At 70.1% G+C, this 56,926-nt stretch carries 49 protein-coding genes and 4 pseudogenes (1 of these 53 cut by a window edge); 24 read left to right on the top strand and 29 right to left on the bottom strand.

Annotated elements, in window-relative coordinates; genetic code table 11:
* From ACGFY9_RS40595 to ACGFY9_RS40560, 8 genes are all read left to right on the top strand, one after another.
* Positions 1–1,692, top strand: the 3' portion of a protein-coding gene (locus ACGFY9_RS40595) for a dipeptide/oligopeptide/nickel ABC transporter permease/ATP-binding protein (RefSeq protein WP_393762869.1). 144 nt of this gene lie to the left of the window's left edge; 1,692 of the gene's 1,836 nt are visible here — the last part of the coding sequence; the start codon falls outside the window, past its left edge; the stop codon is at positions 1,690–1,692.
* Entirely contained in the window at positions 1,689–2,639 is a 951-nt protein-coding gene (locus ACGFY9_RS40590; protein WP_393762867.1) for an ATP-binding cassette domain-containing protein, read from the top strand. The genes ACGFY9_RS40595 and ACGFY9_RS40590 overlap by 4 nt, the downstream gene beginning before the upstream one ends.
* Entirely contained in the window at positions 2,636–4,135 is a 1,500-nt protein-coding gene (locus ACGFY9_RS40585; protein WP_393762865.1) for a glycoside hydrolase family 43 protein, read from the top strand. Before ACGFY9_RS40590 ends, ACGFY9_RS40585 begins: the two co-directional genes overlap by 4 nt.
* Before the next feature lie 57 nt (positions 4,136–4,192).
* Positions 4,193–6,361 carry a beta-galactosidase gene (locus tag ACGFY9_RS40580; RefSeq protein ID WP_393762863.1) on the top strand — a complete coding sequence of 723 codons (2,169 nt, stop codon included), beginning with the start codon at positions 4,193–4,195 and terminating at the stop codon, positions 6,359–6,361.
* Entirely contained in the window at positions 6,358–8,916 is a 2,559-nt protein-coding gene (locus ACGFY9_RS40575; RefSeq protein ID WP_393762861.1) for a beta-glucosidase, read from the top strand. The genes ACGFY9_RS40580 and ACGFY9_RS40575 overlap by 4 nt, the downstream gene beginning before the upstream one ends.
* Positions 8,913–10,484 (top strand): DUF4038 domain-containing protein, encoded by a 1,572-nt coding sequence (locus tag ACGFY9_RS40570; protein WP_393762859.1) that lies wholly within the window; start codon positions 8,913–8,915, stop codon positions 10,482–10,484. Before ACGFY9_RS40575 ends, ACGFY9_RS40570 begins: the two co-directional genes overlap by 4 nt.
* 5 nt (positions 10,485–10,489) lie before the next feature.
* The gene (locus ACGFY9_RS40565) at positions 10,490–13,144 is read left to right on the top strand and encodes a family 78 glycoside hydrolase catalytic domain (RefSeq protein WP_393762857.1); all 2,655 of its coding nucleotides are present in this window, start codon (positions 10,490–10,492) and stop codon (positions 13,142–13,144) included.
* Between the two features lie 162 nt (positions 13,145–13,306).
* Positions 13,307–13,720, top strand: a complete 414-nt coding sequence (locus ACGFY9_RS40560) for a DUF6069 family protein (protein ID WP_393762855.1) — start codon at positions 13,307–13,309, stop codon at positions 13,718–13,720.
* 33 nt (positions 13,721–13,753) lie between these two features.
* Here the strand turns inward: ACGFY9_RS40560 and ACGFY9_RS40555 are convergent, their stop codons facing one another.
* From ACGFY9_RS40555 to ACGFY9_RS40540, 4 genes are all read right to left on the bottom strand, one after another.
* A complete protein-coding gene (locus ACGFY9_RS40555) occupies positions 13,754–14,560 on the bottom strand; it encodes an inositol monophosphatase family protein (RefSeq protein WP_393762853.1) in 807 nt (268 codons plus the stop codon).
* Entirely contained in the window at positions 14,544–15,221 is a 678-nt protein-coding gene (locus ACGFY9_RS40550) for a glycerophosphodiester phosphodiesterase (protein WP_393762851.1), read from the bottom strand. The genes ACGFY9_RS40555 and ACGFY9_RS40550 overlap by 17 nt, the downstream gene beginning before the upstream one ends.
* Complete coding sequence (locus tag ACGFY9_RS40545; RefSeq protein WP_393762849.1) at positions 15,218–15,658, bottom strand: hypothetical protein; 441 nt, start codon at positions 15,656–15,658, stop codon at positions 15,218–15,220. The genes ACGFY9_RS40550 and ACGFY9_RS40545 overlap by 4 nt, the downstream gene beginning before the upstream one ends.
* Positions 15,659–15,962: 304 nt before the next feature.
* A complete protein-coding gene (locus ACGFY9_RS40540) occupies positions 15,963–16,673 on the bottom strand; it encodes a TetR/AcrR family transcriptional regulator (RefSeq protein ID WP_393762847.1) in 711 nt (236 codons plus the stop codon).
* A 103-nt stretch (positions 16,674–16,776) separates the two neighbouring features.
* On the opposite strand from ACGFY9_RS40540, the gene ACGFY9_RS40535 reads away from it, so the two are divergent.
* Positions 16,777–17,904 carry an FAD-dependent oxidoreductase gene (locus ACGFY9_RS40535; protein ID WP_393762845.1) on the top strand — a complete coding sequence of 376 codons (1,128 nt, stop codon included), beginning with the start codon at positions 16,777–16,779 and terminating at the stop codon, positions 17,902–17,904.
* Positions 17,905–17,941: 37 nt separating this feature from the next.
* On the opposite strand, the gene ACGFY9_RS40530 is transcribed toward ACGFY9_RS40535, so the two are convergent.
* From ACGFY9_RS40530 to ACGFY9_RS40520, 3 genes are all read right to left on the bottom strand, one after another.
* The gene (locus tag ACGFY9_RS40530) at positions 17,942–18,634 is read right to left on the bottom strand and encodes an alpha/beta hydrolase fold domain-containing protein (protein WP_393763190.1); all 693 of its coding nucleotides are present in this window, start codon (positions 18,632–18,634) and stop codon (positions 17,942–17,944) included.
* A gap of 182 nt (positions 18,635–18,816) precedes the next feature.
* Positions 18,817–19,740, bottom strand: a complete 924-nt coding sequence (locus ACGFY9_RS40525; RefSeq protein WP_393762843.1) for a zinc-binding dehydrogenase — start codon at positions 19,738–19,740, stop codon at positions 18,817–18,819.
* A gap of 130 nt (positions 19,741–19,870) precedes the next feature.
* Positions 19,871–20,281: a winged helix-turn-helix transcriptional regulator gene (locus ACGFY9_RS40520; RefSeq protein WP_393762841.1), complete on the bottom strand. Its 411-nt coding sequence runs from the start codon at positions 20,279–20,281 to the stop codon at positions 19,871–19,873.
* A 442-nt stretch (positions 20,282–20,723) separates the two neighbouring features.
* Between ACGFY9_RS40520 and ACGFY9_RS40515 the strand changes: the two genes are divergently transcribed.
* From ACGFY9_RS40515 to ACGFY9_RS40505, 3 genes are read left to right on the top strand one after another with little or no spacing between them, the layout of a single operon-like run.
* On the top strand, positions 20,724–21,446 hold the full coding sequence (locus ACGFY9_RS40515; protein ID WP_393762839.1) for a metal-dependent hydrolase: 723 nt from the start codon (positions 20,724–20,726) through the stop codon (positions 21,444–21,446).
* A gap of 29 nt (positions 21,447–21,475) precedes the next feature.
* Positions 21,476–22,021 (top strand): XRE family transcriptional regulator, encoded by a 546-nt coding sequence (locus ACGFY9_RS40510; protein WP_329551050.1) that lies wholly within the window; start codon positions 21,476–21,478, stop codon positions 22,019–22,021.
* Between the two features lie 55 nt (positions 22,022–22,076).
* The gene (locus ACGFY9_RS40505) at positions 22,077–23,141 is read left to right on the top strand and encodes a threonine aldolase family protein (RefSeq protein ID WP_393762837.1); all 1,065 of its coding nucleotides are present in this window, start codon (positions 22,077–22,079) and stop codon (positions 23,139–23,141) included.
* A 100-nt stretch (positions 23,142–23,241) separates the two neighbouring features.
* Here ACGFY9_RS40505 and ACGFY9_RS40500 read toward each other — a convergent pair whose 3' ends face one another.
* From ACGFY9_RS40500 to ACGFY9_RS40475, 6 genes and pseudogenes are all read right to left on the bottom strand, one after another.
* Positions 23,242–24,642: a glutamate decarboxylase gene (locus ACGFY9_RS40500; protein ID WP_393762835.1), complete on the bottom strand. Its 1,401-nt coding sequence runs from the start codon at positions 24,640–24,642 to the stop codon at positions 23,242–23,244.
* 516 nt (positions 24,643–25,158) lie between these two features.
* Positions 25,159–25,554 (bottom strand): annotated as a pseudogene (locus tag ACGFY9_RS40495) (hypothetical protein); the annotation flags it as partial.
* Between the two features lie 144 nt (positions 25,555–25,698).
* Entirely contained in the window at positions 25,699–26,565 is an 867-nt protein-coding gene (locus ACGFY9_RS40490; RefSeq protein WP_393762833.1) for a sugar phosphate isomerase/epimerase family protein, read from the bottom strand.
* Entirely contained in the window at positions 26,562–27,578 is a 1,017-nt protein-coding gene (locus ACGFY9_RS40485; RefSeq protein WP_393762831.1) for a Gfo/Idh/MocA family oxidoreductase, read from the bottom strand. The genes ACGFY9_RS40490 and ACGFY9_RS40485 overlap by 4 nt, the downstream gene beginning before the upstream one ends.
* A 23-nt stretch (positions 27,579–27,601) precedes the next feature.
* Positions 27,602–29,029 carry a sugar porter family MFS transporter gene (locus tag ACGFY9_RS40480; protein WP_393762829.1) on the bottom strand — a complete coding sequence of 476 codons (1,428 nt, stop codon included), beginning with the start codon at positions 29,027–29,029 and terminating at the stop codon, positions 27,602–27,604.
* Between the two features lie 12 nt (positions 29,030–29,041).
* Positions 29,042–29,992 (bottom strand): TIM barrel protein, encoded by a 951-nt coding sequence (locus ACGFY9_RS40475; RefSeq protein ID WP_393762827.1) that lies wholly within the window; start codon positions 29,990–29,992, stop codon positions 29,042–29,044.
* A gap of 204 nt (positions 29,993–30,196) precedes the next feature.
* Between ACGFY9_RS40475 and ACGFY9_RS40470 the strand changes: the two genes are divergently transcribed.
* Entirely contained in the window at positions 30,197–31,198 is a 1,002-nt protein-coding gene (locus ACGFY9_RS40470) for a LacI family DNA-binding transcriptional regulator (RefSeq protein WP_393763188.1), read from the top strand.
* Between the two features lie 40 nt (positions 31,199–31,238).
* On the opposite strand, the gene ACGFY9_RS40465 is transcribed toward ACGFY9_RS40470, so the two are convergent.
* The 3 genes from ACGFY9_RS40465 to ACGFY9_RS40455 form a co-directional block, all read right to left on the bottom strand.
* Positions 31,239–32,243, bottom strand: a complete 1,005-nt coding sequence (locus ACGFY9_RS40465) for a sugar ABC transporter substrate-binding protein (RefSeq protein ID WP_393762825.1) — start codon at positions 32,241–32,243, stop codon at positions 31,239–31,241.
* A 544-nt stretch (positions 32,244–32,787) separates the two neighbouring features.
* Positions 32,788–33,066: a hypothetical protein gene (locus tag ACGFY9_RS40460; RefSeq protein WP_393762823.1), complete on the bottom strand. Its 279-nt coding sequence runs from the start codon at positions 33,064–33,066 to the stop codon at positions 32,788–32,790.
* A complete protein-coding gene (locus ACGFY9_RS40455; protein ID WP_393762821.1) occupies positions 33,063–33,281 on the bottom strand; it encodes a methyltransferase domain-containing protein in 219 nt (72 codons plus the stop codon). Before ACGFY9_RS40455 ends, ACGFY9_RS40460 begins: the two co-directional genes overlap by 4 nt.
* Here ACGFY9_RS40455 and ACGFY9_RS40450 point away from each other — a divergent pair.
* Together ACGFY9_RS40450 and ACGFY9_RS40445 are read left to right on the top strand one after the other, a co-directional pair.
* Complete coding sequence (locus ACGFY9_RS40450; protein ID WP_393762820.1) at positions 33,280–33,456, top strand: hypothetical protein; 177 nt, start codon at positions 33,280–33,282, stop codon at positions 33,454–33,456. The genes ACGFY9_RS40455 and ACGFY9_RS40450 overlap by 2 nt on opposite strands.
* Positions 33,457–33,955: 499 nt before the next feature.
* On the top strand, positions 33,956–35,020 hold the full coding sequence (locus ACGFY9_RS40445) for a LacI family DNA-binding transcriptional regulator (RefSeq protein ID WP_393762819.1): 1,065 nt from the start codon (positions 33,956–33,958) through the stop codon (positions 35,018–35,020).
* Positions 35,021–35,202: 182 nt separating this feature from the next.
* On the opposite strand, the gene ACGFY9_RS40440 is transcribed toward ACGFY9_RS40445, so the two are convergent.
* From ACGFY9_RS40440 to ACGFY9_RS40425, 4 genes are read right to left on the bottom strand one after another with little or no spacing between them, the layout of a single operon-like run.
* Positions 35,203–36,594 (bottom strand): glycoside hydrolase family 32 protein, encoded by a 1,392-nt coding sequence (locus ACGFY9_RS40440; protein ID WP_393762817.1) that lies wholly within the window; start codon positions 36,592–36,594, stop codon positions 35,203–35,205.
* Positions 36,591–37,463 (bottom strand): carbohydrate ABC transporter permease, encoded by an 873-nt coding sequence (locus tag ACGFY9_RS40435; RefSeq protein ID WP_393762815.1) that lies wholly within the window; start codon positions 37,461–37,463, stop codon positions 36,591–36,593. Before ACGFY9_RS40435 ends, ACGFY9_RS40440 begins: the two co-directional genes overlap by 4 nt.
* A 22-nt stretch (positions 37,464–37,485) precedes the next feature.
* Positions 37,486–38,448 (bottom strand): carbohydrate ABC transporter permease, encoded by a 963-nt coding sequence (locus ACGFY9_RS40430; RefSeq protein ID WP_393762813.1) that lies wholly within the window; start codon positions 38,446–38,448, stop codon positions 37,486–37,488.
* Positions 38,445–39,854, bottom strand: coding sequence for an extracellular solute-binding protein (locus ACGFY9_RS40425; protein WP_393762811.1), 1,410 nt, complete (start codon positions 39,852–39,854; stop codon positions 38,445–38,447). The genes ACGFY9_RS40430 and ACGFY9_RS40425 overlap by 4 nt, the downstream gene beginning before the upstream one ends.
* Before the next feature lie 223 nt (positions 39,855–40,077).
* Here ACGFY9_RS40425 and ACGFY9_RS40420 point away from each other — a divergent pair, with 223 nt between their 5' ends.
* Together ACGFY9_RS40420 and ACGFY9_RS40415 are read left to right on the top strand one after the other, a co-directional pair.
* Positions 40,078–41,655: a glycoside hydrolase family 32 protein gene (locus ACGFY9_RS40420; protein ID WP_393762809.1), complete on the top strand. Its 1,578-nt coding sequence runs from the start codon at positions 40,078–40,080 to the stop codon at positions 41,653–41,655.
* Between the two features lie 656 nt (positions 41,656–42,311).
* Entirely contained in the window at positions 42,312–42,509 is a 198-nt protein-coding gene (locus tag ACGFY9_RS40415; RefSeq protein WP_393762807.1) for a hypothetical protein, read from the top strand.
* 234 nt (positions 42,510–42,743) lie between these two features.
* Here ACGFY9_RS40415 and ACGFY9_RS40410 read toward each other — a convergent pair whose 3' ends face one another.
* Complete coding sequence (locus ACGFY9_RS40410) at positions 42,744–43,643, bottom strand: NAD-dependent protein deacetylase (RefSeq protein ID WP_393762805.1); 900 nt, start codon at positions 43,641–43,643, stop codon at positions 42,744–42,746.
* A 210-nt stretch (positions 43,644–43,853) separates the two neighbouring features.
* Between ACGFY9_RS40410 and ACGFY9_RS40405 the strand changes: the two genes are divergently transcribed.
* Positions 43,854–44,396, top strand: coding sequence for an EF-hand domain-containing protein (locus ACGFY9_RS40405; RefSeq protein WP_393762803.1), 543 nt, complete (start codon positions 43,854–43,856; stop codon positions 44,394–44,396).
* Positions 44,397–45,185: 789 nt separating this feature from the next.
* On the opposite strand, the gene ACGFY9_RS40400 is transcribed toward ACGFY9_RS40405, so the two are convergent.
* Complete coding sequence (locus tag ACGFY9_RS40400; RefSeq protein ID WP_393762801.1) at positions 45,186–45,440, bottom strand: hypothetical protein; 255 nt, start codon at positions 45,438–45,440, stop codon at positions 45,186–45,188.
* A gap of 535 nt (positions 45,441–45,975) precedes the next feature.
* Here ACGFY9_RS40400 and ACGFY9_RS40395 point away from each other — a divergent pair.
* The 3 genes from ACGFY9_RS40395 to ACGFY9_RS40385 all read left to right on the top strand — a co-directional run bounded on the left by ACGFY9_RS40395 (position 45,976) and on the right by ACGFY9_RS40385 (position 49,355).
* Positions 45,976–47,568 carry a peptidoglycan-binding protein gene (locus tag ACGFY9_RS40395; RefSeq protein ID WP_393762799.1) on the top strand — a complete coding sequence of 531 codons (1,593 nt, stop codon included), beginning with the start codon at positions 45,976–45,978 and terminating at the stop codon, positions 47,566–47,568.
* 357 nt (positions 47,569–47,925) lie between these two features.
* Positions 47,926–48,441 (top strand): DUF2231 domain-containing protein, encoded by a 516-nt coding sequence (locus tag ACGFY9_RS40390; protein WP_393762797.1) that lies wholly within the window; start codon positions 47,926–47,928, stop codon positions 48,439–48,441.
* Positions 48,442–48,971: 530 nt separating this feature from the next.
* Complete coding sequence (locus ACGFY9_RS40385) at positions 48,972–49,355, top strand: VOC family protein (RefSeq protein ID WP_393762795.1); 384 nt, start codon at positions 48,972–48,974, stop codon at positions 49,353–49,355.
* Positions 49,356–49,385: 30 nt separating this feature from the next.
* On the opposite strand, the gene ACGFY9_RS40380 is transcribed toward ACGFY9_RS40385, so the two are convergent.
* The 6 genes from ACGFY9_RS40380 to ACGFY9_RS40355 all read right to left on the bottom strand — a co-directional run bounded on the left by ACGFY9_RS40380 (position 49,386) and on the right by ACGFY9_RS40355 (position 53,668).
* The gene (locus tag ACGFY9_RS40380; RefSeq protein WP_393762793.1) at positions 49,386–50,663 is read right to left on the bottom strand and encodes an APC family permease; all 1,278 of its coding nucleotides are present in this window, start codon (positions 50,661–50,663) and stop codon (positions 49,386–49,388) included.
* Positions 50,664–50,666: 3 nt separating this feature from the next.
* Positions 50,667–51,212 (bottom strand): hypothetical protein, encoded by a 546-nt coding sequence (locus tag ACGFY9_RS40375; protein ID WP_393762791.1) that lies wholly within the window; start codon positions 51,210–51,212, stop codon positions 50,667–50,669.
* Positions 51,213–51,435: 223 nt separating this feature from the next.
* On the bottom strand, positions 51,436–51,624 hold the full coding sequence (locus ACGFY9_RS40370; protein WP_393762789.1) for a hypothetical protein: 189 nt from the start codon (positions 51,622–51,624) through the stop codon (positions 51,436–51,438).
* A 186-nt stretch (positions 51,625–51,810) separates the two neighbouring features.
* Positions 51,811–52,548, bottom strand: coding sequence for a DUF4142 domain-containing protein (locus tag ACGFY9_RS40365; protein ID WP_393762787.1), 738 nt, complete (start codon positions 52,546–52,548; stop codon positions 51,811–51,813).
* A 178-nt stretch (positions 52,549–52,726) separates the two neighbouring features.
* Entirely contained in the window at positions 52,727–53,086 is a 360-nt protein-coding gene (locus tag ACGFY9_RS40360; protein WP_262064139.1) for a helix-turn-helix transcriptional regulator, read from the bottom strand.
* A gap of 207 nt (positions 53,087–53,293) precedes the next feature.
* Entirely contained in the window at positions 53,294–53,668 is a 375-nt protein-coding gene (locus tag ACGFY9_RS40355) for a hypothetical protein (protein ID WP_393762785.1), read from the bottom strand.
* Between the two features lie 658 nt (positions 53,669–54,326).
* Between ACGFY9_RS40355 and ACGFY9_RS40350 the strand changes: the two are divergent.
* Positions 54,327–54,503, top strand: a pseudogene (locus ACGFY9_RS40350) (amino acid permease); the annotation flags it as partial.
* Between the two features lie 118 nt (positions 54,504–54,621).
* Positions 54,622–55,043, top strand: a pseudogene (locus tag ACGFY9_RS40345) (pyruvate formate-lyase 1-activating enzyme); the annotation flags it as partial.
* Between the two features lie 49 nt (positions 55,044–55,092).
* Here ACGFY9_RS40345 and ACGFY9_RS40340 read toward each other — a convergent pair.
* Positions 55,093–55,728: pseudogene (locus ACGFY9_RS40340) on the bottom strand (carbohydrate binding domain-containing protein); the annotation flags it as partial.
* A 778-nt stretch (positions 55,729–56,506) separates the two neighbouring features.
* Here ACGFY9_RS40340 and ACGFY9_RS40335 point away from each other — a divergent pair.
* A complete protein-coding gene (locus tag ACGFY9_RS40335) occupies positions 56,507–56,791 on the top strand; it encodes an RICIN domain-containing protein (RefSeq protein WP_393762783.1) in 285 nt (94 codons plus the stop codon).
* The last annotated feature ends 135 nt before the right edge of the window (positions 56,792–56,926 follow it).

Below are 56,926 nucleotides of genomic sequence, written 5' to 3'. Positions count from 1 at the left end.
GCACCGCTCCTCACCAGCCAGGACCCGGCCCACACCTCACTGACCGACAGCCTCGCCCCGATCAGCGGCAAACACCCGCTGGGCGGCGACGGCGTCGGCCGCGACGTCCTGGCCCGACTCCTCTACGGCGGCCGCACCAGCCTGCTCGGCGCCCTGCTCGCGGTGGCCGTCGCCGTGGTGATCGGCGTGCCCGCCGGTCTGGTGGCCGGGTACTACCGCAAGTGGTTCGACGCGGTGAGCAGTTGGGTGTCCAACCTGCTGATGGCCGTACCGGCGATCATCGTGCTGCTCGTCGTGATGTCCGCGGTGGGCCAGAACACCTACCTCGCCATGGCGGTGTTCGGCGTACTGATGTCACCGGGCGTCTTCCGGCTGATCCGCGCCTCGGTGATCTCCGTACGCGAGGAGCTGTACGTCGACGCGGCACGGGTGTCCGGCCTGACGGACGCCCGGATCATGCGCCGGCACATCCTGCCCGTCGTGCAGGCGCCGACCATCATCCAGTCCGCCCAGATGCTCGGCCTCGGCATCGTCATCCAGTCCGGGCTCGAATTCCTCGGCCTGGGCTCGGCGACCCAGGCGAGCTGGGGCTCCATGCTCAACGACGCCTTCGGGAACATCTACACCAAGCCGGAGTTGATGGTCTGGCCCGGAGTGGCGCTCGCGGTGACCGTCGCCGCGTTCGGCCTGCTGGGCAACGCCCTGCGGGACGCGCTCGACGGGAGCGCGACCGGCGGACGGAAGAAGTCGCGTGGCGCTACGGCCCGTAAGCCGGTCGCGGAGAAGAAGACACCGCCCGTCACGGCTGAGGAGGGTGACACGGACGGCGCCCTGCTCGTCCTCGAAGGCCTGACGGTCTCCTATCCGACGGCCCAGGGCGAGAAGACCGTCGTCGACGGTGTCTCCCTGACAGTGCGCCGGGGCGAAGTCCTCGGCCTGGTGGGGGAGTCGGGCTCGGGCAAGAGCCAAACCGCCTTCGCCGTGCTCGGGTTGCTGCCCCGGGAGGCCCAAGTCGCCACCGCCCGGCTGGAGTTCGACGGAACGGAACTGGGCCGGCTCGGCCGCGCCGCGATGAACCGCTACCGCGGCCACCGGATCGCCTACGTCCCGCAGGAACCCATGTCCAACCTCGACCCCTCCTTCCGGATCGGCGCCCAACTCGTCGAGCCGGTACGCCGACACCTCGGGCTGTCGGCGGCCGAGGCGAAGACGAAGACGCTCGGCCTGCTGGAACGGGTCGGCATCTCCGACCCCGAACGGGTCTTCCGCTCATATCCGCACCAGATCTCCGGCGGCATGGCGCAGCGCGTCCTCATCGCCGGCGCCGTCTCCTGCGAACCGGACCTCCTGATCGCCGACGAGCCGACCACCGCCCTCGACGTGACCGTGCAGGCCGAGGTGCTCGACCTGATGCGGTCCCTTCAGCGCGAACGGAACATGGGCATGATCCTGGTGACCCACGACTTCGGCGTGGTGGCCGACATCTGCGACCACGTGACGGTGATGCAGACCGGCACCGTCGTGGAGTCCGCACCCGTGGCGGAGTTGTTCGCCGCTCCGCGGCATCCGTACACCCGCATGCTCCTGTCGTCCACATTGGAGGACGCCGAGCCGCGGTCCGCGCTGAGCCGCACCATGTCGGCGAGCGCCCCAGGGGTCACGAACACCGGACGTCAGGAGGGTCCGGCATGACCGCGACCGTGAACGGGACACCGAACAAGGCACTCCCGGCCGAACCTCTGCTGGTCGCCGACGAGTTGGTCGTGGAGTACCCGGCGAAAGGCTGGCGCAAGCCGCCGTTCCGGGTGCTGAAGGGCGTGTCGATCACCATCGGCGCGGGCGAGACCCTCGGACTGGTCGGCGAGTCGGGTTCGGGCAAGACGACACTGGGCCGGGCCGTCCTCGGGCTGGCCCCGATCGCCTCCGGCACCGTCCGCTACGACGGCAAGGTCATCTCCGGCCTGGGTGCGAAGGAACGCCGGGCGCTGAGCAGTGACATCCAGGTGGTGTTCCAGGATCCGTACACCTCCCTCAACCCGGCGATGACGGTGAACGACATCCTCAGCGAACCGCTGCGCGTCGCGGGAACTGCTCGGACGGAGGCCGAGAAGCGGGTGCGGGACCTCCTCGACCACGTACGGCTGCCCGCCGACGCGGGGGAGCGGCTGCCGCGGGAGTTCTCCGGCGGGCAGCGCCAACGCATCGCCATCGCACGGGCGTTGTCGCGGGACCCGCGGGTCATCGTCTGCGACGAACCGGTCAGCGCGCTGGACCTGTCGACGCAGGCCCGGGTACTGGACCTGTTCGTCGAGATCCAGGAACGCACCGGCGTCGCCTACCTCTTCGTCACCCACGACCTGTCCGTCGTCCGGCACATCAGCCACCGGGTGGCCGTCATGCGGGGCGGAGAAATCATCGAGACCGGCGATGCGGCGACCGTCACCACCGCACCCCAACACCCCTATACCCAGCGCCTGTTGCTCGCCGCACCCGTGCCGGACCCACAGCGGCAGGCGGAACGCCGGGCCGAGCGCCGACGGCTGGCGGCGGCCATGGCGACCGACGCCTCCGCAGACACCTCCGAGGGCGTCGCCCGGAACGCTTCCGCTGTCGCTTCCACGTCGGGAGACCGAGCATGACCCTGCCCAACCCCTCCCTCCCCGGCTTCCACCCGGACCCCAGCATCACCCGCGTCGGCGGCGACTACTACCTCGCGTGTTCCAGCTTCGAGTACCTCCCCGGCGTACCGCTGTTCCACAGCCGCGACTTGGTGCGGTGGGAGCAGATCGGCAACGTGGTCACCAGGCCCGGTCAGTTGGCGGTCGAGAAGGTCCCCACGCTCGGCGGCGCGTGGGCGCCCACCATCCGCTTCCACGACGGCCGCTTCTGGCTGGTGGTCACCGACGCGATGGGGCGCGGGAGTCTCATCTTCAGCGCCGAACGTGCCGAGGGGCCGTGGTCCGACGGCATCGTCATGCAGGGCATGAACGGCATTGACCCGGACCTGGCCTGGGACAGCGACGGCACTTGCCACATCACGTACTCGGGTCTCCAACTCGACGGCGACCACGCCGGCGAGCACCTCGGCATCCAACAGGTCCGCATGGACCTGGAAACGGGCCAAGCCCTCGAAGAACCCCGGTCGTTGTGGTCGGGCACCGGCCTGATGTTCCCTGAAGCGCCGCACCTCTACGAGATCGACGGCACCTGGTACCTCCTGATCGCCGAGGGCGGCACCGAACGCGGGCACTCCGTGAGCATCGCCCGCGGCACCCGTCCCGACGGCCCCTTCGAAGGCTGCCCGGCCAACCCTGTACTCAGCGCCCGCAGCACCGCCCGCCCGGTCCAGAACACCGGTCACGCCGACCTCGTACGCACTCCCGACGGCGGCTGGGCACTGTTCCTGCTGGGGATGCGGCCCGGCGGTCTGACGAGGGCCTTCTCACCCATGGGCCGGGAGACATTCAGCACCTCGCTGGAATGGGTTGACGGCTGGCCGGTGGTGCAGCCGGTCGAACTGACCCCGCCCACCGCACCAGTTGAGCACCACGACGACTTCACCGGCGCCCAACTCGGCCCGGAGTGGCTGTCCGTACGGACACCGGCCGCCGACTGGTCCTCACTCACCGAACGACCGGGCCACCTCGTCGTACATGCCGACGGTTCCACCATGGACGACCCGCGGCCACGGTTCGTCGGCCGCCGCCAGCAGCACCAGGCGGCCGCCTTCTCGGTCCGGGTGGACAGCACCGGGGGAGTCGGCGGCCTGAGCCTGCGGATCGACGAACGCCATCACTACGACATCGAGGCGGGCGCCGGTATCGCCCGTGCCCGCGCTCGGGTGGGCGGGCTCTGCCAGACCTGGGAGCAGCCGCTTTCCACGGGGCCCGGACCGGTGACCGTACGGATCGAGACCGAGCCGGTGAGGGGCATGGGCCTGGATGCACTGGGCCCGGACATGGTCCGGCTGTCCGTCGAAACCGACGCCGATGCCGGACCGGTCGAACTCGCCGTGCTCGACGGCCGCTACGTCTCCGCGGAGACCGCCGCGTCCTTCACGGGCCGAGTCGTCGGCATGTACGCCACCGAAGGGGCCGTCGCCTTCGACGAGTTCAGGTACCGGGGCGAGGACTGACGCCTTCGCCCGTCCACAACAGCCGACCGGCCCCTGAGAGAAAGTCACCAGCACCGTATGGGCACTTCCTCCCCACGCATGCTCTTCGGAGCCGCGTACTACACCGAGTACCAGCCGTACGAGCGGCTCGCGCAGGACCTCGATCTCATGGCCGAGGCCGGGTTCAGCGTCATCCGGGTCGGCGAGTCGGTCTGGTCGACCTGGGAACCCCGCGAGGGCCAGTTCCAACTCGACTGGCTGCAACCGGTGCTCGACGCCGCCCAAGACAGGGGCATCAAGGCGATCGTGGGCACCCCGACCTACGCCGTCCCGCCATGGCTGCGCCGCAAGTACCCGGAAACGGCGGCCCGTTCGGGCACCGGGCAGCCCATCCCGTACGGCATGCGGCAGGACGCGGACTATTCGCATCCCGCCTTCCGGCATCTCGCCGAGCGGCTGGTCCGCAAGATCGTGGGGCGCTACGCCGACCACCCGGCGGTGATCGGCTGGCAGGTCGACAACGAACCCGGGCTACGCCTCTTCCACAACGACTCGGTGTTCCAGGGCTTCCTCGACCACCTCCGCGAACGCTACGGCGACGTCGAGACCCTCAACCGCCGCTGGGGGCTGACCTATTGGTCCCACCGCCTGCAGGACTGGGCGGATCTGTGGACCCCCGACGGCAACTCCACGCCGTCGTACGACCTCGCCTGGCGCCGCTATCAGTCGCAGTTGACGCAGGAATACATCACCTGGCACGCCGAGTTGGTCCGCGGCCTAGTACCGGAGCACCAGTTCGTCACCACCTGCGTCGCCCTCGGCCAGCAGGGCCTGGACATCTCGACGATCGGCCGGCCCCTCGACGTCGCCGGGGCGAACATCTACTACGCCACCCAGGACGGGCTGGCCCTTCCGGGTCCCGACGAGCCGGAGGGCGGCCTGTATCCGTTCTTCGTCGCCTGGTCAGGGCCTGCCTGGCTCTACCTCCAGAACGACATGGCGCGCGGCATCCGCCAGGAACCCTTCCTCGTCATGGAGACCAACGCCACCTCGATCGGCGGCTCCGCCGACAACTTCCCCCTCTTCCGCGGCCAGGCCCGCCAGGCCGTGTGGAGCATGGTCGCGCGCGGCGCCAGGATGATCGAGTACTGGCACTGGCACTCCCTGCACTACGGCGCCGAGACCTACTGGGGCGGCATCCTCGGCCACAGCCTGGAACCCGGCCGGACGTACGACGAACTGTCTGCAATCGCAGGGGAGTTCAGACAAGCCGGCAGCGCGATCGAGGGCCTGCGGCCCCGCAGCGACGTGGCGATGCTGCTGTCCGCCGACAGCCGCTGGGCCATGGAGTTCATGGCACCGCTGAGGGGCAACACCCCTGCCTGGTTCGGTGATCCGCAGTCCTACGACCGGATCGTCGCCGCGTTCTACCGGGGGCTGTTCGACGCCGGATTGTCCGTCGACATCGTTTCCCCGGAGCAACTTCCCTCCAGTCCGGAGGAGTTGGTGGACCGATGGCCGGTACTGGTCGTCCCGGCGCTGTACATCGCGGACGACGCGACACTCGACCTGCTGCGCGGGTACGCCGAAGCCGGAGGCCATCTCGTCCTCACCCCGCGCACCGGTTACGCGGACGAGGAGGCTGTCGCCCGGCACACGGTCATGCCCGGAGTGCTGCGGCCCGCGGCGGGCGTGCGCTACCAGGAGTTCACCAATGTGCTGACGCCGGTCACGATCACCCAGGGGGACATGAACGGCCCCGCTCTGCATGGGAAGGCCACCGCCTGGGCCGATGGATTGATCGCGGAGGGCGCCACCGTCCTCGCCGGGTACGACCATCCGCACCTGGGTCAGTTCGCCGCCGTCGCCACGCACGAGTACGGCGACGGCCGCGTGACCTACGTCGGCACAGTCCCGGACCGTGAACTTTCCCACAGCCTCGCGGACTGGATCGCCGGAGTCTCACTCCCCTCCGACGCCTGGCGCGAGGACCGGCCCGCGTCCGTCACCTGTACGTCGGCCACCACCGCCGACGGCGCCGTCCTGCGCTTCGTCCACAACTGGGCCTGGGAACCGGTCGGTTACCGCTTGCCCGGGGACGTCCACGACCTGCTCACAGGTGAGCCCCTCGCCGCCGGAACCGCGCTCGAACTCGGCCCCTGGGACGTCCGGTTGCTCATCGAACGCGACGGCGCCCCCACTTCACCTGCACCTTCACTCTCACCTTCACCGAGGAGGACGCCGTGACCCGGCAGCCCACCACCGACGCCCCCTCTGTCACCGACGAAGCCGAGCTCGCCAGCCGCCTCGGCGCGCTCACCCTGGAGCAGAAGGTGAGGCTGCTGGCCGGCGCCGACTTCTGGTCCCTCCACCCCGAACCCGCCGTCGGCCTACGCCGGTTGGTCGTCTCGGACGGACCCGCCGGAGTCCGCGGCGAGCTGTGGGACGAACGCAGCCCCTCCGCCAACGTGCCCTCGCCCACCGCACTGGCCGCCACCTGGGACGAACCGCTCATCGAACGGCTCGGCGGGCTCCTCGCCCACGAGGCACGCGCCAAGGGTGTCGACGTTCTCCTCGCCCCCACCGTGAACCTGCACCGAACTCCCTACGGCGGACGGCACTTCGAGTGCTTCAGCGAGGACCCGCTGCTCACCGCCCGCATCGGTGTCGCCTACGTCCGAGGCGTCCAGGGCGGCGGTGTCGCGGCCACCGTGAAGCACTTCGTCGGCAACGACTCGGAGACCCAGCGCATGACGCTCGACGCGCGGATCGGCGAACGCGCCCTGCGCGAGCTGTACTTGACGCCGTTCGAGCGGATCGTCGGCGAGGGCCGGGTCTGGGCGGTCATGGCCGCCTACAACGGCGTCAACGGACACCCGATGACCGAGAGCCCGCTGCTGCGCCAAGTACTGCACGACGAATGGGACTTCGACGGCCTGGTGATGTCGGACTGGTTCGCGGCCCGCACCACGGAACCGTCCGCACGTGCCGCGCTCGACCTGGTGATGCCCGGCCCTCTCGGCCCGTGGGGCGACGCACTGGTCGCCGCCGTACGCAAGGGCAAGGTCGACGAGGCGCTCGTCGACGACAAGGTGCTACGACTGCTGCGCCTCGCCGCCCGGGTCGGCGCGCTGAGCGACATACCCGCCACCGCCCGCCCGCCCCACCACGACGCCGAGTCCGTGGCGGCCCGCCTGCGCGAGACCGCCGCCGCCGGATTCGTACTGGCCCGCAACGAGAACGCCCAACTCCCGCTGGTTCGCGCCGGGTTGAACCGGGTCGCCGTCCTCGGCCCCAACGCCGCAGTGGCCCGAACCCTCGGCGGAGGCAGCGCCACCGTCTTCCCGCCCTACACCGTCTCCCCGCTCGACGGCATCCGAGCCGCCCTCGGTGATGACGTCGAGGTCACCCACGGCGTCGGCGTCACCCCGCAAACCCGCGTACCCGCGGCGGCACTCGCCTACCTCCGCCACCCCGACGGCTCCGGTGAGGGCGTCGAGGTGAACTTCCTCTCCGAGGACGGAACGCTGCTCGGCTCCGAGCGCCGCGCCGGGGGCGCCTACACCTGGATGGGGTCCTACGGCCCCGGTGTGCCCACCGGTCAGGTCGCCCGGGTGGAGGTACGCGCCGTGATCCGCGCCACCGACGCGGGCCGGTACGCGATCGGCGGTTCGGGCATCGGGAGCTTCCGGTTGTCCGTCGCGGGGGCCGAGGTGTTCGACGTACGCCTCCAACTCCCGCCGGGCGCCGACCTGGTGGAGGGGCTGATGACTCCGCCGCAACGCCTCCACACCGTCGACCTCGCGGAGGGCGAGGAGACCGAGGTCGTCCTCACCCACGACATGGCCACCCATGACATAGCCACTCACGGCATGGTCACCCACGACGTCGACTCGTCGGACGAGGCCCTCGGTGACGCGGTCACCATGTTCCAGCTCAACCTCCAGCCGCCGCACGGCAGCGACGACGAGGAGATCGAGCGGGCCGTGGCACTCGCCCGCGAGGCCGACGTCGCCGTGGTCGTGGTCGGCACCACGGAAGAGGTGGAGAGCGAGGGCTTCGACCGCGACAGCCTGGCGCTGCCCGGCCGGCAGGACGAACTGGTCCGCCGGGTCGCCGAGGCCAATCCCCGTACCGTCGTGGTGGTCAACTCCGGTGCCCCGGTGCTGCTTCCGTGGTCCGAGGAGGTGGCGGCGGTGCTGCTCGCCTGGTTCCCCGGCCAGGAGTTCGGCAACGCGCTCGCCGACGTCCTGCTGGGCGTCGCGGAGCCGGGCGGCCGGCTGCCGACCGTCTGGCCCGCCACCGAGCAGGGACTGCCCGCCACCGAGCCGATCGACGGCGTACTCGCCTACGACGAGGGGCTGTTCATCGGCTACCGGGGCGACGGCCGCACCGGCTCCCAGCCGCCCCGCTACGCCTTCGGCCACGGACTCGGCTACACCACCTGGGACTACGTCTCCATCGACGCCCCCAGCGAGGTGCCGTCCGGCGCCGATCTCACCGTAGAAGTACGCATACGCAACAGCGGCACCCGGCACGGCAAGGAGGTCGTGCAGGTCTACGCCGGCCGCCCGGGCGGTGCCGTCGAGCGCCCGCTCCGCTGGCTCGCCGGGTTCGCCGTGGTGGAGGCGGCACCCGGCGACGAGACCGTCGCGACGGTCACCGTGGACGCGCGGGCCTTCGAGCACTGGGACACCGAAGTGGGCGGCTGGGCGGTCGAGTTGGGGACTTTCACCCTGGAAGCGGGACCGTCGTCGACGATCCTGCCGCTTGCCGCTGACATCGCCGTCGGCACCTCATGAGTGACACACGGCCGGAAGCGGACCCGGTGGTCGCGCCCTGGCGGCAGACCGAGTTCACCCTGTCCGGGGTCCGCGACCACGCCAATCCGTACACCGACATCGACGTATGGGCCGAGTTCACCCACGAATCCGGCACCGTCCTGCGCCGCCCCGCCTTCTGGGACGGCGGCCGGGTCTGGAAGGTCCGGTTCGCCTCCCCGGAGACGCACGGCCGCTGGACCTGGCGCAGCGGCAGTTCCGTCGCCGACGAAGGACTGTCCGGGCAGGGCGGAACACTCGTCGTAGGCCCCGCCGCGGATGACGCCAACTCCCTTCACCAGCACGGCTTTTGGCGGATGTCGCCCGGCGGACGCAGCCTGGTGCACGCCGACGGGACGCCCGCGCTGCTGGTCGGCGACACCGCCTGGGCCCTGCCCTGGCGGGCCACCGAGGAGCAGGTCGCGGAGTACGCCGCCGACCGGCGGGCCAAGGGCTTCAACGCGGCCCTGCTCATGAGCGTCCAGCCCGACATGGACGCGCGCGGACCGCGTGACCGCACCATGGACGAGGGGTTCGACGTCGGCTTCGAGGACCTGCCCACCGGACACATCAGCGTCCTGAACCCGGCGTACTTCCAGTACTTGGACCGGCTGTTGGGAATCCTCCGCGAGCACGGAATCGTCCCCGTTCTCCAGCCGCTCTTCCACGGGTTCGGCTGGAAGGGCCTGCGGGTGGCGGGGCCGGTGGTGCCACCGCGGGAATACGCGCGCTACTGCCGCTATCTCGTTGCCCGTTACGGCGCCGGTCCCGCCGTCTACCTGGTCGGCGCCGACGGCGAGGGCCACGAACCGCAGATCGAGGCGGGCGGCGCGGAGGTCGGCCGCTGGGACGCCTACGGCCAGCCCTGCGGCATCCACTACCGGCCGCACGCCGACAACTCCGCCCACCAGAGCGAGAGTTGGCTGCACTTCCAGTGGTGCCAGACCGGCCACATGGGCGGGCACGTCCAGGAACGGGTCGCCGACATGTGGCGCAACACCCCCGCCAAGGCGGTCGCCAACGCCGAGCCGACATACGAGAACACCGGCCGCCCCGGCCTCGCCGCGGGCTGGTGGCAGGGACACGAGGCATGGAGCAACCTCTGCGCCGGCGGCACGATGGGCGTGGTCTACGGCGCGGCCGGCCTGTGGCAGTGGCGCCTGCACGCCGACGAACCCGGCCACGAGGAGTTCTTCCTCGCCGAGGACGCCGGCTGGCGCGAGGCACTGCACTTCGAGGGCTCGCGCCACGTCGGGCTGATCTCCCGCATCCTCGACGGCCTTCCCCTGACGGACATGCGGCCCGACTGGCGCTCCGCCCTGGCACCCCGGGGCCTGTCCGTCCCAGGCGTGCTGTACCTCTGCTACGCCGAGGAGGGCGGCCCACTGTTCATCACCGACCCGGAGAACGTCCCGCTCCCTTACCGGGTGATCGACCCCCGCACCGGCGAGACCGTCCGCGAGGGCGTGCGCGCCACCGCCGTAGCACCCGTACCCGACGAGGGCGGTGCGCCCAGGGTGTACATCTGCCATGACCCGAGCCGGAGTTGATCCCCGTGCATGTCACACCGCCCACCTTCGAGCACCACCGCGTACCCCTGGGCATCGGCGAATCCGCTCCCCGCCTCAGCTGGCGCACGGTCACCGACACCGGGGACTGGCACCAGGCTGCCCACCAAGTCGAGATCACCGCCGCCGATGGCACGCTCGTCGCCGACACCGGACGCGTGGAGTCCGCCCACTCCGTCCTCGTCCCCTGGCCGGGGCCGCATCTCAGCTCCCGGGAACGCGTCGGTGTACGTGTGCGCGTCTGGGGTGAGGGAGAGGGCGCGCCATCGCCCTGGTCGGGGCACGCGTACGCCGAGACCGGACTCCTGGAGCCGACCGATTGGACAGCCCGCCCCATCACTCCGGACCTCGACGCCCCCACCGAGGAACCGCTCCCCGCAGCACTGCTCCGCCGCGACTTCACCCTCGCCGGGCCCATTGCCTCCGCCCGGCTGTACATCACCGCGTACGGCGTCTACGCGGCCGAGATCAACGGCGAGCCTGTGGGCGATCAGGTCATGGCCCCCGGCTGGACCTCGTATCAACACCGGCTCCGCTACCAGACGTTCGACGTGACGCCGTTGCTGCGAACCGGTGAGAACGCCATCGGGGCCCTGCTCGGCGAGGGTTGGTACACCGGACGCCTCGGCTTCCACGGCGGCCGCCGCGACATCTACGGTGAACACCGCGCGCTCCTCGCCCAGTTGGAGATCGCGTACGCCGACGGCACGACCCAGACCGTCCGCACCGACGAAAACTGGCGTACGACGACCGGCCCCGTGCTGCGTTCGGAGATCTACGACGGCGAGGCCTACGACGCACGGCGGGAGCGGCAGGGCTGGTCCACGCCGGGACACGAGGTCTCCGGCTGGACCGACGTCCGCCAACTGCCGCATCCACGCGCGGAGTTGGTGGCACCGACGGGTCCGCCCGTGCGACGCACCCAGACCGTCGCCCCGGTCGAGGTCATCACGACACCGTCGGGAAAGGCCGTCCTGGACTTCGGCCAGAACCTGGTCGGCCGACTGCGTATCCGAGTCAAGGGCACGGCCGGCCACGAGGTCACCCTGCGCCATGCGGAGGTGCTGGAGCACGGCGAACTGAGCACCCGCCCCTTGCGGTTCGCCGCCGCCACGGACACGTACGTCCTGCGCGGAGAGGGCGAGGGGATGGAGACCTACGAACCCCACTTCACCTTCCACGGCTTCAGATACGCAGAGATCGGGAACTGGCCCGGACCGCTCGACCCCGCCGACGTCGAAGCGGTCGTACTCCACACGGACATGGCCCGGACCGGCTGGTTCGAGTGCTCCGACCCCCTCGTGAACCGGTTGCACGAGAACGTCGTGCAGGGCATGCGCGGCAACTTCCTCGACATCCCCACCGACTGCCCGCAGCGCGACGAACGCATGGGCTGGACCGGCGACATCCAGGTCTTCGCGCCCACCGCGTCCTTCCTCCACGACTGCTCCGGCATGCTGACCGGCTGGCTGCGCGACCTGTCCGCGGAGCAGTTGGCGCGACCGGACGGAGTGCCGCCCCTCGTCGTCCCCGATGTGCTGCCGGCCGCCTTCCAGGACGCGGGTGCCCAGGCCGTGTGGGCCGATGTCGCGGTCCTCCTCCCGTGGACCCTGTACCAGCGATTCGGGGACCTGGAGGTGCTGCGCACCCAGTACCCGAGCATGCGGGCCTGGGGCGAGGCCACGATCCGGCTCACCGCAGAGGGCGACGGACTGTGGCGCCAGGACTTCCAACTCGGTGACTGGCTCGACCCGCAGGCCCCGCCGGACCGTCCGGGAGAGGCGCGGACCGACGGCGACCTAGTCGCCAACGCGTACGTCGTCCGCTCCGCGGAGGTCCTCGCCGAGACCGCCCAACTCCTCGACGACAACGGTCACTTGGACGGCAAGGAGGACGACGCCGCTCGTTTCCGTGCGCACGCCCAGGCCGTACGCGAACGCTTCGCCGACCAGTTCGTCACGCCGGACGGCCGACTGTCCTCGGACACCCAGACCGCGTACGCCCTGGCGATCGCCTTCTCGCTCCTGCCGACGGAACGTCAACGGCGGGGCTCCGCCCAGCGGTTGGCGCAGATTGTGCGCCGCGCGTCCTTCCGTATCGCCACCGGATTCACGGGCACGCCCCTGATCTGCGACGCCCTGTGCGCGGCGGGCGAGCCCCAACTCGCCTACCGCATGCTCCTGGAGAAGGACTGCCCGTCCTGGCTCTACCCGGTGACCATGGGCGCCACGACCATCTGGGAGCGCTGGGACTCGATGCTGCCCGACGGCACCGTCAACCCCGGCGAGATGACGTCCTTCAACCACTACGCCCTCGGCGCCGTCGCCGACTGGCTGCACCGCACGGTCGCGGGTCTCGCCACCGCCGAACCCGGCTGGCGGCGGCTGCGCATCGCCCCGGTCCCGGGCGGCGGTCTGACCTGGGCGAAGGCGGCCCACGACACCCCGTACGGCAGGGCCGAGGCGGGCTGGCGCGTCGAGGGAGACGTCATCGTCGTAGAGGCACTGGTCCCCGCGAACACGCACGCCGAGGTTCAACTGCCGGACGGCAGCGCCGCGTTCGAGATCGGCTCGGGACGCCACGCCTTCCGGCGTCCCTACACCGCCCCGGCCTGGCCGCCGACGGAGATCCGGCACCCGTGAACCCCGGGCGCGCAGTCGGCGGCGCCGTGACGGGCGCTCTTCAGGTGCGCTTGAAGTTTCAAACGGAGTCGGTCAGACTCTCGATTGAGAGTTCAAACGATCCGTCTCGGGGATCTCGGGGCTCTTTGGGTTCTGCCCGAAATATTCCTCCCTGGAGTTGTCATGTCACTTGTCTCCGATGCCGTCGCCGTCCGCCGCGGCCCGCTCGTCGTCGCGGGAGGTGTGCTCGCCGCGATCGTGGTGGCCTCCGCGGCGGACACCGTCATCGCCCAACTCGCCCTGGCCGCCGGCGCCCCCGACGACTTCCAGCCCCTGAAGGCACCGTCGTACATCTTCCTGACGGCGGTCGGCATGGTCGCGGGCACCATCGGCTGGGCCATCGTGCGCAAGGTGTCGAAGGACCCCCAGGCGCTGGTGCGCCGGCTCGTGCCCACCCTCGTCGTGATGTCCTTCGTCCCTGATTTCCTGCTCTACGGCGACGGCGGCGCGACCGGCGTCGGGGCGCTGCTCCTGATGCACGTGACGGTCGCGGCGGCCGCGGTGGTCACCTACCGCAAGGTGATGCCCCTGCCGTAGAGACACCGACGGCAACCGACTCCGTGGACGCCGTCAGGGTCGCTGTGCCCCGACCGTCGAACGCCACAACTCCCCGGCCTCCGCCGCCGCTTGCGGCGCCACGAGCAGCAACGGCTCGCCGTACGAGGGGAGTTGCGGCACGGCCACCGCGCCCGCCTCGGTAGCGATGAGCAGGGCGGGCAGGCCGTCCACCGGGTGGAACTCGCCGATCGCGGCGGCCGTCGCCCGGCCCGCCGCGACCTGGACCAGCGACAGCGCGGTCGAACCCATGACGCGGGCCGTGCAGTGCCGGTCGGCCAGTTGCGCGAGCAGCGCGTCGAGGCCGGGCCAATGTGCGTGGGCCGCCCACTCCGTGAGGAACGCATGGCCCGTGAGCGTGGTGTGGTCCGCCGCGTGGATCGGAGTTCCGTTCAGGTGCGCGCCCTTGCCCCGCACCGCCGTGAAGACCTCGCCGCGCCACGGGTCCGCCACCAGTCCCAGCAACGGGGAGCCGTCCGGCTCCGCGAGGCCCAGGGAGAAGGAGCACCAGCCAAGTCCGTGGGCGTAGTTGGTCGTTCCGTCCACCGGGTCGATCACCCAGTGCGGTGCGTCGTCCGATGTGCCGCCCTCCGCGCCGTACTCCTCGCCGTCGATGCCCCAGTCGGGGAACTCCCGCCGCAGCACCGCCCGTACGTGCCGTTCCACCGCCTCGTCCGTGTCGGTGACGATGTCGGCCGGGCTCGCCTTCTCCCGTACCGGCCCCGCACCTCCCCGGTTCCCGCCACGGATCGCCTCCGTCGCCCACCCGGCCAACTCGACGGCCAACCGCAGAGCACCGTCCAGGTCATGTCCGTTCGGCACAGCTCTTCACCACCCCGTTCAGGTCGTTTCCAATGATCGCGTCCACACCCCAGGCGAGCAGTTCGCCGCGCCGGTCCGCGTCGTCCACCGTCCAGCAACTCACCAGCACATCCCGCGCATGCCAGTAGGCCACCGACTCCTCGCTCAGGAACCGGTGTTCCGGATTGAAATACTGCGGACGTACGGCCCCCAACACGTCCTCGGACGGCGGAAGTTCGCCGTACCAGCTGAGGAACAGCGTGATCCGCTCGTCGCGCGCCCGCACCGCCGCCATCGCCTCCGCGGCGCCACAGAACATGGCCACCGCTCCTAGCCGACCGAGCTCTGCGTGCGCCGCCTCGGCGACCACCGGATTCCCGGTGTCCAGCAGCAGCGGCACCCCGCCGGCGGCTTCCAGCGCCTCCCGCAGGGTCGGCACCGCCGGCGCGAACTCCCGCAACTCGGCCAACTTCAGGGCCGCGACCGACTCCGGACGTCCCCACAGACGGCGCAGGTCGTCGTCATGATGCAGTACGACGACACCGTCCGCCGTGCACCGCAGATCCACCTCGATCGCGTCGGCCCCCGCGCCCGCCGCCAGCCGCACGGCTTCCAGGGTGTTCTCCACCGCGGCCCAAGGATCACCCCGGTGCGCCACGGCCAACGCCCGCCGCGTACTCACGCCGCCTCCGCTTCCGATGCCGCTTCCTCTGCCCGTATGGCAGGGGCGACCGCGTACGACAGGGCCTGCCCGACACTCACCCGTACGACCTCGCCGCGAGCGGGTGCCTGGAGCTTGGCGAGCGTGGTCGCGTCGGCGGTGCCGTGCGCGGAGAAGACGACCTTGACCTGGTAACCGGGGTTGGCCTTCTGGAAGGCGGGGACAACGATGTCTTCCCACAGCTTCTGGATGTTCGTGTCACCGCTGACGTAGGCGGTGAGGTGATGGGCGGCGGCTCCGCCGACCGACGCGGACGAGGAGGAGGATGAGGAGCAGGCGGAGGCGGCCATGGTGAGGGTGGCGGCGCACAGCAGCACGGCGGCGCTCCGGGTGGACCTGGGGAGTCGCGTGGGCTGAGGCGGGGCGGCGAGGGAACGGCCGAGGGTCCGGACGGGCATGGTGGTTGCTCCGGGCATTCTGGTTCGGGGGCGGAACGCTTTGTTCCGGCGCACGATAGGCAGGGGTGCCGGTGGGGTTCGGGGACAACCGGATGAACATGGACTCTTTTCAGGGTGACAGTTCGGCGGGCGGTGCCCGGGCGGGATGCGGTCGCCACGGTGTCGTACTGTGGCAACTCGTCGCCGAGGACGGTGTGTTGGGCGCCGGTGATGAGGCCGGGCCTGTCAAGTGGGGCCCTCGGTCATGCGACGAGCGACGTGACGATCCTGCCCTGGGCCGTGCTGGCCGAGACCGTCGGCAGCCCTAGCTGTCGGTCGGGTGGAGGGCGGTGATGCCCGCGAGGACGAGGTCGATCCCGGCGAGGAACTGCTCGCGGTCGTCGTGCCCGCGCACCTGGTTCGCGACAGCCCGGGTGAACGGGTAGTCGTCGGGGTCGAGTTCTTCCCAGGCCGTCGACACGGCGTCCAGGAACTGGGCGCGGTCCGTGTCGGGCCCGAGAGTGCCCGCGCTCGCGGTGTTCGCGGCGTTCTGCCCGGCGGCGCCGAGGATGTAGTGCATCAACGCCGAGGTCGCCGTGAACCAGCCGGCCTCGGGCACGCCCAGCGCGCGGATCCGCCGGCCGATGTTCTCGAAGAGCCGCGGCGCCACCGGCCCCCAGGGGCTGTGGGCGATCTGCGTTGCGAGCTGGGTGGCGAGCCACGGGTGTTCCTCGATCGCGCCGAACAGGCCGAGCGCGACGGCGCGGATCCCGTCCTGCGGCGTGTCCGGGGGCCCGGCGGGCTCGACGGCCAGGGCCGCGGCGACGACGGCGTCGGTGGCGGCGCCGAGCAGCTCGTCCTTGTTCGCCACGTGCCAGTAGATCGCCCCGGGCCCGGTGGCCAGTCGCTCGGTCAGCGTCCGGAACGTCAGCCCGTTCTCGCCGACGGAGTCGAGCAGCTCGACGGCGGCCTCGACGATGCGCTCGCGGGAGAGCGCCTCGGTACGCCGCTTCGACCTGCCAGTCCGCGTTGCCATGCGGCCATCTTGACATGTCTGGAGCGCTGTTCCAACAATGGAACGGCATTCCAGGGAGGTCGGCCGGAGCCAACCGGGCGACCCGCATTCCTGAGGAGACACCATGAGCACGCACGTCACGATCATCGGCGCCGGACTCGGCGGCCTCACTCTCGCCCGCGTCCTGCACGTCCACGGCATCCCCGCCACCGTCTACGAGGCGGAGCCCGCCCCGACCGCACGTCCGCAGGGCGGGATGCTCGACATCCACGAGGACAACGGCCAGCCGGCCCTCGACGCGGCAGGCCTGACCGAGGAGTTTCGCGGCCTCGTGCTGGAGGGCCGTGAGGCGACACGGGTCCTCGCCCCGGACGGGACCGTCCTCTTCGACGACGACAGCACGCGCGGACGCCCCGAGGTGCTGCGCGGCGAACTGCGACGGATCCTGCTCGACTCGCTCCCGCCCGGCACCGTCCGGTGGGGGCACAAGGTCAGCGGCGTCCGCGCCCTCGGCGAGGGCCGCCACGAGGTGACCTTCGCCGACGGCACCACCATCACCACGAGCCTCCTGGTCGGCGCGGACGGCGCATGGTCACGGGTCCGACCGCTGCTGTCCGGCGCGGCACCCGAATACACCGGCAAGTCGTACGTCGAGACCTACCTGTACGACGCCGACGCCCGTCACCCCGCCGCCGCGAAGGCGGTCGGCGGCGGGTCCTTGTTCGCGCTCGCACCGGGCAAGGGCATCCAGGCCCACCGTGAGAGCGGCGGCACCCTCCACACCTACGTGGCGCTGTCCAGGCCGCAGAACTGGTTCGCCGACATCGACTTCACCGATTCCGCCACGGCAGCCCAGCGGATCGTGCGGGAGTTCCACGGCTGGGCCCCGGAGCTCACCGCCCTGATCACCGACAGCGACACCCCGCTGGTCCTACGGCCCCTCTACGCGCTCCTCGCCGAGCACCGGTGGGACCGTGTGCCCGGCGTAACCCTGCTCGGCGACGCCGCCCACCTCTCGGCCCCGAACGGAGAAGGCGCCAACCTGGCCATGTACGACGGCGCCGAACTCGGCAAGGCCCTCGCCTCCCACCCCGACAACCCCGAAGCCGCCCTCACCGCATACGAACAGCCCCTCTTCCAACGCAGCGCCGCGGCCGCAGCCGATGGCGCCGACCTGAATGAGGCTCTCTTCGGCGACAACGCGCCGCAGAGCCTGCTCGACATGTTCACGGGAAACGAGCAGGCCCACTGAGCGACTCACCCGGTGGTCCCAGGGGCGGAGAGCTCGCTCACTTCGGCAGGTCGGCGCCGTCGAGATGGCGGTGCAGGAATGCGGTGATGACGTCCATGACGGTCGCGGACGACCAGGCGAGGGCGGCATCCGAATCCGCGAGGACTCCGAAATCGCTGTGATTGGCCCCGGCCACTACATAGCGGGTGCTTTCCACGCCGGCACTGAGAAGAGCCTTGTGCACGTGCTGCGTCTGGGAGGAGGAGACGAGCATGTCGTCGCTGCCGTGGAGGAGGAGGAACGGCGGCGCCGAAGCAGCCACATAGGTCGCGGGATCCGCGGCACCGACCGCCTCGGGAATCTCCGAGAACGGTGCGCCCGCCTTGCCGACATAGGCGGAGAAATGCGTGGCCGTGCGCTGGTAGTGGAGTCGCGCCGGCTCGTCGAAGTCGTCGGCGATCGCCGAGATCAGGGAGGTGCCGAAGGCGTCAACCACCGCTTGAACGGTCCCTGTTGAGGAAGAACCCGGGTCTCCCGCGAACTCGGGCAGGTCATTGTTGACGCCGGTCAGGTCCGCCACATGACCACCGGCCGACTCTCCCCAGAGGGCAACCGCACGCGGGTCGATACCGAAATCGTCCGCATGCTGCCGCAGATAGGTGAGGGCGGCCCGCGCATCGTGGACGGAGTCCACGTAGGTGCCACCGTCGGGTGCGACGCGGTATTCGACACTGGCGACGACAAACCTGATTCGGCGACGTGCCGACGCAGGTCGAACACCAGCGAAGTCGGTCTGCCATCGCGGGCCGAAGAGTGTCGGCTTTCGATCTCTACCGCGCCAGGGGACATCTGCGGATTCGGGCTGACAATAGACACGGAGAGGCTTCCTCCGCTTCCGCGGAGGAAGCCGTCGCCGCAGGGTGGTCCCGGGGTCTACGGCACCAGTACGATCCGGCCGCGCCGGCCGCCCCGGGCGAGCTGGGCGTGGGCTTCGGGCGCCTGGGACAGGGGGTAGGTCCGCGCCACGCGTGGCGTGAGGACGCCGACCTCGGCGAGGGCGGAGAGGTGGGCGAGACGGGTGGGTTCGGGGCCGGCGGCGGTGTGGCGTACGACCACACCCCGCTCCGGCGTCGGCAGCACGTCGACCCGCACGCTCACGAAGATGCCGCCGTCGCGGACGGCCGCCAGCGCGGGTGCGCCCAGCGCCGCCGCGTCGAGCACGCCGTCCACGCCTTCCGGCACGAACCGGCGTACCGCCTCGCTCAGTTCCTCCTCGCGGGACACGAACCAGGTGGCGCCGCGCTCGCGGAGGAACTCCTCGTCCTCGGGCCGCCCCTGCGCGGCGATCCGCACACCCCGCATCCGTGCCAACTCGACGGCGTAGCCGCCCACGGCCCCGGCGGCGCCCGTGATGAGCAGAGTGTCGCGAGGGCGCAGCGGGAGGTGGTCCAGGGCCATCGAGGCGGTCATCGCGTTGAGGGGGATCGTCGCCGCGAGCGTCAGGTCCATGCCCTCAGGGGAGGGGGCGATGGAGTTGAGGTCGGTCACCAGGTACTCGGCCTGGGCCTTGGTGGGGCGCTGTACGGGGGAGTGGAACACGATGACCGGCGTTCCGACCTTGAGGAGGACTCCCGTACCGACCGCGTCGATCGTCCCGGCGGCGTCCAGCCCGAGACCGGTGTATTCGACCTCGTCCAACGGCCCGAAGAACCCGCCCCACACGGCGGCGTCGGCGGGATTGAGCGCGGCGGCCGCGACCTTGACGCGGATCTCGAAGGGGCCCGGTTCCGGGAGGGGAACCTCCAGGACCTCGACGGCCTCGGGTCCACCGGTCTTCCTGACGACTGCAGCGCGCATGATGTCCGCCAATCCGTTTGCGTATCCGAACGCCACAAACGCTAGGCGGGTTACGATCGACTAGTAAGTAGGCACTTTAAAGTGCGTTACAGCCCGTCAGGTGGGAGGGGCTGGTGTCCGCCGCCCGTCGTCACTGGTCGGTCTGCCGGGCGTCGTAGCGTCCTCGCGCCTCGTCGACCTCGTCGGTCTTCTCGGCGGCCCAGTCGCGCACCTGGGACAGCAGGCCGTAGAGGCCCTGCCCGAGCGGGGTCAACTCGTAGTCGACGCGTACCGGCACGGTCGGCGTGACCGTCCGGTCCACCATGCCGTCGCGTTCGAGCATGCGCAGCGTCTGGGTGAGCATCTTCTGGCTCACGCCCGGGATCTCGCGGCTGATGTGGCTGTAACGCATCGGCTCGCCGAAGGACCCGAGGGTGCACATCGTCAGGCTGACCCACCGGTTGCTGATCGTGGAGAGCAGGGCCACCGCCGGGCAGTCGTGCATGTACGCCTCGTACGTGCCGGGCTCGATCTGACGCGCCTGCTTCGCCTTGGTGGCCACCTGGTTCTCCCGTCAGGACTGCAACGCACTCAAGAGTGCCTACGTACCAATCGATCGTAACCCACCTGGAGTTCGCGTCCTGTGTGCGGTTCGAGCTGTTCTGTTTCGCAAACGAGGGATGCGCTTCGCCCCGCCGGGTCGGGCGACCGGCGGGGCGAGGGGGACTTTTTGAGGACGACGGTGGGCGGGTGAGGCGCGTGGGGGTGTTGGTGCGCCTGTTGGATGTGATGCCTCGGATACCGACATTGGCGTGATTCCTGATGCGTCGCTTGCCGGAGCGGTTCCTGTGGTCCGGGTGTTCTCGCATTCGTCGGTTTCTGGCCTCCGTGCGAGTGGGGGCGGGTCCCTGGGGGGCGGGTCCGGCTTCGATGGGTGCGTGGAATCGTTGATTAAAGTGAACGATGCGTTCGACGCCTCTCGCGGAGTTCGGTATAGTGAACGCATGGTTCATTCGATTGCGGCTTCTCGGGTCGGCGCACAGATCAGCGCCTACCTCGACGACACGTACCTGGAGCAGGTCGACACGCGGGTGATCGCGGTCGGCGAGAGGGACGGGGCGCCCTGGGCGGCCGTGGAGCACTGTCTCTTTCATCCGCAGGGCGGGGGACAGCCCGCCGACCGCGGGTGGTTGGGGGATGCGGAGGTCGTGCCGGTCCGGGAACGGGAGTCGGGGCTGGTCGTGGCTACGGCGGCTGAGGGCGGGGGTCTTCCGGACCTCGCCGTGGGGGAGTCGGTGCGGGCCCGGATCGATCTGCGGGAACGGATGCTGCATGCGGCGCTGCACACGGCCGGGCACCTCGTCGAGGCGGTCGGGCGGATGCAGGGGTGGGAGATGGCCGGGAGTATTCACTTTCCCGGTCAGGCTCGGATCGAGTTCCGGGCGCCGCACGCGGACGTACGGCTGGCCGACCCGGACGGGCGGGAGGAAGTGACCTCCTTGCTGCGCGCCGCGGTGGCGGCCGCGGTCGCCGACGATCTGCCGGTCTCCGCGCGGTATCTCCCCGATGGGCGGCGCGTGGTGCATATCGACGCGCCGCACTCCGCGCCGTGCGGCGGCACGCATGTGCGCAGCCTCGGGGACCTGGCCACCGTGGTCCTGCCGACGCTGAAGGTCAAGAAGGGCCGTATCCGCGTGTCCTACACCGCGACCCACCGGAGCCGTTGATGACACCCCCGCCGTCCGGCCGTCGGCCGGTGAGCAGTACCGCGGCCGCGGTCGGCGCGAAGATCCGGCTGCGCCGTCAGCAGCGCGGGATGAGCGCCGCCGAGATGGCCAGGCGGGCCGGGCTGAGCAAGGCCACCCTGTCGCAGTTGGAGGCCGGGAACGGCAATCCCACGATCGACACCCTGGACGCGATCGCGATCGCCCTGCGCATCCCGATCGCCGACCTGCTGGCGCGCGACGCCGACACCGGGCCGGTCTTCCGGCCGGGCACGGACATCGAACCCGGCGAGGTCTCAAGGGAGTTGCTACGCCGGATCAGCAGCGGCAACAGCCTGGAGATCTGGCGGCTGCGCATCCCGCCGGAGACGGAGCTGGCCGGCGTACCGCACGCCACCGGCACCATCGAGCACCTGCTCATCGCCACCGGACACGTCACCGCCGGCCCCGTCGACGCCCCGCAGGACCTGGGCCCCGGCGACATGCTCGCCTTCGCCGGAGACGCCCCGCACTTCTACCGGACCGGCGCCGAGGAGGTCGACATCACCGTCGTCTTCGCCTCTCCCATCAGCACCTGAGACACCGTCAACAGCCGGGATCTGAGCCGTATTTGAGACCGAGGAACCCCCGCTCATGAGCACCTCCGCCATCGCCACCACTCCCTCCAGTCGTGCCTTCATCAGCGACAACATGGCCGGAGCGTCCCCGCAGATAGCCCGCGCCGTCGCCGACGCGGCCGCCGGGCAGGTTCTGCCCTACGGCAACGACCCCTTCACCGACAGCGCCCGCCGCAGGCTCGGCGAGATCTTCGAGCGGGACGTCGATGTCTTCCCCGTCTCCACCGGGTCCGCGGCCAACGGCCTGAGCCTGGCGGCTCTCACCCCGCCGTGGGGGAGCGTGCTCTCCCACCCGGACAGCCACATCAACACCGACGAATGCGGCGCGCCGGAGTTCTTCACCAACGGGGCCAAACTCGTCGGTGTCCCGGGCGCCGACAGCAAGATCGACCCCGAGGCGCTGCGGACGGCGGTGCGTCGCCGGGCCGGTGACGTGCACAGCGTGCAGCCGTCCGCCGTGAGCATCAGCCAGGCCACCGAGAGCGGCAGCGTCTACACCCTGGAGGAGATCCGCGAACTCTCCGCCATCGCCGAGGACGCGGGGCTGCGCTTCCACATGGACGGGGCGCGCTTCGCCAATGCCCTGGTCCAACTCGGCGCCACCCCGGCCGAGATGACGTGGAAGGCGGGCATCGACGTACTGTCCTTCGGCGCCACCAAGAACGGTGCGATGACCGCCGACGCCATCGTCTCCTTCGACCCCACGCTCGCCGGTGAACTGGCCTTCCGCGCCAAGCGCGCCGGGCAACTCGCCTCCAAGATGCGCTTCAACACGGCCCAGATCGACGCGTATCTCACCGACGATCTCTGGCTGCGCAACGCCCGCCAGGCCAACGCGATGGCCACCCGCCTCGGCGACGGCCTCAAGTCCATCGCCGGGGCAGGCCTGTTGGCCGTCCCGCAGGCCAACATCCTCTTCTGCCGTCTGCCTCAGCAGGTCACCGAAGGACTCCTCGCCGAGGGCTACGCCTTCTACCACGACCGCTGGGAGCCGGGCATCGTCCGCTTCGTCACAGCCTTCTCGCACAGTGCCGACGACATCGACCAACTGCTGGACGCGGTCCGCCGCCACACCCACTGACGGGTGTCGCTGCGGACCGCGTACCGTCCGACGCTCAATTCGGCGCCGGGAAAGGTGAGTTGGCCGTCACGGAGGTGCAGGGGAGAGCGGGGGTGTGTCGTCAGGCGGTGACGAGCGGCTGGTGCGGTGGCGTGAGCGTCGGGCGGGTCTCGTGGAGGTTCCTGGTGACCTCGGTCAGGTCGGCGATGAACATGCCCGCGAGTTCGGCGGTGAACCCGGTGCGCACCACGAGACGTAGGACGGAGACGTCCTGGCAGGGCGCGGGGAAGCTGTAGGCGGGCAGGTGCCAGCCGCGGGCGCGCATCGCGTGGGAGACGTCGAACACCGTGAAGCCCTGCGTGCCGGGCGTCAACCGGAAGGCGAACGCCGGGAGTTCGGAGCCGTCCGTGATCAACTCGTACGGCGCGATGGTCTCGATGCGCGTGGCGAGTGCGCGGGCCGTGGAGCGGCTCTGCGCCGCCAGATTGCGCAGCCCTTCCACGCCGTAGCGGAGGAAGCTGTAGTACTGCGCGACGACATGCGCGCCCGGGCGGGAGAAGTTGAGGGTGAAGCTGGGGGAGCTGCCGCCGAGGTAGTCGACCTCGAACACCAGGTCGTCGGGGAGGGCTTCCGCGTTGCGCCACAACGCCCAGCCGAGCCCCGGGAAGACGTGGCCGTACTTGTGTCCCGAGGTGTTGATGGAGGCGACGCGTTCGAGCTGGAAGTCCCACATGAGGCCCGGGTCGAGGAACGGGGCGACCATCGCGCCGGACGCGCCGTCGACATGCACGGGGATGTCGGTGCCGGTGGCGGCCTGGTAGCCGTCCAGGGCCACGCAGATGTCCGCGACGGGCTCGTAGGAACCGTCGAACGTGGACCCGAGGATCGTCACGACGCCGATGGTGTTGTCGTCGCAGTAGGCGGTCAGCGTGTCGGCCGTGAGGTGGTAGCGGCCCGGCTCCATCGGGACGTAACGCGGCTCCACCTCGAAGTAGTTGGCGAACTTCTTCCAGCACACCTGGACGTTCGCGCCCATCACGATGTTCGGGCGCGCGGTGTCCTTGCCCTGGGCGCGGCGGCGTTCCTGCCAGCGGCGCTTGAGCGCGAGCCCGCCGAGCATCGCGGCCTCGCTGGAGCCGGTGGTCGAGCAGCCGCGGACCTGCTCCGCGTGCGGCGCGTGCCAGAGCCGGGCGAGCATCCGTACGCAGCGCTCTTCCATCGCGGTGATCTGCGGGTACTCGGCGCGGTCGGCGAGGTTCTTCTCGGCGGTCTCCGCCATCAACTCCCTTGCCTGCGGCTCCATCCAGGTCGTCACGAAGGTGGCGAGGTTCAGACGCGCGTTGCCGTCGAGCATCAGCTCGTCGCGTACCCGGCGGCAGACCAGGTCGGGCTCCGACGCGAACTCGGGCAACTCGTCGACGGGCTGGAGGAGGTCGACGGCCGGCGGGAGCCCGCCGCCGCGGGAAACGGTCAGGGTGTCGAACTCGGCTTCGGGCATGACGTCGGTATGCGGGATGGGCATGAGTGTCTGGATGCCTTTCTGGTCCGTGCGGCCCCGTGCACTCCGACGCTAGATCGCCGAGCGGTACGGCGTAGGTGCCGATTACACCGATCCAGTGATCGATTTGCGGACTGATGAACTGGATTTTCCCTTGTACATACTGGGCATTACTTTTCGCAGGGCTGGACTTGCCCTCCGGTGGGGCTCTGACCAGGTTTTTCTGCGTGGTCGGAATCGATCCGTGTGTCTGGGGGCTTCCCCCTTCTCACTGGGAGGACCCGGGAGTCCGCAGAAATGCGCACGCCCGCCAAGGCGGAGCGGACACGGTCAGTGCCTCGTTGTGTTCGACGCGATCGGTTTGCGATCGCCGAACCCCCCGGTTTCGAAGGTGACGGTTGGCGGGAGTACGTCGGCCGGCACGACTTGCACGGCGTCGGCGCGTTGCTGGGGCAGGACGTCGCCACGATCGGGAATCTTGGCAGGGGCTGGCAGCTGCCTGCTGGACACTGCTGGCGCCCGTACCAAGACGTCATTTCTGTCGGTGCGTCTCCGTTGACATATGAGGGCGCGGCAATGGCGGTGAAGGCGAGAAAGTGCTCGGCCTTTCGCTCGTAGCGGCGTTGCAGACGTCGGCAGCCGGACAGTCGGGACACGGCCGGTTCCACGGCTCTGCGGTGTTTGCCCAGGCGTTGGGATGCCGCGGACCAGCGGCACGAGGGCGTGGCGGTCGTGGAGGTTCGCGGCGGAGATTTCCGATCGACTACGGCAGACCGTGGCGGTCGACGATGAGGTGGATTTCCGATCCCTATTGCCGCGGAAGGCGGTGACGCCGGGCAGGCCGTCCTGTGGGCGCTCCGGTGCCGGCGGGACCACCCGCTGGAACAACTCCCACAGGTCGTCCGGCGCCAACCGTTGGACAAGCACAGCAGTCACCACCCCAGGGTGCCGCACGATCACACCAACTGAAGTGACGCATTGGGGGAACGGTGCGGTGGGGCTCGATGAGCGATGTCACCGAGCCCACCCGGCCCCCGGACACCCGGAGCGCATCTCAAGTCGGCTTGATGGGGTGGTCGTTCACACGGTGAGTTCCTTGGTGATGCGGTCGAGCATGAACGCCGAGGATTCGCGGGCGCGTTCCTCCCAGGCGAAGACGCAGGCGGTGGCGACTCCGTCGAAGTCGAGTTCGCGCAGGGTGCCGAAGAAGGCGTTCCAGTCGACTTCGCCCTGGTCGATGTCGAGGTGCTGGTGGATGCGGGCCGTGGTGCCGGGCGGGTTGAGGATGTAGCGCAGACCGCTGGACCCCTTGTGGTTGAAGGAGTCGGCGATGTGCACGTGCTGGAGCTTGTCGCCGGCGTAGCGCATCATCGCGGCGATGTCCGCCGTCGGGTCGGAGCCCGAGAGGTGGAAGGAGTGCGGGGCGCAGTAAAGGTAGTTCACCCAGGGCTTGTTGATGGCGCGGACGAGGTCGACGGCGGGGGTGTTCTCCTCGCAGAAGTCGTCGGGGTGGGCCTCCAGGTTGAGGGCGATGCCTTCCCGCTCGAAGACCGGGAGCAGTTCCTCCAGCGAGCGCCAGAAGGCGGCTTCGCTCTCGGCGGCGCGCTCGGGGCGGCCGTTGAACTCCGAGTTCATCAGGGGACATTCGAGGTCGGCGGTGATCTCGATCATCCGCTTCCAGTAGCGGACGGCGGTCTGTCGCTCCGTCTCGTCCGGGGAGGACCATTTGTACAGCGGGAGCACGGAGGACAGCTGGACGCCGTGCGTGCGCAGGGAGTTCTTCAGCTCCGCCACGCGGTCGTCGTCCGCACGCGGGTGCAGGAAGAACGGCATGAAGTCGTCGCGGGGCGACAACTCGATGTAGTCGTAGCCGAGTTCGGCGACCGTGCGCACCATGTCGTCGATGGGCAGGGCGCGGAACATGTAGGGGTCGAGGGCGATCTTCACGCGGCACCTCCGTAGAAGGCGGGTCGGGGCTTGAGGTCGGTGGCGACGACGTGGCCCGACTCCAGGGCCTCGACGGTCGCGCTGGTGATGACGGTGGCCGCGTAGCCGTCCCAGGCCGAGGGGCCGGTGGGTTCGTTGCCGGCGGCGATCCCCGCGATCCACTCGCGGAACTCCGTGTTGAAGGCGTCCGCGAAGCGGCCCACCCAGTCGGTGAGCACCTCCGTGCTGTGCTGTCCGGCGGTGCGCAAGCTGACGGCGGCCGGGTCGGGCAGCCGGACGAGCCCTTCCTCGCCGACCGCTTCGCACTGGATGTCGTAGCCGTACTGGCAGTTGACGAAGACCTCCAGGTCGATGCGGATGCCCTTGGCGGTTTCGAAGAGCATGATCTGCGGGTCCTTGAGGTGGGGGAACCGCTTGCTGGTGGAGCGCGGCACGACGACCTGGGTGGAGACGATCTCGTCGTCGAGCAGCCAGCGCAGTACGTCCACCTCGTGCACCGCCGTGTCCAGAGCGGCCATGTCGGACGTGTACGACTCGGGCACGGTCGGGTTGCGGTGGGCGCAGTGCACGATCAGCGGCTCGCCGATGCGGCCGTCGTCGATGATCTGCTTCAACTGCCGGTATCCGGCGTCGTATCGGCGCATGAAGCCGACCTGGACCAGGCGGCGGCCGTGTGCCGTCTCGGCCTCGATGATCCGCAGGCAGTCCTCGGCGGTCGTGGCCAGCGGCTTCTCGCAGAACACGGGCTTCCCGGCGGCTATCGCGGTCAGCACGTGCTCGGCGTGGGTCGGGCCCCAGGACGTCACGAGGACCGCGTCGACATCGTCCGCCGCGATCACGGCGGCGCCGTCCGGCAGCACCCGGGCACCGACCGGCGCCGCGGCCTCCTCGGCACGGGCGGCGTCGATGTCGGTGACCGCGGTGACGCGGGCGCCAGTGACGGTGTGGGTGAGGCGTTGGATGTGTTCCTTGCCGATCCAGCCGGCGCCGATGACTCCTACACGTACGGTCATGGTCATTCCTTATGCAGACGAGGTCAGGAGAAGCGCGCCCGGAGTTCGGCTTCGAGGGTTTCGAGGGTGCGGCCCTTGGTCTCGGGGACGTAGAGCCTGACGAAGGTGAACGAGAAGACGCCCGCCACCACGAAGAGGAAGAAGGTGTTGGAGACTCCGATGGCGGAGACCAGGGACGGGAAGACCAGCCCGATCGCGAAGTTGGTCAGCCACAGCACCACGGCCGCGACACCCATCCCGAAGCCGCGCATCCGCATCGGGAAGATCTCCGACAGCATCAGCCAGGTCACCGGCGAGATCGCCCCCTGCTGGAAGGCGAGGAAGGTGACCGTCATGGCGAGCACGGCGAACGCCCGGCCGTCACCCGACGGCAGCGCCAAGGAGAAGACCCCGATGAGCAACAGGGCTGCTGTCGTGCCGATCTGACCGGTCATCAGCATCGGGCGGCGGTTGACGCGGCCCAGCAGCCAGATGCCGACGAAGGTGGCGAGCACCGAGATGACGCCGTTGGCGATGTTCGCGGTCAGGGCGCTGTCGGCGGTGAAGCCGGCGTCGGTGAGGATCTGGGTGCCGTAGTACATGATGGTGTTGACGCCGGTGATCTGCTGCACGATCGCGATGCCGAAGCCGATGAACATGAGCTTGCGCAGCCACGGCGTGGACTTCATGTCCTGCCAGCCGCCGAGCTTCGCCTGGTCCTCCTTGACGGCGAGCGCGGAGACTTCGGCGAGTTCGGCCTCGGCCCGTTGTTGGGACCGGACCTGCTTGAGTACGTCGAGGGCTTCGGTGAAGCGGGTCTTGGAGGCCAGCCAGCGGGGGCTCTCCGGCATGACCAGCATGCCGAACCAGAGCACGACGGCCGGGATCGTGGCGAGCACGAGCATGTAGCGCCAGACTCCGCCGGACTCACCGCCCACCCGCGCGATGACCGCGTTGGAGGTGAAGGCCAGCAACTGCCCGCTGACGATCATGAGTTCGTTACGGGTGACGAGTGCCCCGCGCCGCTCGGCGGGCGAGATCTCGGCGAGGTAGACCGGCACGGTCACCGAGGCGCCGCCGACCGCGAGGCCGAGCACGAAGCGGGCCACCACCATGACGGCGGTGTTCGGCGCGAGCGTGCAGCCGAGTGCGCCGACGAAGAACACCACGGCGAGGACGAGGATCGTACGGCGGCGTCCGCGCGCGTCCGAGAACCGGCCGCCGGTGACCGCGCCCACCGCCGCGCCGAGCAGCAGCGAGCTGGTGACCATGCCCTCGGTGAAGGGGGTCAGGCCCAGGTCGTCGGTCATGTAGGGCAGGGCGCCGTTGATGACGCCGGTGTCGTAGCCGAAGAGCAGTCCGCCGAAGGTGGCGATGACGGTGATGAGCCGCAGCCGCCGCGACACCGCCGGAGGGGCGTCGTCCGCGAACGTGGTGGCCGGGGCTGTGGTCGTGTCGTCCCTGACGTCCATAGCCGTTGCCTCCTATCGGTCGAGGTGCGGGCGGCGGGTACCCGTCAGCCCGCAACCGGCCAGGTGCTCGCGCGTGCTGACCGCGATGGGCAAGGGCACCTCGGGAGCGCACGGGTACAGGTCCTGCTCGACGATGACGAACAACTCGGCGTCGAGCCGGGCGAGTTCGGCCACCACGTCGGCCGGGTTCGGCACACCGGCCGGGGGTGACACGCACACCCCGCGCTTGACCGCCTCCCCGAACGACAGGTCCTCCGCGGCGACTTGGGCGAGCACCCCGGGATCCATCTGCTTGATGTGGACGTAGCCCACGCGCTCGCCGAAGCGGCGGATCAGGTCGAGGTTGTCGCCACCGCCGTAGGCCACGTGCCCGGTGTCCAGGCAGAGGTTGGTGTACCGGGAGTCCGACTCGTTGAGCAGCCGCTCGATCTCCGGCTGGGTCTGGATGTGGCTGTCCGCGTGCGGATGGAGGACGAGCCGTACGTCGTACTCGTCGAGCAACAGCCTGCCGAGCCGGTCGGCGGCACGGCCGAACCCGGCCCACTGGGCGGCGGTCAGCTCGGGCGACTCGGTGAACGCGCCGGTCTTCTCGTCCCGGTACATCGGCGGGATGAGGACGAGGTGGTGCGCGCCGGCGGCCGAGGTCAGCGCGGCCACCTGCCGGACATGGGCGAGCATCTCGTCCCACACCTCCGGCCGGTGCAGCGCGCCGAAGGCGGTGCCGCCGGAGACCTGGAGCCCGCGGGCGTCCAGCTCCTCCTTCAGCCGCTGCGGGTCGGTGGGGAGATAGCCGTAGGGGCCGAGCTCCAGCCATTCGTAACCGGCCGTGGCCAGTTCGTCGAGGAAGCGGGTGTACGGCACCTGCTGCTCGTCCTCGGGGAACCAGATGCCCCAGGAATCGGGGGCGGAGCCCAGGCAGAGGTTGCCGGCGATGGTGCGGAGCGGGCCTGGCGCCGTTGCCATGACATGTCCCTTCACCCCGAGATCGGGAGTTTCGCGGTATTTGCTGTCGCGCTCTACTAGCGCGCTCTAGTACGAGTACGATGACCCTGGTCCAAATGTCATGTCAATAGCCTGTTGCCGGGAGATTTCGAGATCGCTGGCTAAGGTGGGCCACGTCGAAGGGTGGGTTCACAGGTGGATGCATCGGGCAAGCAGCGGCCCACGATGGCGGATGTCGCCGAGAAGGCCGGTGTCTCCAGGGCGCTCGTCTCGATCATCTTCCGCAACCAGCCGGGGGCCAGCGAGGAGACCCGGCAACGGGTCCTGCGGGTAGCCGACGAGATCGGCTACCGCCCCGACAGCGCGGCCAGGCTGCTCGCCCGTGGCCACAGCCGCACGCTCGGCGTGATGTTCGCCGTGCAGCAGCCCTTCCACACGGATCTCATCGAGGGCATCTACCCCGAGGCCGAACGCCTCGGCTACGAGGTTCTGCTGTCCGGCGCCACGCCGAGCCGCAGCGAGGAGAAGGCCGTGGAGGCGCTGCTCAGCCACCGCTGCGAGGCGTTGATCCTGCTCGGCTCTTTCGCGGAGCCCTCCTTCCTCGACGAACTCGGGCGCCGTACGGTCGCCGTCTCCGTCAGCCGCCGGGTGCCGCACGCCCACGTGGACTTCGTGCACTCCGCCGAGGGCAAGGGCGTACGACAGGCCATGGACCACCTCGTCGAGTTGGGCCACCGCCGTATCGTGCACATCGACGGTGGCAGCGGCCCCGGCTCGGCCGACCGGCGCCGCGCCTACCGGGCGGCGATGCGCCGCCACGGGCTGGAGTCCGAGGTGCGCGTCGTCCCCGGTGACCACACCGAGCGGTCGGGCATCGAGACCGGCCACACCCTCCTCGCCGAACGGGACCGAGGGCAGCCCCTGCCGACCGCGGTCCTCGCCGGCAACGACCGTTGTGCGATGGGCCTGTTGATGACCCTGACCAGGGCGGGCGTCGAGGTGCCGCGCGATCTGTCCGTCGTCGGCTACGACGACAGCCATCTCTCCCACTTGATGCCGATGGGCCTGACGACCGTCCGTCAGGACGCGGGGCTCATGGCGGAGTACGCGGTGCGCTTCGCGGTGGAGCGGCTGGAGAAGCCCGAACTGGAGCCCAGGGAAGCGGTGTTGGACCCGAAGCTGGTGGTCCGGGGGAGTAGCGGACCGGCCTCGGAACCGCCGGCCTGAAAGACGGACGTACGGTTCCGGGGCGAGCGGGGCGGAGCGGTCACCGCGTCCCGTTCGCGGCGAACTTGGCCACTGCGTCCACGTTGTCCTTGGTGATGAAGGCCGGGCCGGTCAGCACAGGCGCGGTGCCGCCGCCGCTGAAGTTGCCGTTGGTCTTGTAGAGCCACAGCGAGTCGACCGCCAAGTAGCCCTGCAGATACGGCTGTTGGTCGACGGCGAACTCAACGGACCCGTTCTGGACGGCCTTCACCAGTTGCTGGTTGAGGTCGAAGGTCGCGACCTTGGCCTTGCTGCCGGAGTCGGACAACGACTGGATCGCCGTCAGCGCGATCGGGGCGCCCAGGGTGACGACCTGATCGATCGAGGAGTCCTGGCTGAGTTTCGCGGTGATCGTCGACTTCACGGACGGCATGTCGGTGCCGTTAACGTAGAGGATGTCGGTCTTGCCGCTGAAGCCCTTCTTCAAGCCGGCGCAGCGGGCTTCCAGGGCGACCTGGCCTTGTTCCTGGACGACGCAGAGGGCGTGTTTGGCGCCGAGTTTGTTGAGTCGCTGGCCGAATGCCTGGCCGGCGATGTTCTCGTCCTGGCCGAAGTACTCCAGCATGCCGAGCTTCTTCCAGTCGCTCACACCGGAGTTGAAGCCGACCACGGGGATGCCGGCCGACTTCGCCTTGGCCACCACGTCCTTCATGGCGTCCGGCTTGGCCGCGGTGAGCGCGATGCCGTCGACCTTCTGGTCGATCGCGTTCTGCACGAGGTTGGCCTGGTTGCCGGCGCTGGGGTCGCTGGAGTAGACGAGCCTGACGTTGTCCTTGGCGGCGGCGGCCTGGGCGCCCTTGCGGACCAGGTCCCAGAACGTGTCGCCCGGGGCGGCATGGGTGACCATCGCCACGGTCATCCGAGGGGTGGTGGCCTTGCCCGCGGAGGCGGCGCCCCCTTCTTCCGTGGACTTCTTGCCGCCGGAGCTGCTGGAGCAGCCCGCGGCGAACAGGGCGCCGACCAGGACGGTGGCGGTCAGGGTGGCGGCTCTGCGGTGTCCGTGCATGTCCCTTGCACCTCACTGTGCTTGTTGGGGTTCGTACTCGTAGGGGTTCGTGCCGGGGGAAGCGGATCGCGGGCCGAGGCCGGCCGGCGGAGTGCGGCCCGGCGTCGGCGTGTGTCGGGGAGATCCCTGGCGACGGGGGTGAAGACGTGTTCGTTCCCAGGCGAGGCGGGTTGGTGACCACCGATGCCTTGCGTGGGTGGGGTGGTGCGTCGTGGCAGCGGTCATGGGTGGGACTGCTTGCGGTAGGTCTACTAGAGCGCGTCATTAGCGCGCTCTAGTAGCTCGTAACTATGGGACCGGCCCCGAGGGATGTCAATCGGTTTGTCAGGACGTTTCGACAACTGCGGACGCCTCAGGACTGAGGCTTCAAACAGGCTCGGTCGGACTGTCGGTCGAGACTTCACGCGTCCCCATGGGGCTCAGCTGTGGGGCCGCCGGCGGTCGGCCACGAAGAGCCGGTAGTCGGCATCGAGTGTTTCGCGGTTGAGCAGATCGGTATGGCGTTCGTGCGACCGGACGGAAGACAGCTCGTCGGGCAGGCAGGTCAGGCCCGGGCGGAGGACCTCCTCGCCGGTCTGGGGCCGCCGGCGCCGGCCCGAACCCGCGGATCGAGGTATGCCTCGGGTCGCCGCCAGAAATCGGCTTCGAATCCATCGGTGCAGTCGTGCGGGACCGGGCCCGTCTCGATGCGGACGCCTCCCAGCAGCGCGGCCGGCCGGTCGACCGCGACGGCCCGCGTCTCGTCGAACACGGCCATCTCCGCCACGTACTCCTCCACCAGCCAGAACCTGCGGAGGGCGACCTGATCCCAGGTGAAGATCACGACGCGCCGATGAGTGACCCGGAGCGGTGCCCCGATGCAGGTTTCAGGTCGGTCGAGTGGTGCACGGTCAGCAGGGTCACCGCTGCGTCGGCCGAATCGTCGGCGAGAGGGATCGACTCCGCGGATGCCTGTCCGGCCCGCGCGGATCCGACCGGACGTCGGGCGATCATCGACTCGTTCCGCGGATACGGGCGCATCATCAGCCTCGACCGCATGAGCGACGCCAGGGTCGGCACGACGGCCACACCCGGCGTGGTGATCCTGGAGTACGCGAGCACGGGTACCGCACGCATACGGCTCGGCGGACCACACCGCCGTCCGCCGGCGGTCTGCGCGTGCGCGAGCGGCGTGGTGGGCGCCCTCTTCCCGAAGAGCGCGACGATCTCCTGACGGTGAGTCATCACGGAAAGCCGGTCCGACAGACCACGCTGGGCCCTGCCTTCAAGGCGGCCAAGAAGGCAGCAGGTGCCAGGGGAGTGATGGTTCCTGAGATGACGCCGCACACCGACGGATCTGCCCTGGAGGCGGACGGGGAGAACGCACCTGCCTCCTTCGAGGAACTCTTCGGTAGTCCGGCGCCGTCCGGCCTGCCGGAAGAGGCGCTGGTGCCCGGGGCCGAGCGGACTCGTCGACCAGCTGCTACACCCGTTGAGAGCTGAGGAAGGAGAGGGTCGTGGTCATCTAACTGAGGTCGAGCGGTCGAGCTTTGTCGCGCATCGCCTGCGCCGGCGTGCACGCGGTGTGCGTCGGCTCAGCCGGCTCAGTGAGTCTGAGCACGTAGGACGCCCGCGCTGCGGCGCTCTGAGGATCTCCTGTGTGCCGTGGCGCTCCCCGCGGATAGGGTGGACGGTGATCGACAGGGACGGGCTGGGCGAGGACGGCGGACGGCGTGGGCGGTGCCGAGGAGAGCAGGAACACGGGCACCGGGCGCCCGACGTCACGGGACGTCGCCCGGATCGCCGGCGTGTCGCACACCGCGGTGTCCTTCGTGTTCAACGGCCGAGCCGAGGGCAACCTCTCGCCCGCCACCCAGGAACGCATCCGGCAGGCCGCGGCCCAGCTGGGCTACCGCCCCGACCCGGTGGCCCGCGGGCTGCGCCGTCGCCGTACGGCCGTGATCGGGCTGGTCACCGACGAGATCGCGTCCTCGCCGTTCGCCGGCCGGCTGCTGCGCGGAGCCATGGAGACCGCCTGGGACAGGGACCATCTCGTCCTCACCGTCGACTCCGGCGGTGACCCGGCCAAGGAGGACGCGGCCGTCGCGGAACTGCTCGACCGGCGCGTGGACGGCATCATCTACGCGGCCATGTCCCTGCGCCGGGTCCGCGTCCCCGAGGGCCTGCACCGCACCCACTCCGTGCTGGCCAACTGCCTGCCCGAGGACGACTCCCTGCCCGCCGTGGTCCCCGCCGAGCGCGCCGGTGGCCGTACCGCAGCCCGGCTGCTGCTCGCCGCTGGCCACCGCCGGCTCGCCGTGATCGGTGGTCTGGACGACATCGCCTCGGTGGAACGTACCCGCGGCTTCCGGGACGCGCTGCGCGCCGAGGGCGTCACCGTGCCCGCGGAGTGGATCGTGCGCGGCGGCGGGGAGATCTCCGCGGGACACGCGGGGGCGCTGCGCCTGCTCGACGGGGTCGAGCCGGGCCTTCGCCCCACGGGCGTCCTGTGCTACAACGACCGGGTCGCGGCGGGCGTCCTGCACGCCGCGACCCGGCTCGGGATCGACGTCCCCGCCGATCTGTCGGTGGTCGGTTACGACGACCAGGAGCACATGGCCGCGTTCCTCACCCCGCCGCTCACCTCCATCGCGCTGCCACACCGGGCGATGGGCGAGGCGGCGGCCCGGCTGCTCCTGGACGCCATCGAAGCCGGCCGTACGCCGTCGGCGACCGTCAGGCGGCTGGCGTGTCCTGTGGTCAGTCGGGCTTCCGTGGGTCCAGCGCCGTCCCGGTGACCCGTGCACCCGACCCGGGCGTGACCTGCCCCGTGGTCAGCCGCGCTCCTTGGGTCTGGCACTGACCCCGTGACCCGCGCACCTGGCCCGCGCTTGCCCTGGCCCATGGCCAGCCGCGCCTCCGTGGGTTCGACACCCATCCCGTACCCGTGCACCCGGCCCGCGCCTGCCCCGGCCCACGGTCAACCGCGTCTCCCGGGGTCCGGCGCCCACCCGGTGACCCGTGCACCCGGCCCGTCGACGAGTAGCTCCGCGATGTCGTCGGGGTGCCGGTAGACGCGCTCGGTGACCATGGCCCGGTCCGCGACGAAGAGTTCGAGGAGCGAGCCGTCGACGAGCAGCCGGAGCGTGAGTTCCGGCGCCTTCGGGACGTGCACGGTGATCGGGGCGGAGCCTTCCCTGCCGGTCCGGGGCCAGGCGCCGCGGTCGAGGACGACGGTCCCCGAGGCAGGGTCCGCCCGGATGGTGAGCTCCCGGCCCGCCGCGTCCCGGAGCAGGCTCACCGTGGTCGGTTCGCGTGCGGTGACCGTCAGGTCGTAGGCGTCTGGAAGCGGAACCCGGCCAGGCGCGGTGACGAACGGCTCGGCCGGGCGCAGCAGTTCGAGCTCCGGGGCCGGACTCACCCGTAGTGAACCGTCGGGGTGGACGTCGACGACCCGTGGCGCGGTGAGTACGCCCGCCCATCCGGCCCGTTGCGCCTCCTCTTGCGGGCGGGACTCCCACGACCAGCCCCACAGCAGTGCGCGGTCCGGCTCCTGGAGGACGGCGGGAGCGTAGAAGTCCCGCCCCTGGTCGAGTCGGCCGCCGGCGCGCGGAACAAACCTCAACTCACCCTGGACATTGGCTTGCAGACGGCCCGTCAGATATCCCGTGGAGCAGGGATCCCCGTCCCACAGGGACACCAGGAGTACGTGATCGCCGCCCGCTGTCCGGTACAGGTGCGGGCACTCCCAGCCCACCGACTTGTCGCCGAACACGCCCGCGGCCACCGGGTCCCTGCCGTCCAGCAGCACACCGGCGAACCGCCAGTCGGCCAGGTCGTCGCAGTCGTAGAGGAGGACCGACGGCGTGCCGTCGGCGTGCCCGGCCCCGACGAGGGCCCAGCGCCTGTCCGCGTGACGGAAGACGAACGGGTCGCGGAACATCACCACGTCGAGTCCCGGTGGCGGTCCTGCCACCACCGGCGTCGGCAGCGGCTTCCACTCGGTCAGCAGCTCGTCGTCCGGGTCCGCCGCCCGCGCCAGGCAGATGGTGCCGAGTCCGGCGTGGGCGTGGTCAACTCCCGTGTACACGGCGGTCGGTGTGCCGGCGTCGTCGGTCACGCAGCCCGACCAGCAGCCGGCCTCGTCGGGGCCGCCGGGCGTCGGGGCGAGCGCGATCGGGTGGTGCTCCCAGTGCGCGAGGTCGGCGCTGGAGGCATGGCCCCAGTGGACGTTCGCGTGCACCGGTGCGTCGGGGTTGTGCTGGTAGAAGAGGTGGTAGCGGTCCCGCCAACGGAACGGCCCATTGGGGTCGTTGATCCAGCCGACGGGCGGACGGACCCTGAAACGCGGCGCGTTGGGGTCATTGCTCAACGGTTGACTCCTGCGGAGGTGATGCCCTCGCGGAGAGGGCGCTGGCCGACGGCGAACACGGCGACGGCGGGGAGCATCGAGAGCACGACCCCGGCCAGGACCACCGAGATGGACCCGGTGCCGAGGTTGCCCTGAAGGGAGACCAGACCCAGCGGAAGTGTGTAGTTCTGGCTGGAGGTCTCCAGGATCAGCGGGCGGAAGAACTCGTTCCAGTGGTAGTTGAAGGCCAGCACGCCGACGATCGCCAGGCCGGGAGTGGCCAGCGGCGCGTACACCGAGCGGAAGATCCGCCAGGTCCCCGCGCCGTCCAGCATGGCCGCCTCGCCCAGATCCTTCGGCATACCGAGGAAGTACTGGCGCATCAGGAACGTGCCGAAGGCGGTCGGGAAGGCCGGGATGATCAGGCCGAGGAGCGTGTCGGTGAGGCCCATCGTCTTCAGCACCAGGAACACCGGCACGATGGTGACCTGCAACGGCACCATCATGGTCGCCAGGACCAGGCCGAAGAGCGGCTTCTTGAACCGGAACTCCAGGCGCGCGAAGGCGTATCCGGCCAGGCCCGCCGTGATCATCTGGCCGACAGCGATCAGTGCCGTCACCAGCGTGGAGTTCAGGGCGAGCAGCCACACGTCGATCTGCTGGAAGACCCCGTGGTAGGCCGCGGTCGTCGGGTGTGTCGGGATGATCTGCGGGGGCAGGTCGAAGGACTGGGCCGGGGTGCGCAGCGAGGTGGCGACGGTCCAGATGACCGGGCCCAGCGTCAGCAGGGCGCACACGGCCAGTGCGGCGATCCGGGCCCAGGGGGCGAGTGAATAACGTACGCGGCTCAGAGTCGGGGTTGCTTTCAGGGTCGGGGTTGCTTGGCTCATAGCGCTCATGCGGCTCACCGGCTCACTGGTAGTGGACGAAACGCCGGCTGAGCCGGAACTGGAGGGCGGTGACCGCCATGATCAGTACGAAGAGCAGCACGCCGACCGCGGACGCCTCGCCGAAGTCGAGCTGCTCGAAGGCCCGCTCGTAGATCACCATCACCACGGTGCGGGTGGCGTCGCCGGGTCCGCCGTCGGTGAGGACGTAGGGCTGTTCGAAGACCTGCAGGGCGTTGATGATGCCCACCACCGTCGCGACGAGCAGCGTCGGTGACAGCAGCGGCAGCGTGATGCCGAGGTGCTTGCGCAGGCCGGTCGCGCCGTCGAGGGCGGCGGCCTCGTGGATCTCCTTGGGGATGTTGTTCAGACCGCCGACGAACAGCAGGAACGAGAAACCGAATTGCTGCCAGACATAGACCAGGACCACCGTGGCCATCGCCGCGTGCTCCGAGGTCAGCCAGGGCACGGGCGCGATGCCGACCAGACCGATCAGCCAGTTCACCACCCCGAAGTCCTGGTTGAACAGGTACTTCATCACCACCGAGATGGACGCGGCGGACAGCACCAGGGGGAAGAAGAACGCCGAACGGAACACCGACCGCAGCCACACCGGCATCCGCCCGTTCAGGGCGAGCGCCAGCGACAGCGCGATCAGCAGTTGCAGCGCGACCGCGAGGACCATGAAGAGGAGCGTGTTGCGGAAGGAGACCAGGACGGTCGAATCCGTGAAGGTCGTGCGGTAGTTGGCGCCGCCGACGAAGTGGGGCGGGTCGATCACGTTCCACTGGAACAGGCTCAGCACGACGGACCCGATGATCGGCACGACCGTGAAGACGACGATGCCGACGACCGTGGGCGCCAGGAACAGCGCGGCCACCAGCCGGGCGCCGCGGTCGCGGACGGACGGCCGCACGGCGGCGGGTGGCGTGGCGGGCCGCGAACGTACGGCCGGGACCTGGGAGTTCGGGACCTGGATGTTCGTCATACCTCACGCTCCATGGCCTGCTCCAGGTCGCCCTGCATCCGGCGCAGGGCGGGACCCACCGCACGCGGCGTGGCCAGCGCGGTGCCGGTGTACTTGAGCAGGACGTCGGTCACCTCGGCGACCTGCGGCGGCGCGGGGATCGGGCCGGTGTCGGGAAACCGGTCGAGGGTGTCGTAGAAGACCTGCCAGTGCGCCGGGCCGCTCGCGGCGTAGCGGGCGGCGGTCAGCATCGAACGCCGGGCCGGGGTGGTCTGGTTGCTCTTGAACAGCCGGGTCATGGTGTCCCTGCGGGCCGCGTACTTGATGAACTCCCAGGCGGCTTCCTGCTTCTTCGAGGTGCGCAGCAGCGCGTAGCCCGCCGCGCCGAACTGGTGGCGCTGGGTGCGCCAGCGCGGGAAGTACTGCACGTCGTAGTCGGCGGCTCGCATACCGGCCAGCTGCAGGCCGCCCGCCCAGAAGCCGCCCGCCGGTGTGACGCCGACGTGGCCGGTGGAGAACACGCCGACCAGGTTGCTGCCGTTGCCGCCCTCGGGCCGGGTGCACAGGTCCTCCTGGACGAGGGAGGCGAGATAGTCGTACGCCTCCTCGACCCGGCCGGCGGTGGCCTGCGGGGTCGTCCAGCGGAAGCCCCCGCCGCGCCCCTGCCGGTCGGCGGCCGGGTAGAAGGTGTCCCACAGCCAGGAGCCGCCGGGCGCCTTCGACTCCTTCAGCAGGTTCGTGCCGTTCGCGAAGAGCCAGGGCACTACGCCGCCCCACAGCCGGTTGGTCCAGAAGTACGGCGTGAAGTGCGCGCCGCCGCGACGCTTCAACTGCCGCAGCAGCGCGGTGAAGTCGTCGCGGCTCCAGTCGGCCGCAGGGAACTCCGCGCCCGCCCGCTTCAGCACCTGCTTGTTGAGGTACATGTCGGCGGCGTTGAACTCCATGGGCAGCTGGTAGAGGTTGCCCTCGTACATCATCGACTCGACCAGCGAGGGGTGGACGTCGGCGAAGTACTCACGCAGCTCCGCCGCGTCCCGCCGCACCCAGCGGTCCAGGGCCACGCCGAGCCGCTGGGCGAACAACTGCACGCCCTCGGTGGCCACGTACACCAGGTCGGGAGCGGTGCCCGCGGCGATCTGGGTGAGGATCTTCGCGAAGAAGTCCGACCAGTCGACGGCCTGCACCGCGTTCACGCGCAGCGGGATGTCCGGGTGGAGCCGGTGGAAGCCCTTGGTGAGGGCGTCGACGGTGGCCGGGTCGAAGGCGGAGCCGAGGGTGGCGACGACGAGGGAGCCGTCGTCACGGCCGGGGATGTCGGCTCCCGTGAGCCGGTCCCAGCTCGCGGCGGTACCGGCCAGAGCGGCTGCTCCGGCCCCGTACGCGCCGTACCGCAGCAGTGTGCGGCGGGGGAGGTGCGAGTCAGTCATCGAACGGGCCTAACTCGTGTTAGTTCAGGGGTGATGACCCAGATGATGGGAAGCGGGCGGCGGGACTGTCAAGGGTCGGGAACGCTTGACCTTTAACGAGTTAGGTCTACAGTCCTCGTTCGCAGGAGCCGATTTTTCACGCCCTCCGCACTGTGAGCCGCACTCGCGTGTGTGACGAGCCGCCACGGGCCCTCATGGGCCGTCACGAGAGGAACGATGCGTCATGCCCGGAACGTCGGGACTTTCCAGGAGATCACTGTTCGCGGGATCGGCGGCGGGCACCGCCGCCGCGCTGCTGCCCACCGGAACGGCCACGGCCGCCCCGAAGCCCAAGGCCAAGGGTGCCGCCAAGTCCGCGGCGAGCGGGGCGAGTTACCGTGCCGCCTACCACTTCACGGTCCCCGACCAGTGGAAGAACGACCCGCAGCGGCCCGTCTGGATCGACGGCGAGTACCACTACTACTACCTCTACAACGCCGACTACTTCACCGGAGTCGTCGGCACCGCGTGGCGCCTGGCCACCACCAAGGACCTGGTCTCCTTCACCGACCGCGGGGTCGCCGTGCCGAAGGACACCACGGTCAACGGCGATCTCTGGTCGGGTTCGGTGGTGGTCGACACCGGCAACACGGCCGGATTCGGCGCGGGCGCGGTGGTCGTCATCGTCACGATGTCCCCCGGCGGCGGCACCGACCACCAGGAGCAGTTCCTGTACTACTCGACCGACGGCGGTCTCACCTTCACCAACTACGGGACCGATCCCGTCCTGCCCAACCCCGGCGTCGCCGACTTCCGCGACCCCAAGGTGATCCGCGACGAGGACCGGGGCCGCTGGGTGATGGCCCTCGCCGAGAACGACAAGATCGGCTTCTACCACTCCGACGACCTCAAGTCCTGGACGTACGTGAACGGTTTCGTCCACGACGGCATCGGCGTCCTGGAGTGCCCCGACCTGTTCCGCATCACCGCCGGGGACGGCACCGTGAAATGGGTGCTCGGCGCGAGCGCCAACGGGAAGAGCTCGGGGCTGCCCAACACGTACGCCTACTGGACGGGTTCCTTCGACGGCAGCGCGTTCACCGCTGACACGAGTGACCCGCAGTGGCTCGACCACGGTTGGGACTGGTACGCCGGCGTCACCTTCGAGAAGCGGGACGCGAGCGGCGCGGTGGACGCGGCCGCCCGGTACGCGATCGGCTGGGTGAACACCTGGGACTACGCCGACACCACCCCCACCATCGACTGTGACGGCTTCAACGGCACCGACTCCATCGTCCGCGAGGTCACCCTGAAGAAGGCGTCCGACGGTACCTACTACCTCGCCTCCCAGCCCGTTGCCGGCCTCGACGCGCATGTCTCCCGCACGGTGAACCTGGGCGACGTGACCGTGGACGGCACGAAGGTGCTCGACTACACTGGTATCTCCTACGAGGTCACGACCGAGCTCACCTGGTCCCAACTCACCGGCGCGGGCCTCCAGTTGAGGCGCTCGCCGAGCGGTGGTCGGCACATCGACGCCGGGATCTACGCCGACTACGCCTTCCTCAACCGACGCAACACGATGAACGCCGACACGTCCGGCAAGTGGCAGGAGAGCCACACACCGTTCGACCCGTCCGTCGGCACGGTGAAGCTGCGCATCCTCGTGGACCGCACGTCGGTGGAGATGTTCGTCGACGACGGCCGCTACGTGCACACCAGCCAGGTGTTCCCGTACCTGCTGGACACCCGGCTCGCCCTGTTCACGATCGGCGGCAGCGCGGTGTTCCGGAACACGGTGATACGCGAGTTCTCGGTGTAAGGCCGGTCAGGCCGGCCGGGGGCGCGGGTGCGCGCCGTACGCGTGAACCCGATAGGCAACGGCAACACCGGAACGGGCCGCCCGGTCGTGGGGGGATCCGCGTTCCGCCCCGCTGACGCGGCGAAGTCGAACGTCTTCCGCGTCCGGGTCGTACGGCCCATGCCGGTGTCGTACGGGCCATCCCGGGGAGGCTGTCCCGGCTCCCCGTCGCGTTCCGAGATTGGGCCGGGCGGACGTGGCTCTCGGCCAGCCCCGGACCTTGCCCCGGCGGAGCCCCCGCGCATCGGAAGGGGAATCCGCCGCGGGCGGGTACGAGTCCTGTTCGCGAGCCGGCGAGGCCCTCCCGGGCTGCGGTTGCCTGGCTCCGTGGGGCCTGATCGAGGCCGCGTCGAGGCCGCGGGGACAGGAACAGACCGTGGCGCTGTGGTCGATGACCGTGCTCATGAGCGGTCGTCGGCCGGACGCCGACCGATAGGAACGCCGACCGGCCGGCTTCAGATGGCCGCCACCGCGAGCGTGGTGGACGCTCCCGGCCGTACCTGGAGTACTGGAGTGTCCGCCCTCGCTCCACCAGGCGTTTCGCCTTCGACCGCAGTCCCTCGGCCTTCGCCGGGACAGCCTCCAGTCCCAGGGCGACGGCCAGTTGCCGGTAGCGCATGCCCACCCGGCCCGCTTCGGATTCCAACACCGACAAGATCCGCCGGCAGTCCGGCTTGCGGGCTGCCGCCGTTATGCCCGTCTCGCGCCGGGGCACCGTCGAACCCGGCACCGCGCTTCCCGTCGGCTCCGTGACCATCGAAGGCGGCGCGGCCGGCACCTCGGGCACTGTCACCCGGGCATCCACCGACCGCTGAAGCCGGCGTTCGGACGCACCGAGCGCGGCCTGCACCCGCTGGGCCTCCTCCCGCAACCGCGCGATCTGCTCCCGGATCCTCTTCCCCCTGGCCTCCAGTAGACCGAGCATCGACGCCACCGGCCAACTCCACGAGCCGGACGAGCGGAGGAATCACGCCCATCTCTCGCGCCACCGACCGGAGTTCACGCCCACCCGCCCCGAACCGACCGATCACCTTCGGAAGCGGATGACGTCAGCCCGCCGTCCCGCCGACCGGGATGCCGAGTCGGTCGGCGACGGTCGTCAGGGCCGTTCCCAGCGGCAGCGCGACCCGGGTGCGGGCGTGCGGGTCGCCCCGGGTGGGGTCCCGGTTGACGATCAGCACAGGCTTGCCCTCCTGCGACGCCTGACGGACGAACCGCAGCCCGGACATCACCGTCAGCGACGAGCCGAGGACCAGCAACGCGGTCGACTCGCGGACCAGCTGTCGGCAGTGCTCGACGCGCTGGGGCGGAACCGCCTCGCCGAAGAACACCACGTCCGGTTTGAGGACGCCCCCGCAGCTTGCGCACGGCACGACGCGGAAGTCCCCGACCTGTGCGTCGGTGAGGTCCGCGTCACCGTCCGGGTTGATCCCGGCGGCGACCGGGTCGAAGCCCGGGTTCTCGGCCTCCAGGCGGCGGGCGAGTTCGCGGCGCGGGCTGAGGGCGCGGCAGGAGAGGCACACGACCCGGTCCAGGCTGCCGTGGAGCTCCACGACGCCCTTGCTGCCGGCGGCTTGGTGCAGGCCGTCGACGTTCTGGGTGATCACGCCCGAGACGCGGTCGTCCCGGGCGAAGGCGGCCACCGCCAGGTGTCCCGCGTTGGGGCGGGCCCGCCCGAAGGTGCGCCAGCCGAGGTGGCTGCGAGCCCAGTACCGGCGCCGCGCGTGCGCGCTCGCGGTGAAGTCCTGGTAGGTCATCGGGGTGTGCCGGCTCAGGCTCCCGCCCTCGCCCCGGTAGTCGGGGATGCCCGACTCAGTGGAGATGCCGGCCCCGCTGAGCACGAGCACACCGCCGGCGCTCAGCGCGTCGACGACCGGCTCCAGGTCGGTGGTGCCCGGCAGCAGATCCGCCGCGGCGGGGGTCCAGCTCAGGGTGGGGCGCATGCGCATGCCGCCAGGGTACGGAATCGGCGGCGGCCACCGGCGGGCGTGGACAGTTGCGGGGGGATCGCTGCTCCGTCCGGTGCGGGCAAACCGGCGCTCGGCGCACCGGGCGGGCTCGTGGGCGCCCGCTTACCTGCCGCGGTGAGCGCGAGCGCCGTTGCGGGGCAGCCGGCCGCGGACAGCATGTCCTCAGTACTGCGAGTGAGGAGACACGTGATGTCCAGCGAGTTCCAGCGGACCAAGCTCCAGGCCATGTTTGAGGCGTTCGACGCGGACGGCAACGGCTACCTGGAGGAGGCGGACTTCGTGGCCCTGGCTGACCGCTGGGGCCGGCTGCCGCGCGTGAGAGAGGGGTCGGAACTGGCCGCGCGCGTGGACGGCGTACTGAAGGGCTGGTGGCAGCATCTGTCGGAGACCGTGGACACGGACCGGGACGGCCGGATCGACATGGACGACCTCCTCGCCATGGTGGACCTGCTGCCGACCATCCCCGAGGCCGTCACCGCCACGGCGGACACCATCTTCGACGCGGTCGACGAGAACGCCGACGGGCGCATCTCGCGCGGCGAGCACCAGCGTCTCGTCGACACCTGGCACGGGCGGCCCGTGGCGACCGGCGGTGCCTTCGACCGGCTCGACCAGGACGCTGACGGCTACCTCAGCCGCCCTGAGTTCGCCGCGCTGTGGACCCAGTTCTGGACCAGCGACGACCCCGCCGAACCCGGCAACCTGATGTGCGGCCCGATCGGCGCCGGGTGAGGCACCAGCGGCGGCCGTCCAGATCCGGCCGCGGCGGGCCGTCTGCCAGGTGAGCTGCATACGGGGCGCGGCCCCGGCGAGGGTCGTCATCCGCTGGATGTGGCGCAGGACGCCGTTCTTCGCCCAGCGGACGAAGCAGCCGAGCGTAGGGCGTGAGGGGATGCCGAAGTTGGCGGGCAGTGCCCGCCATGTCGCGCCCTTGGCGGTGATGTGGCGGATGGCGTCGGCGGGTCCATTTCTCCGGGCCTCGCCCTTGGAGGTCTGGTAGGCGGAGACGGGCAGGGGCCGTTCCAGGAGGAGCCGTTCGAGGTCACTGGTGTCGGAGGGGTGGCGGGGCAGGGCCAGGGTCGTGACGGGATGGCGGGACAGGGACAGGTTCGTGATGGGGCGGCGGGTCGCGACCTGGCGGAGAGCCAACTGCGGGGCGGTCGCGGCCCGTTGCTTTCCTCGGGTGGGTCGCTCCAGGCAGGCGAGGAGGCGCGGGGCGGACTCGACCGCACCCATTGGTGCCATGACCGTGCGGCTGCAGGGGCGTCGCGTGTCTTCTTCCGGTGCGCCAGCCGGATCCCGGCGATGAAGCGAGCGACCCGGTGGTGCACCGATTCGACGAGCGCCCTCTCGTAACCGGTCTGGGCCTCCCGCGCGCCGTCCTGCATCCGTTAGCCCCATGTCCTGCCCCAGATGATCGGCGGCAGGGCCCCTTCGCGGTGATGTTCTGGCGCAACTGCGCGAGGCCGGTGTGGACCTGGGTGCGGGCGCGTTCGGTGGCTGTAATGAGCTGGACGACGGTCAGCAGGACCTGCGCGGGCGGCCGGGCTCCCGGCGCCACCAGTGGTGCGTGTGCCGGCGCGACTCCAACCCGCCCTCGCCGTACGGCAGTTCGCGGGGCCGGGCCACCGCCGAGCCCTTCACTCCGATGACGAACACCCCGCGGACGGGGAACACCCGGGCCCTCTCGTCGGCCGTGGCCAGGTGGACCCGGTGCGTCCCGTCCGCCAGCCGCTCGACCTGGTCGATGGACGCCCCGTCGAGGCCGAGCGGCACCGTCGTATCGTTGAGCAGGCCCGTGGCTCCCGCATGATCGTTCTGCGCGGAGAACAGAAATGATCACGCAGGTGGACGGGCACCTTGCGTCAAGGGCCGAGCCGCTGGAACCGGCACCGAGCGTGACGTCGCGTCAGCAAGCCGAACCAGCACACCACTCACCTGTGAAGACCCCGGAAAACTCTGGGCGGCTTCGCGCTGCTTCCACAGCACCAGCGCTCACCGCGACCGAGACCTGGGCCGGCACACACGCAGCCGCCCTGTTCGGCGGCGGCGCCGAAGCTGTCCCGCTCGATCGTCACGCTGCTGCGGATCCCGGCAGGTCAGCGCCGGTGATGTCCCGCAATCCCGCCAGATCCCGACTCGCCGTGGACACGGGCCGGACCGGGACCGAAAGATCACCTGCAGCGCTGCTTCCGACTGGTACCGCCCAAGCGCCGGACAGCTGGCTCCGGCAGCAGGACTCGCATGCCGTATCGCCCAGCGGATCCCGCGTTGTTCACCAGCAACCAGACGTCAAGGATTGGAACATGTCATGAGCCTGTTCGGCCACAGCCGTCAATTGTCTCGACGCAGGTTGCTGACCCTCGCCGGCGGCGCCGCGGTGGCCACCGCGGCTGGCATCGGATTCGCCCCGTCGTCTTCCGCGGCTTCCGAGGCGGCCTCGGCGACCGGCTACGGGATCGACTACTCCGACGCGTCGCTCACCGCCGGTTCGGTGGCCGCGGCGGGCTACGGCTTCGTGTGCCGTTACCTCAGCTGGCTGCCGAACCCGAAGGTCCTCACCCAGTCCGAGGCTCAGGCCCTGACCGCCGCGGATCTGGGCATCGTCTCCAACTGGGAGTCCGACGGGCTGCAGGACTGGCAGAGCGGCGTCCCCTCCGACCCCTACGCCCAGGGAGCCGGGCATGCCACCGAGGCGCAGCGGCAAGCGCTGGCCAACGGGATGCCGTCGTCGCGGCCGATCTACTTCAGCGTCGACTTCGACCTTCAGCCCTCGATGTACTCCGCGCTCAACTCCTACTTCGACGGCATCGCCTCGGTGATGGGCCGGTCCCGGACCGGTGCGTACGGCGGCTACCACGTGATCCAGGAGCTCTTCGACAACGGGAAGATAGCCTGGGGCTGGCAGACGTACGCGTGGTCCGGCGGGAACTGGGACAGCCGCGCGCAGTTGAGACAGGTCCAGAACGGCATCGCCGTCGCCGGGCACGACGCGGACCTCGACCAGGCGATGGCCGCCGACTTCGGCCAGTGGGGCGGCACGGGCGGCGGCGGTACCGGTGTCATCCTGCCGTCCTGGCCGAACATCACCGACGGCATGACGGGGCCCAGCGTGCAGGCGGCACAGTACCTGCTGCGCTACCACGGTGCCTCGATCACCGCCGACGGCGAGTTCGGGTCGGCCACTCTCGCCGCGGCCAAGAGCTTCCAGTCCGCGCACGGTCTCGGCGTGGACGGCCAGATCGGCCCGCAGACGTGGTCGGCGCTGATCGTCCAGGTCCAGTCGGGCTCCAGTGGTGACGCTGTCCGGGCCGCCCAGGTGGAGCTGAACCGGTTCGGCTACGGCCTCACCGTCGACGGTAGCTTCGGCTCCGGCACCAACAGCGCCGCCCGGGCTTTCCAGTCCGCGCACGGCCTGGGTGTGGACGGCCAGGTCGGACCGCAGACCTGGCAGATGCTCGTGGGCACCGGGAACGGCGCCACGGGCGGCGGCACCGTCGCGCCGCCCTGGCCGAACGTCATCGACGGCGACACCGGGAACAATGTGCTGGCCGCGCAGTACCTGCTCCGCTACCACGGTGCCTCGATCACCGCTGATGGCCAGTTCGGGTCGGCCACTCTCGCCGCGGCCAAGAGCTTCCAGTCCGCGCACGGTCTCGGCGTCGACGGCGAGATCGGCCCGCAGACCTGGTCGGCGCTGATCGTCCAGGTCCAGTCGGGCTCCAGTGGCGACGCCGTCCGGGCCGCCCAGGTGGAGCTGAACAAGTTCGGCTACGGCCTTGCTGTCGACGGCAGTTTCGGCTCCGGCACCAACAGCGCCGCCCGGGCTTTCCAGTCCGCGCACGGCCTGGGTGTGGACGGCCAGGTCGGACCGCAGACCTGGCAGATGCTCGTCGGCAGCTGACCGCCCAGCCCCTCCGGCGGCGAGTGTGCGGGGCGGGTGACCGCGTAGGTCGTTCGTCCCGCACTCGCTCGCCGCGGCGGAGACAGGCCCGCTTTCCGAGGTCTTCGAAGGTGAGCGGTGCACTGATTCGGCGTGCTGACGCGACGACACGCCCGGTGTGGCTCCATGCCGTTCTCCGCCCGCACTTCAGCGAGGAGGAGAGCTGCTTCTCACTCGCTTCGTGAAGCGGCTCCCCGTGGGGGGCACGGGGAGCGTGATTCGGATGAGGCTCAGAGGTAACTGAGAAGTCTCTGTGAAAAGGTGCCGAGGCTTCCGCAGCGTCCGCCGTCCGGCCAACCACCCGTGGAGAAAGCCCTCATGAGCCTCACTGTCGTCAACGGACTGCCCGCGCACGTCCTGTTCGTGCACTTCGTCATCGTGCTCGTACCCCTGAGCGCCCTGGCACTCGTGGTGTGCGCGGCCTGGCCGGCAGGTGCCCGGCGGCTCGGACTGCTGCTCCCGATACTCGCGCTCGTGACGTTGGCCAGCGTGCCGGTGGCCACCCACGCGGGGGAGTGGCTGGAACAGCACGTCGGCAGCGACCCGTTGGTGCGCAAGCATGCCGAACTCGGCGACGGCCTGCTGCCGTGGGCTCTCGGCCTCTTCGTGATCTCGGCCGTCGTCTGGTGGACGGCCCGCCGCTCGGCACCCGCCGAGGAAGGCATGGCGAGTGCTTCGTGGTCGCCCTCGGTACTGGTTCGGGGCGTGGTCGTGGTTCTTTCCCTCGCTGTCGCGGTCGGCGCCGTGGTGGACGTCTACCGGATCGGTGACTCGGGCGCCAAGGCCGCCTGGCAGGACAACTACTCCAAGACGGCCACGCAGAACGGCGGCTGACAGGACGAGGGCCGCCGTGCGGGCCGGGCGCTTCCGGACCGGCACCCGGCGTGATGCCCCCAAAGCGATGACAGGGGCGGCGGTGCCGTCGGCGGGCAAGGTGTCCAGTCCCGGCGCCGTCGTCAAGCGCCTCAGCGCCGTGGAGACGCTCGGCTCGACGACGGTGATCTGTACCGACAGGACCGGCATCCTGACTGAGAACCACATGCGCGTCACCTCCCGGTGGACGTCCGCAGGGTCCGCGGACCCGCGGGTGCCGACGCCGCAGATCGACCTCGGGGGGGCTCCGCCGCGTCGTGCACCAACGCCGAACTGCCCGGGAGCGCTACGGCCGAGGCCAAGGTGGCCCCCGCGGAACTCGCCCTGCTGGAGCCGGCCGCCGTCCTATGCCGTCCGGTCACCCCCGGCCAACGCGCCCTGGGGGTCGTCAGTTCACAAGCAGCGGCACTCTGGCCGAGCGCCATGAAACCACCGCTGTCGGCTCACGCCTCACGCGCGACAAACAGGGGGGCGTACGGCAGGCTGCGGGAATGGAATCTCGAACTGACGGCATGTGGTGGGGAACAGCGATCGAGGCGCCGGACCCCAGCCGCCTGGCGAGGTTCTACGCCGAACTGCTTGGCTGGCACATCGGACACGAGGAGCCGGGAACGGCCATTGTCGCCGCCTCACCGCAAGGGCCCTTCTTCGCATTTCAGCACGCGGACGACTATCGGGCCCCGGTCTGGCCTCCGGCCGACGGGGAGCAGCGCCCGATGATGCACTTCGACTTCCAGGTGGGCGACCTGGACTCGGCGGTCGCCGAGGCGGTGGCCCTGGGCGCCACGCTCGCGGAGTCCCAGCCGCAGGCGAACGTCCGAGTGCTCTTCGACCCCGCCGGCCACCCCTTCTGCCTCTGCTACGACGAAGGATGAACGCCTGAATCGCACGTCACGGGACCACGCCTATTGGCCACCGCTCGTTGCTGTCGTGACCTTTCGTAGGCCGTACAGGGCGGCCCCGAGGGCGAGAACCGCGGCGCCGGAGATGACGGTGCTCGTGGGCAGGGCGAAGGCGAGGGTCGCGCAGCCGGCCAGGCCGGTGACGGGGACGAGGCGGCTCGGTCGGCCTTCTTCCACCGTGAGGGTCCAGGCGGAGGCATTGGCGATGGCGTAGTAGGCCAGGACGCCGAAGGAGGAGAAGCCGATGGTGCCGCGCACGTCCGTGGTCGCGGCGAGGACGGTGACCACCGTGCCGACCGCGAGTTCGGCGCGGTGGGGAACACCGAAACGGGGGTGGACGGCGGCCAGGGCGTGCGGCAGGTGCCGGTCCCGGGCCATCGCGAGGGTGGTGCGGGAGACCCCGAGGATCAGCGCGAGCAGTGAGCCGAGCGCGGCGACGGCGCCGCCGACACGGACGACCGGCACCAGCCAGTCGGCGCCCGCGGCGCGCACCGCCTCCGACAGCGGGGCGGTGGCGTCCGCCAGCCCGCGCGGGCCCAGCAGCGCCAGGGCGGCGACGGCGACGAGGGCGTAGACGGCGAGGGTGATCCCGAGCGCGATCGGGATGGCGCGCGGGATCGTACGGGCGGGGTCGCGGACCTCCTCGCCGAGGGTCGCGATACGGGCGTAGCCGGCGAAGGCGAAGAAGAGCAGGCCCGCGGCCTGGAGCAGCCCGGCGACGCTGGTGTCCGGGCCGATGTCCAGCCGTGCGGTGTCCGCGTGGGCGGAGGCCAGCGACGTGACGATGACGGCGGCGAGCACGGCCAGGACGACCGCGACGATGACGCGGGTGAGCAGGACGGACTTCTGTACCCCGGTGTAGTTCACCGCGGTCAGCGCCACTACGGCGGCCACGGCCACCACGTGGATCTGGCCGGGCCAGAGATAGGCGCCGACGGTGAGGGCCATGGCCGCGCAGGAGGCCGTCTTGCCGACGACGAACGCCCAGCCGGCCAGGTAGCCCCAGAAGTCGCCCAGGCGTTCGCGGCCGTAGACGTAGGTGCCGCCGGACCGGGGATAGAGGGCGGCCAGCCGCGCCGAGGACGTCGCGTTGCAGTAGGCCACGACGGCGGCCAGGGCCAGAGCGAGCAGCAGCCCCGAACCGGCGGCGTCGGCCGCCGGGCCGAGGGCCGCGAAGATCCCGGCTCCGATCATCGACCCCAGACCGATCACCACGGCGTCGGACAGGCCCAGACGCCGCTTCATCCCGCCCGTGCCCGCCGGGTCTCTGTCCGTGCTCATCGCTCACTCCTCCTTGTACCCGGCGCACGGTAGCCGAGGAGGAGAGGGTCGCTGCCGGAGAGGCATGGTTCTACTGTGCCGCGTGCCGGGCGTCAGCTGATCTTGCGGACCCAACTCGGCCCCACCAGGTCCCACTCCGTGCCCCAGGAGTACCGTGCGACTGCTCCGGTGCCGAATGCCAGTCCGGCGAAGGGCGTGCGCGGCGGTGAGGCCCAGGACGGCGGATGCGGGACCCGCCTCCTTCGAACTCGGCGGTTCGATGGTGGAGTTGCCTGCGGAGTCCAGCCAGACCACGACCTTGGATCCGGCCTTCTGCCCCGTCTCCACCAGCGCGCTGTCCGTACGGCGGGCGCCGTCGGCGGTCGTGCAGCGGACCTTCGCCTCGACCAGGTCGCGGGATCCGACCCCCTTGGCGAGGGACGGGGTGTCCGTGAGGAGTACCGCCTGCACGGAGTGCCGCTCGGTGCGCTGCGCGCTGAACACCTCGTCGGCGGCGGGGAACGTCACCAGGCCGGCGAGTGCGCCGCCCACCGCGATGATCGCCCACACGACCAGGACGATCCAGCCTCGACGATGTCGTCGGGCCGGCGCAACGGGTTGCTCCGCAATTGCCGCAGCCGCTTCTTCATAGGCCTGATCCTGCCCATGGTTCCGCACCTCCTCGTCGTGGTTGCCATGCCGAAGGTGTCAGTCGGGAACATGACGTCGCTTGGGCCGAACAGGGGCTGTCAGGTGCCCCATCGGCACCGCGTCCCGGACCCGGACGGCCCGTTCAGCCCGCTGTGGCGGAGGCGGCGCCGGACTCCGGCCAGGCGGCCAGGGCGTTCGACTGCCGTGCGTGGATCTCGCAGACGCCGCCGAGCTGGGCGTGGCGCAGGATCCGCAGGAAGCCCGTCTTGCCGGTGACGATTCGGAGCCGTCCGCCCCGGGCGGCCGTCCGGTTCCGTGCCCTGCACGGCACACCCAGTCCGGCACAGTCGATGAACGACAGGGCGCGCAGGTCCAGTACGAGATCGGGGCAGGGGCCGGAGGTCCCTGCCCACCGGCCGATGGCCCAAGGTCTGTACGGGGAGGTTCGTCGTCCATCGTCGGCCGTCCGTGATCCGGCGCCGTGAGGCGATGGAGCCGCCGCCCGGAGAGATCCGGTTCAGCGGCGCTCCGCTGCCGACGGACTCGGCGAGAGCGTGCTGTTCGCCGGCGGAGTGAGAACGACGTGCGGCTGGGTCGCGACCGGGGGCGGCGGGGTGATGTCCTGGGCCGGGAGCGTGGGCGCGGTGGTCTCCTGGACGAGAACCTGGGCGAAGTCGACCAGGCCGGTCTTCTCGACGACCGTGAGGTCGTCCAGGTCCGTGTCGTTGGCCTGGTCGGCCAGAGCGCGGACCAGTGAATTCCTTGTGGTGGTGCGGACGCTCGCGATCGTGGGGAGGACCTGGCCGTCCGCCGCACGCACGAGGGTGGCCATGTCGGCGTCGAATCGCTTGCCGCTGTCCGCGTTCAACGTGGCCACGAAGCCCTGCTGTTGAGGCGACGGCCGATTGGGCAGGGTGATGACCAGCCGGCCGGCAACTCTGCGACAGGAGGCGTCCAACGAGGCACGCCCGTCGATCAGGTGCTCCCCTGCGATCCTGACGGCTTTCGTCGTGCCCTTCCGCAATGCCATCTGACCGACGGAGTACTCCCACAGCCCGGCGGAGCGCACCTCGACCACGAAATCCCGGTCGGCTTCCGTCAGCGGTCCGGTCGCCGGGGTGGCGATGACCCGCTCGGGCGCGCCGCTGACCTTCTGGACTCCGAGCATGGCGGGGTAGAGAAGCGACCCGAGGGTGAGGCTGAGCGCACCACCCACGAAGAGCGTTCCCGCCGCCTTGCGTGAAACGAGCACCATGTCTCCTGTCCGGTTCGGAAACCGCACGTACAGGAGTACGGATGCGGGGTCCCGTGGAACCTTTCGGGTTCGCAACGGGTTCGTAAAGCCGATCGGCGTTCGGCATCCCGGCTGAGGGCCTCGCGGAACCTCTTCCGTGGCCTTGCGCGCGCTGACGTCGCGAACGGCGTCGCGGACGTCACCGAGATGTGGGCAGCGGCTGCTCCGGGGTGTCCGCCTGCTGGAGTTCGGCGAGGATCTGGTTCTGGCCGGTGAGGAGTTCGGTGAGGATACGGCGCGCGGCGCGCAGGAGTTCGGCGACGTCTCCGCCGGCGAGCGCGTAGCGGACCGTGGAACCCTCCCGCATGGACACGACGATGCCGGAGCGGCGCAGGACGGCCAGCTGCTGCGACAGGCTGGACGGCTCGATCTCGATGTCGGCGAGCAGGTCCCGTACGGACACCGGCCCGTGCTGGAGGAGTTCCAGCACCCTGATGCGTACGGGGTGCCCGAGCATGCGGAAGAAGTCCGCCTTGACCTGGTAGAGGGGGACCTGCATGGATGCTCGCTCCTTGCCGGGTGGGTGGGAATGCGGCTCGCGGGACGTGGCGGCTTCCGAGGGCGGCGTCACACCACAGGCCGCCCTCGGAAGCCGATCCTTCACGCCCCTGGCCCTGCGCGAGCGCACCTTGTGACCATGCTGATGTGATGAGTTGAAGAAGTCTTCACATCAAGGGCAGGCGTGGTCCCTGCACGTCAGGCCGGGCTAGATCTCGATCGCCTCCTCCACGCGCTTGAGCTGGTGGCGGGCCATGGCCAGGTTCGAGCGGCCCTTGTCGAGCACGAGGTACAGGAACAGGCCGTTGCCGTTGCGGCCGGTGATCAGGCGGATCAGGTGGTACTGGCTGTCCAGCGTGATCAGGATGTCCTCGATCTGGCCCTTGAGGCCCAGCTGCTCCATGGTGCGCACCTTGGACCGGATCACATCGGTGTTCCCGGCGGCGGCGACCGTCAGGTCCAGGGTCTTGCTGCCGCCCAGCGTGCCCAGTGCCATCCCGCTGGTGTAGTCGACGACCGCGGCCCCCAACGCCCCCTCGATCCCGGCCGTCATTTCCTTCAGCGACACTTCCACATTCGCCATTGCGCCTCCCCTTGTGTTCCGTCGGCTACGGCGGACCGGTGCCGATCCGCCCCGGTGCCGGGACCGTACGCAGGTGGTTCCGGCTTCCGGGGAGTCTCTTCGGGACTGACTCGTGACGACCGAACAACGCCACGACGGGACCTGTTGATGGCCCACAACTGGCCCGACCGGTACGGAAGTTGACGCCTGGCCCAGCGTGAGCGGCACACCGGTCCTGCATTCCGGGGCCCCTCCACGCGTCACGTCGGAGGGCCGTTCGGGACCTGACGGCCGGGACCAATGGCCCCGGGTGGGGATGGTCGGCCACTGACCACGGTCACCGCCGCCGAGAAGGATCAGGCACAGATCGATTGCCCGTAGCCACGCGCACAAGGAGCACCATCATGCCCAGGACCCCGAGTAGCAGTGAAGGGGCGGTTCCCAGGGCAGCACTCGGCCCTCGCGCTGTACGGGCCAGGCCTTTGGTGAGTTCGCCGGATTCCTCAACGCCTGGTTGTAGTGGATCACCGCCTGGGCGGGGAACGCCGCGATCGTGGTCGCCTGGGTCGGCTATGTCGAGGTGTTCGTCAACACCGGCCACAAGACGGCGATTTCGATCGGCATCGCGCTGATCGGGCTCTGAATACCTGCGGCGATCAACCTCACCTGCGTGCGGAACATGGGCGCCTTCCAGGTGTTCACCACCGTACTGAAGTTCATCCCGCTGCTCTTCATGGCCACCATCGGCCTGCTGTTCATCGACCCGCACAACTTCGGTCCGTTCACCGCCAGCGGCCAGTCGGCGATGGGCGCGATCCCGGCCGCCGCGCCGATCGCGCTGTTCAGCTGCATCGGCCTGGAGGCAGCCTCGGTGGTCGCCGGACGAGTCCGCGGGCCGGGCCGCAACGTCCCGCGCCACCGTCGACAGCACCCTCGCCTGCGCCGTCATCTACATCCTGGGCACCCTCGCGGGCTTCGACACCTCAGGTTTCCTCGGCGCCCGCGCCACCGACGAACCCCTCGCCGACACCGACCTGGTGCTCCTGGACATCAAGTCCTTCGACGCCAACACCTACCGGAAACTCACCGGCGGCGAACTCGCCCCCACCCTCAACTTCGCCACCCGACTCGACCGCCTCGGCATCCCCATGTGGATCCGGTACGTCCTGGTCCCCGGCTGGACCGACGACCTGGAGTCCGTGGACGCCCTGGCCGGGTTCGTGGCGGGACTCGGCGCGGTCGAGCGGGTCGACGTGCTGCCCCCTTCCACAAACTCGGCGCCGCGAAATACGAAGCCCTCGGCATCCCCTTCCCGCTGTGCGACAACCCGGTGCCCGACCTGGCCTTGATCGAGAACGTTCGCGAACGCTTCACGAGACACGGAGTCCAGGCGTACCGAACTCCGGGCCGTCGCCTGGCCTTGTGCAACACCTTTAGGTATGACTGCCGCCACCGGGCCCCTTCAGGGTGATGTCGTCGGCGTAGTACGTGCCCTGTGCGTACCAGCCGTGCACATAGATGGTCGCGCTGGTCTGGGACGCGCCTGTGGTGAACGAGACGGTCAGCGGGCGGTAGGCGGAGGGGGAATTGGTCCAGGTGGAGGTGCCGCCGTTCACGCCCAGGTAGACGTAGGAGCCGCGGACCCAGCCGCTGAGTGAGTAGGTGGTGTTCGGCCGAACCGCGACGGTCTGGTCGCACTGCGCGGTGTCGCTCGAACTCACCCTCCCCTGAAGGGCTTTGGAGCCCGTGTGGACAGGCGAGGCGACGATTGAACCCGGGTTGCCTGCGCAGTTCCACGGCGAGACGTTGCCCGACTCGAAGCCGGGGTTGGTCAGGACATCGGATGCCCCGGCGGCGCTCGGGGCGGCCGACGTCGGGGCATCCGAGGCGCTTGCCGGGGGTTCGGCCGGGGTGGCCTCGGTAGGGCTGGGGATCAGGAGGGAGCAGCCGAAGCCGGCGACGGCCGCGGCGGCGACCGCGATCACCACGGCCGCCCGGCGCCGTCCGGGCCCCAGGCGCGGGCGTTCTGCGGAGCGCGGCGCCCGGACGCCGTCGTCGGGTACGAGGACATCCACCGTCATGCCGCCGGGGACGGGCGGGAGTTCCTCTGTATCGCCGCCGGTCGGGGTGTGCGGGACGGGTACGGCCTCGGTTGCGTGGGTGCGGTAGTCCTTGTCCTGGCGTATCTCGTCGAGGAGTTGGGCCAGCGCGTCGGTGCTGCGCGGGCGCACCACTAGGATGGGCTCCAGCGCGGTGCGGTCGTCCGGTGAGTCGGAGGCGGGCGGTGTGGGCACGGTGCTTTCCTTCCGTCCCGTGGCGGGAACCGGGGCTGTCCCTCGCGGAATGGATACGCAACGCCCGTGCCGGAGGTTCAGCCGGTGCACCGCAAACGCCTGGGCCCGTCGGTCTGGCAGCACGGCACAGCTCGTACGTGGCGAATCAGCCCGCTTGAGCAGTGGCCGGTCCGCCGAGCGGAAAACTGGGCGACGCCGTGCTTTCGGCGGAACACGCTGTCCACGAACAAGGCGATATCGGATTTCCGGTCGACAAGTCAGAGGAGTCACGACGATGAGGATCCGAAACAGGATCACGGTCCTGGCAGCGACGTTCGTGAGTTGCGCGGGCATGGTCACGTTGGCGACGGGGGCAAGCGCCGCCACGCCGACCACGGACTCTACGGCGGGCATACCGCCCGCATTACGGCCGCAGCGGCTGCGAGCAGCTATCACACGATCAAAGAACATGGCCTACGCCCAATGTGCGGACGCGCCCGGCGGGGTACTCAACGTCAGACTCCAGCTGGCGGCCAACTGCAACGGTTCCAGCACCCAGAACTGGGCGTAGGTGTCGACCGGTGCGGTGGACACCTACTACCTGGTGAATCAGGCGAGTGGGTACTGCGCCGAAGCCGACAACGGCACCAGCGTTCCAGGAGAGGCAGCCGACGAATACTGCGGCGACGGACTGGCGTCGGAACAGTGGGTCGAAACCGCCGCGATCGTCGACCAGAGGGTCGGCGCGAAATTCAGGCACGTGGGCACCAATCTGGGCCTCGACACGGTCAGCAGTACCGGCAGCCAGCTCATGCAATGGAGTTGCGACGACGCACACCCGGCAGCGGCCCAGGTGTGGACCGTGAGTTAGGCCGTTGCTGAAGAGCCTGTCGGCACCGCGGCACAACGGCAGACACCTCACGATGCCAACGCGTCAAGCTGCGGCAGCAAGCTCGGTGGGGAAGGCGGTCTGTTCGTCGAACAGCTTGCGGTGCTGGAGACAGTG

Source organism: Streptomyces sp. NPDC048504, from assembly GCF_043200035.1.
Classification (GTDB): Bacteria; Actinomycetota; Actinomycetes; order Streptomycetales; family Streptomycetaceae; genus Streptomyces.
The sequence above is the reverse complement of the archived record's forward strand: the minus strand, read 5'-3'. Positions and strand labels throughout refer to the sequence as shown.

Excerpts from the sequence above, each read along its gene's own strand:
- ACGFY9_RS40455 (WP_393762821.1), bottom strand. The coding sequence starts at position 33,281 with ATGCGGTCGAGGCTGATGATGCGCCCGTATCCGCGGAACGAGTCGATG.
- ACGFY9_RS40525 (WP_393762843.1), bottom strand. The coding sequence starts at position 19,740 with ATGCGCGCTGCAGTCGTCAGGAAGACCGGTGGACCCGAGGCCGTCGAG.
- ACGFY9_RS40465 (WP_393762825.1), bottom strand. The coding sequence starts at position 32,243 with ATGCACGGACACCGCAGAGCCGCCACCCTGACCGCCACCGTCCTGGTC.
- ACGFY9_RS40420 (WP_393762809.1), top strand. The coding sequence starts at position 40,078 with ATGCCCGGAACGTCGGGACTTTCCAGGAGATCACTGTTCGCGGGATCG.
- ACGFY9_RS40430 (WP_393762813.1), bottom strand. The coding sequence starts at position 38,448 with ATGACGAACATCCAGGTCCCGAACTCCCAGGTCCCGGCCGTACGTTCG.
- ACGFY9_RS40535 (WP_393762845.1), top strand. The coding sequence starts at position 16,777 with ATGAGCACGCACGTCACGATCATCGGCGCCGGACTCGGCGGCCTCACT.
- ACGFY9_RS40475 (WP_393762827.1), bottom strand. The coding sequence starts at position 29,992 with ATGGCAACGGCGCCAGGCCCGCTCCGCACCATCGCCGGCAACCTCTGC.
- ACGFY9_RS40395 (WP_393762799.1), top strand. The coding sequence starts at position 45,976 with ATGAGCCTGTTCGGCCACAGCCGTCAATTGTCTCGACGCAGGTTGCTG.
- ACGFY9_RS40435 (WP_393762815.1), bottom strand. The coding sequence starts at position 37,463 with ATGAGCCAAGCAACCCCGACCCTGAAAGCAACCCCGACTCTGAGCCGC.
- ACGFY9_RS40540 (WP_393762847.1), bottom strand. The coding sequence starts at position 16,673 with ATGGCAACGCGGACTGGCAGGTCGAAGCGGCGTACCGAGGCGCTCTCC.
- ACGFY9_RS40355 (WP_393762785.1), bottom strand. The coding sequence starts at position 53,668 with ATGGCGAATGTGGAAGTGTCGCTGAAGGAAATGACGGCCGGGATCGAG.
- ACGFY9_RS40410 (WP_393762805.1), bottom strand. The coding sequence starts at position 43,643 with ATGCGCATGCGCCCCACCCTGAGCTGGACCCCCGCCGCGGCGGATCTG.
- ACGFY9_RS40480 (WP_393762829.1), bottom strand. The coding sequence starts at position 29,029 with ATGGACGTCAGGGACGACACGACCACAGCCCCGGCCACCACGTTCGCG.
- ACGFY9_RS40385 (WP_393762795.1), top strand. The coding sequence starts at position 48,972 with ATGGAATCTCGAACTGACGGCATGTGGTGGGGAACAGCGATCGAGGCG.
- ACGFY9_RS40470 (WP_393763188.1), top strand. The coding sequence starts at position 30,197 with ATGGCGGATGTCGCCGAGAAGGCCGGTGTCTCCAGGGCGCTCGTCTCG.
- ACGFY9_RS40425 (WP_393762811.1), bottom strand. The coding sequence starts at position 39,854 with ATGACTGACTCGCACCTCCCCCGCCGCACACTGCTGCGGTACGGCGCG.
- ACGFY9_RS40500 (WP_393762835.1), bottom strand. The coding sequence starts at position 24,642 with ATGCCCATCCCGCATACCGACGTCATGCCCGAAGCCGAGTTCGACACC.
- ACGFY9_RS40450 (WP_393762820.1), top strand. The coding sequence starts at position 33,280 with ATGAGCGACGCCAGGGTCGGCACGACGGCCACACCCGGCGTGGTGATC.
- ACGFY9_RS40570 (WP_393762859.1), top strand. The coding sequence starts at position 8,913 with ATGAGTGACACACGGCCGGAAGCGGACCCGGTGGTCGCGCCCTGGCGG.
- ACGFY9_RS40390 (WP_393762797.1), top strand. The coding sequence starts at position 47,926 with ATGAGCCTCACTGTCGTCAACGGACTGCCCGCGCACGTCCTGTTCGTG.
- ACGFY9_RS40485 (WP_393762831.1), bottom strand. The coding sequence starts at position 27,578 with ATGACCGTACGTGTAGGAGTCATCGGCGCCGGCTGGATCGGCAAGGAA.
- ACGFY9_RS40545 (WP_393762849.1), bottom strand. The coding sequence starts at position 15,658 with ATGCCCGTCCGGACCCTCGGCCGTTCCCTCGCCGCCCCGCCTCAGCCC.
- ACGFY9_RS40560 (WP_393762855.1), top strand. The coding sequence starts at position 13,307 with ATGTCACTTGTCTCCGATGCCGTCGCCGTCCGCCGCGGCCCGCTCGTC.
- ACGFY9_RS40405 (WP_393762803.1), top strand. The coding sequence starts at position 43,854 with ATGTCCAGCGAGTTCCAGCGGACCAAGCTCCAGGCCATGTTTGAGGCG.
- ACGFY9_RS40365 (WP_393762787.1), bottom strand. The coding sequence starts at position 52,548 with ATGGTGCTCGTTTCACGCAAGGCGGCGGGAACGCTCTTCGTGGGTGGT.
- ACGFY9_RS40585 (WP_393762865.1), top strand. The coding sequence starts at position 2,636 with ATGACCCTGCCCAACCCCTCCCTCCCCGGCTTCCACCCGGACCCCAGC.
- ACGFY9_RS40505 (WP_393762837.1), top strand. The coding sequence starts at position 22,077 with ATGAGCACCTCCGCCATCGCCACCACTCCCTCCAGTCGTGCCTTCATC.
- ACGFY9_RS40590 (WP_393762867.1), top strand. The coding sequence starts at position 1,689 with ATGACCGCGACCGTGAACGGGACACCGAACAAGGCACTCCCGGCCGAA.
- ACGFY9_RS40360 (WP_262064139.1), bottom strand. The coding sequence starts at position 53,086 with ATGCAGGTCCCCCTCTACCAGGTCAAGGCGGACTTCTTCCGCATGCTC.
- ACGFY9_RS40415 (WP_393762807.1), top strand. The coding sequence starts at position 42,312 with ATGCCCACCCGGCCCGCTTCGGATTCCAACACCGACAAGATCCGCCGG.
- ACGFY9_RS40380 (WP_393762793.1), bottom strand. The coding sequence starts at position 50,663 with ATGAGCACGGACAGAGACCCGGCGGGCACGGGCGGGATGAAGCGGCGT.
- ACGFY9_RS40580 (WP_393762863.1), top strand. The coding sequence starts at position 4,193 with ATGGGCACTTCCTCCCCACGCATGCTCTTCGGAGCCGCGTACTACACC.
- ACGFY9_RS40515 (WP_393762839.1), top strand. The coding sequence starts at position 20,724 with ATGGTTCATTCGATTGCGGCTTCTCGGGTCGGCGCACAGATCAGCGCC.